This window comes from Dermabacter sp. HSID17554 (assembly GCF_003989295.1).
GTDB classification, from domain to species: Bacteria; Actinomycetota; Actinomycetes; order Actinomycetales; family Dermabacteraceae; genus Dermabacter; species Dermabacter vaginalis.
This window is the reverse complement of sequence record NZ_RBLW01000004.1, coordinates 1-57,671: the sequence shown is the minus strand read 5'-3', so window position 1 is coordinate 57,671 and position 57,671 is coordinate 1. Positions and strand designations below refer to the sequence as shown.

The following is a 57,671-nucleotide window of genomic DNA, read 5'->3' as shown; positions in this document are numbered from 1 at the left end:
GTGCGGCATCGATGCCCTGCAAAACGCGATGGAGGAACGGGCGGCGGGTCATTGCTTCAAACGTTTCGGAGTGCGCCGAATCGAGGGAAATGTTGAGGCGGTCCAAGCCGGCGGCCACGAGTGTTTCGGCTCGCTTCTCGAGACCAATGGCGTTGGTCGTGAGGGAGATGTCCGGTCGCGGCGAAAGCCCTGCCACCGACTCGATGATGTCGGGGAGATCGGCGCGCGTGAGCGGCTCGCCGCCCGTGAAGCGCACCTCGCGAATTCCAAGGTTCTCCACGCCGATGCGCACGAATCTCGCGATTTCATCGACGCTCATGAGTTGCGGCCTTTTCAAGAACTGGAGCCCGGCCTCGGGCATGCAGTAGGTGCAGCGCAGGTTGCAGAAATCCGTCAGCGAAACTCGCAGATCGGTCGCCGTGCGGCCGTAGGTGTCGAGGAGTGCGCCCGTTGCTGGTCGCCCCTCGGTCGAGGGAGTTTCCTCGATGGGGTCCATGGCGCGGGGCTTCGGCATCCCGAGGTCGATCGACATGCTCTCCTTTGGGGTCTCGCGAAAGAGGTGTCACACCAGCTTAGGGGACTTTCGCGCGCTACCCTAGAGGCCCTGGCCACACGAGGAAGGAACAGCACTGTGGAGCACGAGTCGCGCCTCGCGCCTGGTCGCATCCCTCTCGCCGAGCATCGGCGGAGCCTTCGTGAGCTCATGAGCGCCGTGCTGGATTCTCCGCACGCGCCGGGCGTGGCAACTGTCGGAATCGAGAGCGCCCGCGACCGAGTCCTCGCGCGCGACGTGACCTCGCCCGTGAACGTCCCACCCGTGGCGAATTCGCAGATGGATGGCTTCGCGCTGCACGTTGCGAGCCTCGCGAACGCCCCGGATGGGGCTTCGATCAGTCTTCCGCTCGGTCCGCTCATCGCGGCGGGCGAAGCGCCCTCAAATCTCGAGCCAGGCACGGCTCGCCCCATCATGACGGGCGCCCCGATCCCCGCGGGCGCGAACGCCGTGATCCCGGTTGAGGCCACGGATGTTCGGCGTTTTTCACAGCTCACACGCGATGGGTCCGACGCTTGCCGGCTGCCGTCGGACCTCATTTTCCGCCTTGCCCCCGAGCACCGCACCGAGGGGCGTTTCGTGCGGCACGCGGGAAGTGACACCGAGTGCGGCGATGTCGTGGCGCGCGCAGGTCAGCTGCTCACGCCGCGTCTCATCGGTCACCTGGCATCGGTGGGTGTAGCCGAAGTGGAGGTGCGCGAGCCCCTGCGCGCCGTTGTCGTTTCAACCGGGAGTGAACTGCGCGATCGAGGCGATGACGCTGCCGATGATTGGCGTATTTTCGATGCGAATTCGCCGCTCATCGGTGTTGCGCTCGAGGAAGCCGGAATCGAGGTGTGCGCCAGGCTGCGCGTACCGGATGATCCGCGAGCGCTTCTCGACGAGGTACGCGCGGCGTGTGAGGCCGCGAAGGCGCACCTCGTGGTGTCGAGCGGTGGCGTGAGTGCCGGCGCTCTCGAGCCGATCAGACAGGCCGCCGAGATGCCCAGTTCGCCGCTGCGCCTCGCTTTCGACAAAGTGGCGATGCAGCCGGGGGGCCCGCAGGGCCTCGGCGTGCTCGAGGCTGACCACGGAGAGGTCGCGTGGATCGCGCTTCCCGGCAATCCCGTTTCGGCGTTCGTGAGCCTTGAGATGTTCGTGCGTGATGCGCTCGGTGCGCCGCCTCGGCCGCGCATGTCGCTGCCCGTGCGCACGCAAACCGGCGAGACGGAGCCTTCCCCCGAGGGCCTCGTGCAGGTGCGCCGCGCGCGCCTCAACACCGATTCAACCGTGAAGCTCGTGGGCGGAGCGAGCTCGCATCTTCTGGGCGCGCTTGCCCTGAGCGACGCGCTCGTGCTCATTCCTGCGGAGGTCACGCACGTGGCCGACGGAGATATTCACGAGGTGATGATTCTTCGATGACACGCAACAACACCGACGCCAATGCGGATCTTACGCACGTGCGCGCCGACGGTTCGAGCCACATGGTCGATGTTTCCGGCAAAGCCGTGACGACCCGAGAAGCGAGCGCGAGCGCGACTCTCACAAGCCGCACCGACGTGGTCGATCGCATCCTCACGGGCGACCTTCCAAAGGGGGAGGCACTCAGCGTTGCACGCGTCGCGGGCATCATGGCGGCAAAGCGCACGCACGAGCTCATCCCGCTGTGCCACCCGCTGCCGATCACCAAGGTCACCGTGGACTTCGCGCGCATCGCGCCCGAGATTCTCGAGGTGAACGCGCGTGTGAAGACCGAAGGCAAAACGGGGGTCGAGATGGAGGCACTCACGGCTGCGAGCGTCGCCGCACTTACGGTCTACGACATGATTAAGGCTGTTGACCACCTCGCGGTCATCGGCGATGTCAAGGTGCTTGCGAAGTCGGGCGGGAAGAGCGGCGATTGGGACCGCGAGGTCGCGAGCGGTGAGAAAGGCGGCGCGGCGTGAGCCTCGTGGAGGAGCGTGGATGGTCGGCATGCGTGATCGTTGCCTCGACGCGCGCGGCCCGCGGCGAATACGAGGACCTCACGGGGCCAGAGCTTTCGGCTTGGCTTGAGCGGTGCGGGTTTCGCGGGTGCGGGGTCACGGTGGTCCCGGATGGTTCCGACGTTGGCCGCGCCCTTGGTGAGGCCATATCAGCCGGGGTAGATCTCGCGATCACGACGGGAGGCACGGGCCTCACGCCGAGCGACGTCACACCGGAAGAAACTCGCCCGCATCTCACGCGGGAGATCCCCGGGATCGCCGAGGCGCTGCGCCTTAAGGGCTCTGAATCGACGCCGTACGCGGTTGTCAGTAGAGGGCTTGCCGGTTTTGCTGGTCGCACGCTCGTGGTGAATCTTCCGGGCTCACGCGGCGGCGTGAAAGATGGCATGGCTGTGCTCGAGCCGATTCTCGAGCACGTGCTTCGCCAGCGCGATGGAGGAGGGCATGAATGAGTGAAGGTGCGAAGCCCGCGCAGGATGAGCGCGATCCCCACCTCGGTGGTGTCGAGGAACGCGTGCGCCACGCGAGTGTGAGCGGCGAGCCGATTGCGGTCGCCGAGATGGTTCGGCTTGTGGAGGACAGGCGATGTGGCGCCCTCGTCACTTTCGACGGTCTCGTGCGTGACCATGACGAGGGGCGTGGGGTGGAGCGCCTCGCCTATGAGGCGCATCCGAGTGCCGGCGACGTCATGAGGGAGGTCGTGCGCACGATCGCTGAGCGCTACCCGGACGTTCTCGTTGCGGCGGGCCATCGTCACGGTGGGCTCGAGGTGGGGGATTCCGCGCTTGTGGCGGCGGTTGCGGCCCCGCACCGAGCCCGTGCCTTCGAGGCGTGTGCGGATCTCGTGGATGAGGTGAAGGCGCGCGTGCCGATCTGGAAGGATCAGTACTTTTCCGACGGTTCCCACGAGTGGGTTGCCGCGATTGGCTGAGCGCAGTGCCTGACGCCTGGTGCGGGGTATGAAAAAACGCCCTGCGCTGCATCGCTCGGGTGAGCGGCGCGCGGGGCGTTCGGTAGATGAGGCTGAAGTTTTTAGCGACCGAGGCCGAGAGTGGTGAGGCCTTGGGCGCTGCGGGCCTGGGCAATGGCGGCGAAGTCGCCACCGAGTCGGTTCTTGTCCACCGTGTTGTGACGTTCGACGTCTTGCCCCACCATGTGATCAGCGAGGTTTTCGAAGGTCTTGAAGATCGAGCGGATGATGGTCATTTTTGTGTGTTCCTCACTACCGTTTGTTTGGAATTAGGCGCGAAAAGTGGCGGTAGAGGGCGCTCCACCGCTGCATTCTCACGTGCTTCAATCTTACGAAGTGGACTCGCGCTCGCGCTAGGGCGGTAGGTGTGATATGGAACGCCGATTCCGATATGCCGGATATGTGACGCGCGGGACACAGACGTTCGGGACCAACGCCCCGTCTTGTTCTGGATTGCATAGGGGTTGTGGGGGTTTGGGTGCGCACCAAGCTGGCACTCAGCTTTGACGAGTGCTAACCGGCACACTAGTGTGGAATTCGTTGGCAGTCTCAGCGTGAGAGTGCCAAATGGTGCGCCGGGTTGCTCGGCACCGCGACGACGAGCATCCCACCGAGGCACACCCGTCAACTTCACATTGATAAAAGAAGGAGTGAGGTCGCATGTCGGTCTCCATTAAGCCCCTCGAGGACCGTGTCGTCGTCCGCCCGCTCGAAGCCGAGCAGGTGACTGCTTCAGGCCTGATCATCCCCGATACCGCTAAGGAAAAGCCCCAGGAGGGCGAGGTCGTCGCCGTGGGCGAAGGCCGTTTCGACGACAAGGGTGCACGTATCCCCATGGACGTCAAGGTCGGTGACAAGGTCGTCTTCTCGAAGTACGGCGGCACCGAGCTCAAGTACGGCTCCGAGGAGTACCTCGTTCTGAGCCAGCGCGACGTTCTCGCAATCATCGAAGGCTGAAAGGCTCATCGTGGCTAAAGAAATCATTTACGACGAGGAGGCGCGCCGCGCCCTTGAGCGCGGCGTTGACAAGCTCGCGGACACCGTCAAGGTGACGCTCGGCCCCAAGGGCCGCAATGTCGTCCTCGACAAGAAATGGGGCGCCCCCACCATCACCAACGACGGCGTGACAATCGCCCGCGAGGTTGAGCTCGAGGATCCGTACGAGGATCTCGGTGCCCAGCTCGCGAAGGAAGTGGCGACCAAGACCAACGACGTTGCCGGCGACGGCACGACCACCGCGACGGTTCTCGCTCAGGCCCTCGTGCACGAGGGCCTGCGCAACGTCGCCTCGGGCGCGGCTCCCGCAGCGCTCAAGCGCGGTATGGAGAAGGCCGTCGAGGCACTCAGCGAAAAGCTCGGCGAGATCGCAATCGACATTGACTCGAAGGAACAGACCGCGTCTGTCGCGACCGTTTCCTCGCAGGATGCAGAGATCGGCGAACTCCTCGCGGAGGCTTTCGGCAAGGTCGGCAAGGATGGCGTCATCACGGTCGAGGAGTCCTCGACCACGGCGCTCGAGCTCGACTTCACCGAGGGTATGCAGTTCGATAAGGGCTTCATTTCCCCGCACTTCGTGACCGACGCTGACCGCCAGGAAGTCGTTCTCGAAGACGCCTACGTGCTCATTAACCAGGGCAAGATCTCGAACGTGCAGGAGTTCCTGCCCGTGCTCGAGAAGGTTGTCGAATCGGGTAAGCCCCTCTTCGTGATCGCTGAGGACGTCGAGGGCGAGGCCCTCGCGACGCTCGTGGTCTCGAAGCTGCGCGGTTCCTTCAAGGGTGCCGCCGTCAAGGCTCCCGCCTTCGGCGACCGCCGCAAGGCCATGATGCAGGACATCGCGATCCTCACGGGCGCCGAGGTCATTACGCCCGATCTGGGCCTCGACCTCAAGACGACCGAGCTCAGCCAGCTCGGCACCGCTCAGCGCGTCGTCATCACGAAGGACAACACGACCATCGTGGGTGGCGCCGGTGATGTGGAAGCCGTTTCCGATCGCGTTCAGCAGATCAAGGCCGAGATCGAGAACACCGATTCCGAGTGGGACCGCGAGAAGCTCCAGGAGCGCCTCGCGAAGCTCTCGGGTGGCGTGTCCGTGATCAAGGTTGGCGCTCACACCGAGGTTGAGCTCAAGGAAAAGAAGATGCGTATCGAGGACGCGGTTGCCGCAACGCGCGCCGCGATCGACGAGGGCATCGTTGCTGGCGGTGGCTCGGCCATCGTCCAGGCTGCGACCGTTCTCGCCGATGATCTCGGGCTCGAGGGCGACGAGGCCGTCGGTGTTCGCGCTGTCGCCAAGGCCGTCGCCGAGCCGCTTCGCTGGATCGCCGAAAACGCCGGCGAAGAAGGCTACGTCGTCGTGGAGAAGGTCAAGGAGTCCCCGGTGGGCACCGGCCTCAACGCTGCGACCGGCGAATACGTCGACCTCGTCGAGGCTGGCATCATCGACCCGGTGAAGGTAACGCGCAGCGCCCTGCGCCACGCTGCCTCGATCGCGGGCCTCGTTCTCACGACCGAGACCCTCGTCGTTGACAAACGTGAGGACGACGAGGAGTAAGCAGCCGTCGGACCTCATCTCACTCGCCCCGCTTCTTGAGCTTTCTCGAGGAGCGGGGCGTATTCTTGGCGAAGCGCACTCGAAGTGTGCCGAGCGCGCCCGCGCACGCCAAAGCCTGACCTGCCGATACTTGCGAGAGGGAGAGGGGACTGCATGAGCGCTGTGTCTCAATCACCCTCGCGAAGCACGTCGAATCGCGTGCCATCGGCCGAGGAGCCGATGACTCGCAAGGGTGGGAAGCCCCATAAAATCGTGATGCGGCCGAGCCCCGCGGCCATGAGTGCCGCCCTCCTCGCAGCGGTCGTGTTTACGGTGCTGCTCGAGTTCCTCGTGGGTATTAGTTTCATCGGGCAGAGCTTGTGGAGCGATCCGCGCCTCTTCCATGACCACTGGTTCACCCTTCCGCTTTACGGGTGGTTCGCGGTTGTTGTCCTCGCGATCATTGCTCTGCTCCGCATCCTCACGCAACGCGTCGTTCTGTACGACGATCGCATCAAGGTGCGCGGCCTGTTCCGCATCCCTCGTTCAGCGAAGTGGAGTGCGATTTCCGGCATTTGGCTCGTGCGTGACATTTACCGCGGCAAAGAGCCTCGCGACCCCGTGGAAACTGAGATCGATGCCTTCGATGCGGCCCTCATCATGCGTTCACACACGAGCCGCGTGGCGAACCTTTCGGGCGCGTTCTATGGCACTCGTGCTCAGTCGATTCTTGTGCGTGAGGCGGAGGAGCGTGGGGTGCGGATTGAGCACATCGATCACGCACGGCCCGGCGAGCTCGCGCGCATGATGCCGGGCTCCCTCTCGATCATTGACCGCCACCCGAACCTTTTTGTCCTGGCGATTGTGGCGTTTTACGCGGCGCACAATGTCGTCACGTTCATGATCTGGGGGATCTGAGGCCACCGGTTCCTTGGCACAATGGAACCATGCCTGCCCGCCGAACCAAGCGTTTTACTCGCCCGCCCCTGCCGCAACGGGGTGGGCTTGATGCCGTGCGGGTGGTGGCAACGCCGCGTGAAGTAGGTCGGCCCGTGGGGGAGGTTTTGCTCGAGCGATTCCCGGCGCTCGGTTCGGTGGAGGCGCGTGACCTGGGTGAGCGTTTCGCCGCGGGGGAGTTCGTGGATCAGCTCGGTGAGCCGTGGGGCGAGACCGAGGCGGTGACGCGTGCGCGCGAGGTGTTCTTCCACAGGGAGCTTGCCCCCGAGGAGGTTGAGCCGCGCGAGATTCCCGTGGTGTTCGAAGATGAGCATCTGCTTGTGGTCGCGAAGCCGCGCGACATGGCGAGTATTCCGCGCGGCGAGCATGTGCGCCGCAGTGCCCTTGTGCGGCTGAGGGTGGCGCATGCTCTCCCTGATCTCTCGCCGATTCACCGGCTCGATAAACAGACTGGCGGGATCCTTGTGCTGTCGAAGATTCCCGAGGAGCGTGGCGCTTACCAGCAGCTTTTTGCGCGCGGGGAAGTCCGAAAGCGCTATGTGGCGTGGGTAGAGGGGGATTGTCCGACGCTTGCCGGCCTCGAGCGCGGCCCGCTTGAGATTCGTGAGCCCATAGTGAAGAGGCACGGTGATCTATGGGCGCACATCGATTCCGAGGGAAAAGAGGCGTGGACGAGTGTGCGAATGCTGCGGCGGGAGGCTGGCAGCCGTCGGACTTTGCTGAGCCTGACTCCGCACACGGGCCGCACCCACCAGTTGCGTGTACACCTCGCCCACGTGGGCCTGCCCATCGTGGGGGACGAACTGTATCCCGCACCCGCGCCCGATCCGCTCACGGGGGAGCGTTACCGCAGGGAGGTGAGCGAGCCGCTCGCGCTGTGGAGTGTGCTCATGGCGTTTCATGATCCGGTGACGGGGGCGGAGCGGCGCTTCGAGTGGTGGCCGCGGGAGGCGGAGAGCGATGAATGAGCAGATCAGCGCGCGCGTGAAGGGTACTAAAGTGGCGCTTGGACCCACTTTTGCCGCGCGCCTCGTGCCGTGGCTCAGGTGGGGCGCGCCGCTGCTTTCCGCGGTGTTCTTGCCGGTCACGGGGCTGTATGTGCATCGCCAGTTGTGGTGGCCGTGGTGGACTGCTCTTCCCGCAGCGTGGGCCGCGGGGTGGGTGCTGCTCGCGCTTCTCATGCTTGCGGTGCTTCTTCTCACGCACCGCACGACCTGGTGGAACCGGGAGTCGGGGCGCGTGCGCAGGGGGCGGCAGTGGTGTGACGCCGCGCATGTGCGGGCGGTGGTCCCGGATTTTCGCCCGCAGGGTGTCACGGTGCTCGAAGCGGGGGAAGGCCGACGCCTGCTTATCCCCTATAGCGGCTGGGACGATCGCAGTTATGAGGGGATCGCCGAGTTTGAGCGGCATGTGTGCGGTGCGGCGAGTGCATCGCGGCGGGAGTTACTTGCACGCGATCGCGTGGCCCGCAAATCCTGGCAGAACCGCGCCCTTGCGAAGCGCTACGCGATGCCGTGGCGCGAGGAGTTCGAGGATCCGCACGTGTTTCTTGAAGCATTTGATGCGCGCAGGAAGGAACTAGCAAGGCGGCGGCGCTAAGGTTGGAGCATGACGAATGATCCCTTCGGTTTTGTTGGCCTGACCTATGACGACGTGCTGCTTCTTCCCGGGGAGACGGACGTCATCCCGAGCGATGTAGACACGACCGCGCGGCTCACGCGCGAGATTAACCTGAGGGTGCCCCTCGCCTCTGCCGCGATGGACACCGTGACCGAAGCCCGCATGGCGATTGCGATGGCGCGCCTTGGCGGTATCGGTATTCTTCACCGCAACCTTTCGATCGAGGATCAAGCCCACCAGGTCGACCTCGTCAAGCGCACCCAGACCGGCCGCGTGCCGAACCCCGTGACGATTGGCCCGGATGCGACGCTCGAAGACTTCGATGCGATTTGCGGCAACTATCGCGTCTCGGGCCTGCCCGTCGTGGACGAGACCGGCACGCTGCTCGGCATTTGCACGAATCGCGACCTGCGCTTCATTCCCGTGGCCGAGTGGGCCAGCACGAAGGTTTCGGACGTCATGACGCGCGAGGTGTACACCGCGCCTACCGACGTGAGCCGTGAAGAAGCAACGGCGCTGCTGCGCAAGCACAAGCGTGAGCGCTTGCCCCTCGTGGACGAAAGCGGCAAGCTCACGGGCCTCATCACCGTGAAGGACTTCGTCAAGAGCGAGCAGTTCCCGAACGCCTCGAAGGACGCCGAGGGGCGCCTCCTGATCGGTGCGGGCGTGGGCTTCTTTGGGGATTCCTACGAACGTGCCGGTGCACTGCGCGATGCGGGTGTGGACGTGCTCGTGGTGGACACCGCGAACGGCCACGCGCGCCTCGCCCTCGACATGATTCGGCGCCTCAAGAGCGATAAGGCTTTCGACGGCGTGCAGATCATCGGCGGCAACGTCGCGACGCGCGAGGGCGCCCAGGCGCTCATCGATGCGGGCGTTGATGCCGTCAAGGTGGGCGTGGGCCCGGGATCGATCTGCACAACGCGGGTTGTGGCCGGCGTGGGTGTTCCGCAGGTCACCGCCATCTACGAGGCGTCGAAGGCCTGCAAGAGCGCGGGTGTTCCCCTCATTGGCGATGGTGGCTTGCAATACTCGGGCGATATCGCGAAGGCCCTTGTGGCCGGCGCCGATACCGTGATGCTCGGCTCGCTCCTCGCGGGCACCGCCGAGTCGCCCGGCGAAGTGATCCTCATGAACGGCAAGCAGTTCAAGAGCTACCGCGGAATGGGCTCGCTCGGTGCGATGGCCTCGCGCGGCAAGAAGTCCTTCTCGAAGGACCGCTACTTCCAGGCCGACGTGGAGACCGACGACAAGATTGTGCCCGAGGGCATCGAAGGCACCGTGGCCTACAAGGGCGCGCTCGGCACCGTCGTGCATCAGCTTACGGGTGGCCTCGCGCAGTCGATGTTCTACGTGGGTGCGCACACGATTCCGGAGCTCAAGGAGCGCGGCAAGTTTGTGCGCATCACGGCGGCGGGCCTCAAGGAGTCGCACCCGCACGATATGGCGCAGATTGTGGAGGCGCCGAACTACCGCGCACGCTAGGGCTTCGGTGGTGCGGGGGCGGAGGCTTGTGGTGCCTTCGCCCCTTCTGATTTTTCTCCCGCTGCGACCCTAAAGTGGTGAAGCTGTTTCTCTGAAGTGGTGAAAAATCGCCGCCACACGGAGAAATTCCAGGGTCTAACGCCGTTTTTCACCACTTCCAGGATCGGCTGGGGTGGCAGGTGGATACCGGGGGTGACAGGTGGATACCGGGGTATGGCAGGTGGAAACCGGGGGATGGCAGGTCGAAGCCGGGCTGGGGGTCTTGGAAAGCAGTGAGGCAGTGCCGCCCCGATGGTATGGGCTCGCCCAAGGGCTACTCGGAGCGGAGCGCCTCCACCGGGTCCTGCCTCGCCGCACGCCCTGAGGGGATCACGCCCGCGAGCACGGTGAGCAGAACCGAGATCGCCACGAGAATGAAGCCCGCAACGGGCGGCAGGCTCGCAATGTTTTCCACGTCGAATTTTTGCTCGACGATAATGTTCGCCGGAATGCACAGCAGAAGCGTGACGCCAACGCCGATAAGACCCGCGAGAAGCCCCTCGATCACGGTTTCCGCATTGAACACGTGGCGAACGTCGGCCTTTGACGCCCCCACCGCACGCAGGATGCCAATTTCCTTGCGCCGCTCGAGCACGGAAATGTAGGTGATGATGGCGATCATGATCGAGGAGACCACGAGCGAGATCGACACGAACGCGATGAGCATCCACGTGATGACGTTGATGATGCTCGTGACCGAGCTCATGAGCATGCCCACCATGTCGGTGTAGACGATCTCCTTGTTCTTCTCTCCACGCCCCTTCGCCTGCGCGTTGTAGGCGTCGAGAATTGCTTTGACCTGGTCTTTGTCCTTGAAACTGGCCGGGTAAATATCGACTTGATCGGGACTCGTGCGGTCAGCCCAGCCGAGCTTTTCGAGATTGTCCTCGTAACTTGCCGCGCGCGTCGAGACCATGGTCGACATGAACGCCGCGAGCTCTTCTTCGTCCATGTTCATCTCGAACGCGTCGGCGAATTTCTCCGGATCGACGCTCATGGCCTTCGCGAAATTCTCGCCCATCTGAGACATTGCGCCATTGATTTGGCTCTCGATCTCGTTTTGCAGCGAGGTCATGTACTGCTGCATCATCGCGCCGATGGCGTTCGTCAAATACCCGCCAATGGCCTGTTGAATTTGGCTTGCGAGGGCGCCGCCGAGCTGGGTGGAAAGCTGTTCGGCGATGGCGTTCGAAAGATCGCTGCTCACCGCCGAGGAAATCTCCTGGAGCGCCGGGTCCTCACCGAGGGCTTCCGAAAGCTGCTGCTCGAGAAGTTCCCGATTGACGACCTGGTCGGAGTTCGAAATCTCCTCGATTTTCGCGCGGACCTCGTCGGTTTGGAGGTACTCGAGCACCACGTCGGCCGTGTCCCTGTCGGGAATCTGGTCACCGTCGGAATCGGCATGGGCCGCGTAATATGCCTGGAAACCCTGGATGAGCGCACCCGCTTCGCCGCTGAGGTACTCGCCGGCGCCCGGCTGAATCACCTCGCCCTCGAGCGCTTTCGCAAGGACGCCCGGGAGGTCGATATCGGCAAGCTGGGGATAGCGGGCCGTGAGGTCGGCAAGATCGAGATCCTCCACGTTCACGTTCGGGCTTCCGACGGCTGCCGCGCTCGGATCGAGACTCGAGAGGTCAAGGTCGCTCATGTCGAAGGAGCCGGGGTCGAGGTTCGGTTGCGGCATCGAACTGAGATCGAGCCCGCCGAGGTCCATCTGGAGCTTCGACTCGTCGATCTGGAATGCGCCGCGAATTTTCTCCTGGTCGACCGTAAACAGGGAGCTCATATCGAAGTCGTCGCCCTGATCGTCGTTTTTGAGTTCGTCGAATGTCTTTCCGGTGAAAACGTCGACATCGGGATGCGCACGCTGCTCGTGGACGATCTCAGACTGGGCAGCTTCGGTGATGACCTCGTCCGTGAGGGCGGGAAGGTAGGAGAGGCCCTGCTGGAGCGCGCCCATGTCCTCACCTTCGTTCGGGCGCACGATCCCCACGACCCTGAGGCGCTCGCCCTTGTCGATTTTTTCGCGCATGAAGTCGGCATCGTTGCTGCGGTCGATCCACGTGCCCGTGTCATCGTTGTGGGTGTAGGTCTCGAAGGCGTTCACGCGAGAAAATTCAGTGCCAATGATCTGGTCGAAAGCGTATTCGCCCGGCTTTGTGGAGGCTTTCTCACCCGAGGAAGCGTCGGAATCTCCCGTGGCCCGGCCCGCCTGCATGTTCTCCATCATCTCGTCGAGTTTCGCGTGATCTTTGAGCCCGAGCGTGTATTCGTAAAGATCGGGCATCTCACCGTTTTCGTCGAGAACAAGCACGAGTTCGCGAGAATTCTTGGGCCAGTGCCCGCTGAGAACCCGGTATTTCGACGTGTAAAGATCGGTGTTCGCGGGTAGCTGCCGGAAGGCGTTCATGGAGAACATGGAGCTCGCGGGGCTCATGGAAAAGCCGCCCGCGTACTGGGAGAACGCCTGCTCGGGGTGCACCTGCACCGGTTTGTCGGTGCCGAGCGCATAGATCTGAGGTTCGGCCGCATACGAGTATTCGATCGCCTTGACGTAGGAGTTGATTCCTCCTCCGTTAGCGTCGAAATAGTTCTTGAGGGAGGCGAGATCGTTAGTGCTCGTCGAATTCATCGAGCGCGTGTACATCTCCACGGCGCGCACGGTGTTGGCTTTCGCTTCGCCTTTCGGTTTCGCGTTTGCGAGTCCCGATTCCATCGAGACTCCCGTTTTTTGGATGCTGAGCGGGTAGTTCGCGAGCGCGTTTTCCTCGGTTTTATCGATGTAGCTGTTGACGCCGTTGGCGAGCGCGAGAATCGCGGCAATGCCGATAATGCCGATCGAGCCCGCGAACGAGGTCATGAGCGTACGGCCTTTTTTCGTCATGAGGTTGTTGAAGCTCAGCATGAGCGCCGTGAGAGGCCCCATGCGCGTGTTGCGCGTGGGCTTCGCCGCGCGCGTTTCCTCAAGGGCCGGATCGAAAGGAGCGGAATCGCCCACGACCTGACCGTCGGCGAATTCCACGACGCGCGTGGCGTACTCGTGGGCGAGCTCGGGGTTGTGGGTCACCATGATGACGAGGCGGTCGCTCGCGACCTCCCGAAGAAGATCCATGACCTGAACGGAGGTCTCGGAGTCGAGGGCCCCCGTGGGTTCGTCGGCGAGGAGAATCTCGGGGTCATTAATGAGGGCGCGGGCAATTGCGACGCGCTGCATCTGCCCGCCCGAAAGTTGGCTTGGTTTTTTGTGAACGTGATCGCGAAGGCCCACTTTGGTGAGGGCGTCGAGCGCGCGCTCGCGGCGCGCAGAGCGGCCGACGCCTGAGAGCGTGAGAGCGAGCTCAACGTTCGCGAGGACGCTCTGGTGGGGGATGAGGTTGTAGCTCTGGAACACGAAACCGATGCGGTTATTGCGGTAGCGATCCCAGTCGCGGTCTTTGAAGTTTTTCGTGGAAATCCCGTCGATCACGAGGTCACCGGAATCGAAGTGATCGAGTCCCCCCACAACGTTGAGCATCGTGGTCTTTCCGGAGCCGGACTGCCCGAGGATCGCGACGAATTCATTGTCGCGGAAGGCAACGTTCACGCCCGCGAGGGCGACCTGCGTGAAGGATCCGGTGGTGTAAGACTTCGTGATGTTGTGAAGTTCGAGCACGGCTCTCCAATGGCGAACGGCGGGGATTTCCTCGCGGGGGTATCTCCATCGTAGGCGCGTGGAGTTTAAATGTCTCACCCCCGCGTAGGCTTGTGACATGAGTTGGATTGACGGCCCGATGCTGGGCTTTGATACGGAAACGACGGGCACCGATACAGCGAATGATCGCATCGTGACCGCGGCGCTCGTGTTCTCCACGGGGCCGGGCCGCGAGGGGGAAACGATCGCCACGTGGCTCATCAACCCGGGCATGGAGATCCCCGAGCAGGCCTCGCGCGTGCACGGCATCTCGAGTGAGCACGCGCGCGCCTACGGCATGGATCCCGCGCCCGCGCTCGAAGAAATCGCACTCCGCATCGTCGAATGCCTCGAACAGGGCGCGCCGATCGTTGCGTTCAACGGTGGATTCGATCTTTCGATCATCGAAGCGGAACTTCGCCGCAATAACCTTCCCACGCTCGAGGATCGCCTCGGTCGTGCGATCGCGCCGGTCGTGGATCCGCTCGTTCTCGATCGCGGGCTTGATCGCTACCGCAAGGGCAAGCGCAACCTTTCGACCCTCATGGAGGTGTACGGCGTGGAGGAGCCGGAAGGCAATATGCATACGGCCGATGTCGATGTGTCCATGACCCTCGATGTGCTGCGGGCGATGGCGAAGAAGCACACGGTGATCGCCGAAAGCGACCTCGCCGAACTCCACAAGAAGCAAATCGAGCTCCACCGTGCGTGGGCGGAAAACTTCATCGAGTACCTGAAGCGGCAGGGCAAAACACCCGACGTCAATCCCGTTTGGCCTCTGTAGACTGGAAACCGTGCAAAACGAAATCGAAATTGGACGCAATAAGCGGGGCCGCCGCACCTACGGCCTCGATGATGTAGCCGTGGTGCCCTCCCGCCGCACGCGGGATCCCGAGGATGTCTCGACCTCGTGGCAAGTGGATGCCTATCACTTCGACATCCCGATCTTCGCCGCCCCCATGGATTCGGTGATGAGCCCCGAAACGGCGATCCAGCTCGGCCAGTTCGGCGGGCTCGGCGTACTCGATCTCGAGGGCCTGTGGACTCGCTACGAGAACCCCGAGCCACTTCTCGAGGAGATCGCACACCTCGAACCGAGCGACGTGCACGGCCGCATCCGTGAAATCTACGCGGAGCCCATCAAACCCACGCTCATTCGCGAGCGCATCACGCAGCTTCGCGAAGCCGGCGTCGTCGCAGCGGGATCCCTCTCTCCGCAGCGCACCCAGGAGCACTGGAAGAGTGTCGTGGACGCGGGCGTGGACATCTTCTTCATTCGCGGCACGACCGTGAGCGCCGAGCATGTTTCGGGTAATCGCGAGCCGCTCAATCTCAAGCGCTTCATCTACGAGCTCGATGTTCCCGTCATTGTGGGCGGCTGCGCCACCTACACGGCGGCCCTGCACCTCATGCGCACGGGCGCGGCGGGGGTTCTCGTGGGCTTCGGCGGCGGCGCGAGCCAAACGACGTGGGAGACCCTCGGTATTTCGGTACCGCTCGCCTCGGCCGTTGCGGATGTCGCCGCAGCACGCAGGGATTACATGGACGAATCCGGCGGCCGGTACGTGCACGTGATTGCCGACGGCGGCCTAGGTCGCAGTGGCGACATCGTGAAAGCCATTGCGTGCGGAGCTGACGGTCTCATGGTCGGCGCCGCACTTGCGCGTGCCACCGAAGCGCCCGGTCGCGGCTTCCACTGGGGGAGCGAAGCGCACCACCCCACGATGCCGCGCGGTCACCGCGTCGAAGTTGGCCAGGTGGCGCCGCTCGAGCAGATTCTCTTTGGCCCGGGCCTCTCGGCCGATGGCACCACGAACCTCGTCGGCGCGCTGCGCCACGCGATGGCGACCACGGGCTACACGGACCTCAAGGAATTCCAGAGGGTCGAGGTCGTGACGACCCGCTGATCCTCGATAGAAAAATGGGGCTCGCCGTTGGTGGCGAGCCCCATTTTTGTACGGCAATGCGAGCCGTGTGGAGACTGTTAGCCGCGCGCAACCGCGAGGGTCTGCTGCGCGATCGCGAGCTCCTCGTTCGTGGGGTACACGAGCACGGTGACCTTCGATTCGGGCGCCGAGATAATCCACGGCTCCTTCTTGCGCTGCGCGTTCGCTTCCTCGTCAAGAATGATGCCGAACTCCTCGAGGCCCTCGAGGGCGCTCGAGCGGGCGAGCGAGGCATTCTCGCCGATGCCCGCGGTGAACGTGATGACGTCGAGGCCGCCGAGGATGAAAGCGTAGGCACCCACGTACTTCTTGACGCGGTGCGCCCACATGCCAAGCGTGAGCTTCGCGTTCTCGTCGCCGGATTCCACGGCGGCGGTGATGTCGCGGAAGTCGCTCATTCCGAGCTGGCCCATGAGGCCCGACTTCTTGTTGAGCAGCGTGTCGACCTCGGCGGGATCCATGCCAGCCTGGCGGCTGAGGAGCGCGTACACCGACGGGTCGATGTCGCCCGAGCGGGTGCCCATGACGAGCCCCTCGAGCGGGGTGAGACCCATCGAGGTGTCAATGGGCTGGCCGTTCTTGACGGCGGAGGCGGAAGCGCCGTTGCCGAGGTGAAGGACGATCTGGCGGAGATCCTCACCTTCGCGGCCGAGGAAGCCCGGCACTCGCGAGGAAATGAACTCGTGGGAGGTGCCGTGAGCGCCGTAGCGGCGAATCTTGTACTGCTCGGCGACCTCCTTGTTGATCGCGTAGGTGTATGCCTCGGGCGGAAGCTGTGTGAAGAACGACGTATCGAACACGACGACGTGGGGGAGGTTCGGCAGGAGCGCACGGGCACCGTTGATGCCGTCCACCGCCGCGTAGTTGTGCAGGGGAGCGAGGGCACCGAGCTCGTGGATCTGGTCGCGAACCTCGTCGGTCACGAGGGTAGCTTCGGGGAACACAGCGCCGCCCTGGACCACGCGGTGGCCAACGGCGCTCACGGTTTCCTCGGACAGCTCAACGCCCACCTTCGCGAAGAGCTCCTCCACGACCTGCATGCCTTTGACGTGGTCGGGAATCGCCCCCTCCCACGTTTCTTCCTTGTCGCCGACTTCGATCGAGGCGTTGCCAGTGGGCAGCGTGATGCGCTCAACGATGCCGGAGGCGGTCACGTGATTCGAGGTGGGATCGATGAGCTGAAACTTGATCGAGCTCGAACCCGAGTTGATCACGAGAACATTGCTGTTGGTCACGGTTTCTCCGTTCGTAGTCAAGAGGGGCTCTTTGCCCGTCAGTTCTGGTTCTGCGCCTGGATCGCGGTGATCACGACGGTGTTGATGATGTCCTCGACGAGGGCGCCGCGCGAAAGGTCATTCACGGGCTTGTTGAGTCCCTGAAGAACCGGGCCGATCGCAATCGCGCCCGCGGAGCGCTGCACGGCCTTGTAGGTGTTGTTACCCGTGTTGAGGTCGGGGAACACAAACACGGTCGCGCGTCCTGCGACTGCCGAATCGGGGAGCTTGGTCTTGGCGACCGAGGCGTCCACAGCAGCGTCGTACTGGATGGGGCCTTCCACGTTGAGGTCGGGGTGGTTTTCCTTGACGAGCGCGGTCGCTTCGCGGACCTTGTCAACGTCGGCACCCGAGCCACTCGTGCCCGTCGAATACGAGAGCATGGCGATGCGCGGGTCCACGCCGAACTGTGCGGCCGTCGCGGCAGACTGGGCGGCGATGTCAGCGAGCTGCTCGGCGGTCGGATCAGGGTTCACGGCGCAGTCGCCGTACACGAGAACGCGATCCTCGAGCGCCATGAGGAACACGGAGGAGACGACCTTCGCGTCGGGCTTCGTCTTGATGATCTGGAGTGCCGGGCGGATCGTGTGGGCAGTCGAGTTGACCGCGCCGGAGACCATGCCGTCGGCGTAGCCCATGTGGACCATCATCGTGCCGAAGTAGGAGACGTCCTGGACGGTGTCGCGTGCCTGGTCGAGTGTCACGCCCTTCTTTGCGCGCAGGCGCGCGAACTCTTCGGCGAACTTCTCGACGAGTTCTTCGTCGTGTGGCGAGACGATGCGGGCCTCGGTGATGTCGTGGCCGAGCTGCGTGGCTTTCTGGCGAATCACGTTTTCGTCGCCGAGAAGCACGAGGTTGGCGACACCACGGTTGAGGATGACCTCGGCCGCGGCGATGATGCGGGGCTCGTCACCCTCGGGAAGCACGATGGTTTTCTTCTCGCCCTGAGCACGCGCGATGAGCTCGAACTGGAACATCATCGGGGTCACAACGTCGCTCTTGGCGAGGTTGAGCGCCGAGATGAGCTCGTTCATTGAGAAATTCTCGGCGACGAGGCGACGTGCCGCGTCGACCTTCTGCGGGGTCGAGGTGAGCTTGCCGTCGATGTTGCTCGCGGCAACGGCGGCCTCGAACGTGTTTTCTTCGGTCACGATGATGGGCAGATCTCCCGTGCCGAGGGCCTTGATTTCCTCGGGGAGGTCGTAGCCGCCAGTGAGCACGAGCGAGCTGAGCGAAGGGAACGTCCCCGACTGCTGCGACATGAGGATGCCCTGGATGAGATCGTAGCGATCGCCGGGGGCAATCACGGTGCTCGACTCGTGGAGGTTTTTGAGCACATTCGGAAGACCCATCGCGGCTACGACGATGTCGAGTGCCACGCGCTCGAGAAGCTCCGGCTCCCCCTGAACGACCGTGCCGTTGACGGCGTCCTTGATCGCGTTCACGCTCGGCGAGTACACGATGTCCGATTCGGGAAGAGCCGCGGTAATGACGCCCTCGGGGAGGGCCTTGGCGATCTCCTCGCGGGCCGCGGGGAGATCCTCGGTCTCGGCGCGGTTGATGACGACGGCGACGGGGGTCGCGTGGTTCTGTGCGAACTCGTGGAAAGCGATCTGGGCCACGGTTGCGGCCTGCTGCGGGTCGCGGCGGCGCGAGCTCACCACGAGCACCACGGGGGCGCCGATATTCGCGGCCACGGTGGCGTTGAAGGCCACTTCGGTGGGGTTCGCGAGGCCGTTGTAATCCGAGCCGAGCACGAGCACCGCTTGATACTTCTCGCGCAGTTCCTGATAGCGGCGCATGATCTCTTCTTGCGCCTTCTCAGGATTGGAGTTCACGAGGTCGTAGGTGACGCCGAGTGCTTCTTCGTAAGTCTGGCTAATGCCGGGGTGCGAGGTGAGCAGCTCGACGGCGGAGTCGCGGTCGTGGCGCGAATCGATGATCGGCCTGAACACGGCGACGGTTTCCGACGTGGCGACGAGGGCTTCAAGGAGGCCGAGGGCAACGGTGGACTTGCCGGAGCGTCCTTCTGACGAGGTTACATACACACTGTGAGACACGCTTCTAGGATAGGTCGAGCGGTTGGACACTGTCAGGGAACCGCGTCCTGCTCCGCTCAATCTCACCTCTACACTTGAAGAATGCTCCGCGTCGCTCTTCGCCCCAAGTTCCTGGGTCTGTTCGCCCTCATGGCGGCAGCGACCCTCGTGTGTGGGCTCCTCGCGAACTGGCAGTTCGAACGGGCCACGCGCGCACTCGATGCCCATGACGAAACGGCAACCGCGGCGCCCGCCCCGCTCGAGACGCTCATGGAGCGGCACAAACCCGTCACGAATGAGACCCAAGGGCGCCTCGCGTCGTTCACCGGGGAGTTCGTGGCTGGCGAGCAGGTTCTCGTGCCCGATCGTGAAATCGACGGCCATAAGGTCGCGGTCGTTGTCACGAACGTGCGCATCACCGAGGGACCACTCCGCGGCACGTTCATTCCCGTCGCGCGCGGCTACACGACCGCTCCTTCGAGCGAGTGGGGGAGCCTTCCCGAGCCCCCCGCCGGGTCACGTGAAATCGTCGTGAGGCTCGAGGCCTCCGAAGAGGCTAGCGGCACCGTGCCTCACGAAGGCGACGGGGGCGCGGCAACCGTCGGAACTCTTTCCTCCACTCTGCTCGTGAACGTGTGGGAGGGGCCCATGCTGGCCGGATACGGGGCGATTACGCGCGAGGCGCGCGAGTACATGGCCGGGCCGGGGGAGTCCGACGCCGCCCGGGCGGACGCGTGGCAGAACCTCGGGCCGCTACCCGCCGCTCAATCAGAATTTGCGAGTGGTCTCAACCTCCAAAATTTCGGCTACATGCTCCAATGGATCCTCTTTGGCGTGTTTTTCCTCTATATCTGGTGGCGAAGCGTGCGCGCGACGTACCTCGATGAGCAAGCTGAGCGTAGGCTCGAACTCGAAGCGCGGCTCGCCGGAGAAAGCCAGGAGTAGCCGCCACCTTCCCGTCCCTGTCAGTGCCGCAAGGAGGCCCCGTGGCTCGCAAGCCGCTCGATGAAACTCAGATCCGCACGTCATTCGCCCGCTTTCGGGTGGCCTCGATCGTGGAAGGCGTCGCACTGCTGATTCTCGTCGCGATCATGATCATGCGCTACCTCGTGTACGGAGGCCAAAGCGACCTGTGGGCAACGATCTCGAAAACGTGGAGCCCCATTCACGGGCTCATCTACATGATCTACGTCGTGCTCGCCTTCGACCTGTGGAGCAAGATGCGCTGGGGCCTCGAGAGGATGCTCCTGCTCATGTTCTTCGGCGTAATCCCCGTGCTGAGCTTCTTCGGCGAGCGCTGGACTCACGCGAAGGTTGAGCGCGATCTCGCCGAGCGCCCCACGCTTGGCGATGCGGCGGGCCAGTAGTACGCACACTAGGATGGAGAGCGTGATGAACGACAACCAGCTCAGCACCCAGCAAGACCCGGTCCTCGTCGTCGATTTTGGTGCGCAGTACGCGCAGCTCATCGCGCGCCGCGTGCGCGAGGCGAACATTTACTCCGAGGTCGTCCCGAACTCGATGAGCGCGAGCGAGATCCTCGCGAAGAACCCGAAAGCGCTGATTCTCTCCGGCGGCCCCAGCTCCGTGTACGCCGATGGCGCCCCGAAGCTCGACCCCGCCCTCCTCGAGGCGGGCATCCCCGTTCTCGGCCTGTGCTACGGCTTCCAAGCGATTGCGCAGGCCCTCGGCGGCACAGTCGCCCCCACCGGCACGCGCGAATACGGCGCGACCCTGCTCACTGAAATCCAGGGCGATTCCGTTCTGCTTGCGGGCCAGGATCTCCACCAGAACGTGTGGATGAGCCACGGCGACAGCGTGCACGAAGCACCCGACGGTTTCGACGTGATCGCTGTTTCCGCGGGCTCACCCGTTGCGGCTTTCGAAAACCGCGAGCGGCGCATCTTCGGCGTCCAGTGGCACCCCGAAGTGAAGCACTCGGAGCGCGGCCAAGAAATCCTCGAGAACTTCCTCTACCGCGGCGCAGGCATCAAGCCCGAATGGACGATGTCCAACGTCATCGACGAACAGGTCGAGCTGATCCGCAACCAGATCGGCGATGACGGCACCGCCATCTGCGCCCTGAGCGGCGGCGTTGACTCGGCCGTTGCCGCGGCCCTCGTGCAGCGCGCGATCGGCGACCGCCTCACGTGCGTGTACGTCAACCACGGCCTCATGCGCCTTCGCGAATCCGAAGAAATCGAGCGTGCCTTTAGCGGCTCGACCGGTGGCGCGAAGCTTGTCGTGGTCGATGCCGAAGAGCGTTTCCTCGAGGCGCTCGCGGGCGTCACCGACCCAGAGCAAAAGCGCAAGATCATCGGCCGCGAATTCATCCGTGTGTTCGAGCAGGCGCAGGAAGACATCCTGCGTGAACAGGGAGTTGTTGATGGCGGCGAAGCGCGCCGCAAGGCCTTCCTCGTGCAGGGCACGCTCTACCCCGACGTTGTCGAGTCGGGTGGCGGCGATGGCACCTCCAACATCAAGAGCCACCACAACGTGGGCGGCCTCCCCGACGATCTGACCTTCGAACTTGTGGAGCCGCTTCGCCAGCTTTTCAAGGACGAGGTGCGCGCCGTTGGCTCGCAGCTAGGCCTTCCCGACGAGATCGTGTGGCGCCAGCCGTTCCCCGGCCCGGGCCTTGGCATTCGCATCATCGGCGAGATCACGAAGGATCGCCTCGACACGCTCCGTGCCGCCGATGCCATCGCGCGCGAGGAACTGACCCTCGCTGGCCTCGACCGCGACATTTGGCAGTGCCCCGTCGTGCTCCTTGCCGACGTGCGCTCCGTGGGCGTCCAGGGCGACCACCGCACCTACGGTCACCCGATTGTGCTGCGCCCCGTGACATCCGACGACGCGATGACCGCCGACTGGGCGAAAGTTCCCTACGACGTGCTTTCAAAGATCTCGACGCGCATCACGAACGAAGTCGACGACATCAACCGCGTGACCCTCGACGTGACGAGCAAGCCGCCAGGCACGATCGAGTGGGAGTAAACCCTAAGTTGAGGCGGGCCCGTTCCTTGTGGGAGCGGGCCCGTTTTAGTTGTGTGAGGCTCCCCCATGAGACCTGTTCTGGTTGCGGCGGCGCATTCACATAGGCTCGCTATGGTTGTGCTAGGTGCTCAGATTCCCGCCTTGACTTCGCTCGCCCTTATTCACAGGCTGTTTTTCGGCCTCGCTCCTTATTGTCAGGGGCTTCCCCTCTTTCAAGGGGGCGTGTTTCTTATCGCCAGCTGCCTCCCCTCTTTTAAGGGAGGCCGCGCACCTTTCCCCTGAGTGAATTTCTGTAGGTGGTGAAAAATCGCCACCTCACGGTGCAAATGTGGTTCTTGGTGCTAATTTTCACCACTTTCAGTATCCGGCCGGCGCCAACGAGGGGAGAGGGGTGGTGAGGCGCCGAGGGATGGAGAGGTAACTAAGGGAGGGGTGGTGAAGCGCCGAGGGGTGAGGGGTGAGGCAACTATGGCAGATGAGCGGACAGAGACGACGGGGAGTGGCGGAGGTCGAGGAACCCCCGGTGGGGCGCGGGGAGCCTAGAGCGTGATCTCCTTGTGCCACGTTTCTTTGCGGAAGTCCGGGCGCCAATGCATCTTCTCGTAAGCGAGGTTGGCACCCGTGGGGGAATCGGCATCAACGAACAACTCGCCCCTCGCGAAGCCGTGCTCGGTAGCAAGCGCATAGAACGCATCGAGCAGCGCGTGTGCTGCCCCCTTGCCGCGCCCCTCACGCGTCACGCCGAGGTACTCGACATGGGCCGTGTTCGACTCGGGCAGCCATGAGGTCATGAGAGTGCCGATCACCACGGGCTCGGAGCCGTCCTCGGGAACGAGCTCCGCGAGGAGATCGCGATCCCATTCGTGGTGCGCATAGAGGTTTGTGCGCTCGCACCACTCATCGAAGTTTTCCTCAAAGTGGTTGAAGTGATCCTCGAACGCATGCTCGAGAGCAGCGTGAGCCGCGCGGCGATCCTCAACGTTGGCAAGGGTGCGCACGCGAACGGTCTGGGCAACGTGGGGTGCCAGGGTAGCGTCGGACTCCCGCTCCTTGATTTCCCGCATGCGCGCAGGGATGTCCTGGTCCATGACCACCCAGGTGCGGGCCTTCGTGAAACCGGCATCAGTGAGGGCCTCGGAGCGGATGCTATCCGAGGGGCCAACTTCCGTGACGATCACGAAGCCCTCCTCGCCGCGCTTTTCACCGAGCGCTCGGGCGTTCTTCTCTACCCATTCGAGGCAGCGCGCCGCGTGCGCAATGTAAAACTCATCGCCGCGGCGCACGGCCCACTTCGCATCGATGCGGCCACGAGCGTGATCGTGCACCATCGCGAATGCCACCACCGGGGCCGGATCTTCCTCGGTGCTGCGGTGTTCGCGGATCACCATCGCCGGATGGCCCGCCTCAATCGTATTGATGAGGTCAGTGCCATCGAACGCCTCAGACGGATCAGATGCGCGCAAAAGATCCCGGGCAATAACGGCGATAGCGGGGTAATCGGCAGGGGTGGGTGTCTCGACGATAGCCATAGCGAAAGACTAGCCCGGTAGCCTGCACCAAAACTGTGTTGAAAAGTCCATTACTGCAGTTCAGGGGACTTTTGTGGCGGTTTCGTGCCGAGTTTGTCCTGGAGCTTCAAGTGGAGCTCAGCGCGCATGCCGCGAAGCGCGATAATCGCGGCGGCCAAAGCCGCAAGACCCGCGAGGTACATCGCCGCATTCTGCCCATCCACGAACGACGCTTTCGCAAGGTCCCACGCAAGATCGGGATTCGTAGAATTGCCCGGTTGAGCGAGAACCGCGGCAGAACCGATCGTTTGCTTCGCTTCTGCGAGTACCTGATCCGAAACCCCAAGTCCCACCTCACGCGACGACAGCGAAAGCCGATAGGCGAGCATGCCTACGCCACCCAGCACCGCGGTGCCAAGAGCACCGCCGAGCTCGTATGCCGTCTCGGAGATCGCGGATACGGAACCGGCTTCCTTATCGGGAGCCGACGACAAAATCGTGTCGTTCGTGAGCGGTTCCGCGAACCCGATGCCGAGACCGATGAGGAAGGTGCACAGGAAGTAGAAGAACGGGTCGAAATGCACCGTCACGAGTAGCGGCACCGTGAGGCAGCCAAGCCCACACGTGAGAAGCCCAAGCGCAACGAGCTGATTCGACCGGAACTTTCTGGCGAAAATCGGGGAAATAAGAGCACCGAGGATCGTTGCGACCACCATCGGCAACGCCCACAGGCCAGCCTCGATCGGCGAGAGCCCCGAGACCACCATGAGGTACTGCGGGAAGAAGAACAACGTGCCAATCGTGATGAAGTACGCGATGCCGTTAATGAGCGTTGCCGAACGGAACGTTGGCTCCGAGACCACATCCACATCAAGAATCGGGTTCTCGACCCGGTACTGGCGGCGCCAGAAAAGTGCGAGGCCGAAGGCCCCCACGACCAGCAGTCCCACCTGCCAAAGAGCAAAGTCCTCGATGAGAAGTTTGAAGCTCAGCACGAGCGCAAAAATTGAGGCGATCAGCACAACGGGGGAGAGGAGATCGATCCTTTCGGACTCCTCGCGATCCGATTCCGGAACGAAGAGCTTCGCGAGCACGACGAACGCGATGACGATCGGCACGTTAATGAAAAACACGTACCGCCAGTTCGCTACCTCGATCAAGATGCCGCCGAGCAGCGGCCCGATTGCGCTACCGCTCGAGAACGCCGCCGACCACAGCGCGAGCGCGAGGCGCCTCTCCGATCGCTTCTGGAAAATATGGCGAATTATGCCGAGGGTCGACGGCATGAGGGTCGCCCCGCCGAAGCCCTGAAGGGCGCGGCCAATGATGAGCATGACGGCCGACGTGCTGAATCCCGACATCACCGAGGCCGCGCCAAAAATCACGGAACCCCAGATCAATAAACGAAGACGCCCGAAGCTGTCACCAAACTTGCCCATGAGGATGAGCAGGCACGCGAGCACAAACGAGTATGAATCGACGATCCATAGAAGTTCGTTGGCCGACGGATGGAGATCCTGCGAGATGCCCGGGAGCGAGATGCTCAAAACCGTGACATCGATACTGATGAGGAAAACTGGCAACAGAACGACAGCTAGGGCAGCCCAGCGCGCTCTCCACGACATCTCTATACACCGTCTTAAATCTTTAGTTTATGGATCCAGTATATCTGAACGAGTGACCGCGCGGCCCGTCGGTGTGGGGAACATCGTTGTGGGTGTGTCGCGAACCACTGAAGAGTTCAGTGTCACACGGCGGTTGGGGCGCTCTCAGATCGGTGCGGTGGACGATGCGGGGTGACTGTGGGCTTTAGGGGGCGGTGGGTGCAGATTGGCGAAAGTGAGGCGTCCCCAAGGGACGGGTTGTCAACTTCGTCCAACTCGCGGGACCAGCGTCCTGGTGCTCCGGTGTCATCTGTGTGAGGATTTCATTAGACCTTGAGGCCTAGAACCCGGGCGGGTTAGCCATCTAGGTGAAAGGTTGAACAATGAAACAAATCCGTATCGTCAGAAAGGGCCCCGGCTCTGCCGAGGGATTGAAGTGAAAAACGGAAACGTAGTTGTCAGCGACGCGCTCGCTGAAAGTTATAAACGTTGGTTCCCAACCGAGCGCCAGGTTGTGGCTCTCAGCGAAAGCGATCTCACCGATGCTGCTGTGGTCGTTCTTTCCGAAGAGGACGTCCAAGACGGCAAGGGTAAAGAGGTCGAGGAGCTTGGCTGGGGTCTCCCGGTTATTGCGTGCGTGTCGGCCGAGCGTAAAGACCTCATTGGCAAAGGTGAAATCGATGACGTGATCACCAAAGACCGTATTCAGAGCGAATATTACGCACGTAAAGTCGAAAAGTTCGCGCGCCGCTACGACCGCGAGATCCTGCCCCCCTTCTTTGAGGCCCTGGTGGACTACCGCGATCTCGGCAACTCGAACTTCCCGAGCCCTGGCCACCATGGCGGCCAGTACTTCCGCCGGCACCCAACAGGTCGCCGGTTTTTTGAATTCTATGGCGAGAATCTCTTCCGCACCGACCTTTCCAGCTCGGACGTTGCGCTTGGCGACCTCCTGATCCACGAAGGCGCCCCTGAGGAAGCGCTTGACCGTGCAGCCGAGGTTTTCCACGCTGACGACACTTGGTTCGTTCTCAACGGCACTTCCTCCTCGAACAAGGTTGTCTTGAACGCCCTCCTCGCGCCTGGAGACGTCGTACTGTTCGACCGCAACAACCACAAGTCGATCCACCATGGCAGCCTCGTTATGGCGGATGCCAAGCCTGTCTACCTTGAGACTGAACGCAATGCGTTCGGTTTGATCGGCGGTATCGACGCGCATTGCTTCGACGAAGACTACATTCGTGAGCGTGTAGCGAAGGTTGACCCGGAGCGCGCCAAGGCTGAACGCCCCGTTCGCCTCGCGGTGTTCCAGCTTGGTACGTACGACGGCACGATCTACAACGCTCGCCGCGTCATCGATCAAATCGGGCACCTTTGTGACTACGTGCTGTTCGACTCCGCGTGGGTTGGCTACGAACAGTGGATCCCGATCATGAAGCAGTCGTCGCCGATGCTTCTTGAACTCAACGAAAATGATCCTGGCATCATCGTTACCCAGTCGGTCCACAAGGGTATGGCGGGCTTCTCTCAGGCTTCGCAGATCCACAAAAAGGACAACCACATCAAAGACCAGGCTCGTTACTGCGATTCCGATCGCTTTAACAACGCTTACATGATGCATGCTTCGACCAGCCCGTTCTATCCAATGTACGCTTCGCTGGACGTTAACGCACGCATTCACGCTGGTGGCTCGGGTGAGAAGCTCTGGGAAGAGGCACTTCGTGTTTCGATCGAAGCGCGCAAGATGATTCTGAAGGAGTGCAAGTACATTCGTCCGTTCCTGCCGCCGACCGTCAACGGTGTGAAGTGGGAAGACACCCCGACCGAAGAGATCATGGCAAGCCGTGAATACTTCGAGTTCAAGCCGGGAGAAACTTGGCACGGATTCCCGTCGTATGAGGAAGGTCAGTACTTCATTGACCCGATGAAGTTCCTTTTGACCACTCCGGGTGTTCGTAACACTGAGGACGGTTACGAGTACGAAGACTTCGGTGTCCCTGTCAATATCCTCGCGAACTACCTGCGTACGCTTGGAATCATCCCCGAAAAGTGTGACCTTAACACTATTCTCTTCCTTATCACTCCAGCGGAAACCCTTCCGAAGATGCAGGAATTGGTAGCTGCGCTTGTTCAGTTTGAACAAATGCTGGAAGAGGATGTACCGTTGGCCGAGGTGCTTCCGCGAGTTTACGCTGAAAATGAAAAGCGTTACCGCGGGTACACTATTCGCCAGCTCTGCCAGGAGATGCACGACTTCTATAAAGAGCGCGAAGTTGCGAAGCTTCAGCGGGCAATGTTCCGAGAAGAGACGCTGCCAAAGAGTGAAATCAGTGCGCGCGATGCGAACACTGCGCTCATTGCCGGAAACGTCGAGCTCATCCCGCTCAGCGAGGCTGAGGGCCGAATTGCAACTGAGGGCGCGCTACCTTACCCTCCGGGCATTATCTGTGTTGTGCCCGGTGAGGTGTGGGGTGGTGCCCAACTCAAGTACTTCCTCACACTTGAAGAGGGCATCAATGTGCTTCCCGGCTTCGCGCCGGAGCTCCAGGGTGTGCACATGGTGAACGAAGACGACGGCTCGACGCGAGCTTACGCCTACGTAGTCAAAAACTAAATAATTTTTCAAAGGGGTGGGGCCGCGGAGGCCCCCGGCCCCACCCCTGACTATGGAGATTTGAAACATGAACGATAAACCAGTTCAAAAGAAAATGGGAGTTGTGCAGTTGACCATCCTCACGATGGTTAACATGATGGGCTCCGGCATTATTATGCTTCCTACGAAGCTTGCTCAAATCGGCACAATCTCGATCCTTTCTTGGATTGTTACCGCCGGCGGTGCGACAATTCTTGCGTACTGTTTTGCCAAGCTTGGTCGTTACAGCCGAAACGCTGGTGGGATGGGCGGCTATGCCGAATACGCTTTCGGTAAGTCCGGCTCGTTCATGGCCAACTACACCTACATTCTCTCGCTCGGCATTGCCAACATTGCTATCGCTATCTCGGCTGTTGGCTACGGCCTTACGCTCTTCGATATTGATACGTCAGGCATGAGCAACGGTCCTCTGATTGTGGGTGGCCTCGCCATCGCCACGATGTGGCTCGCGACCGTTCTTAACTTCGGCGGTGCCAGCATTACCGGCAAGATCGGTTCAATTACCGTGTGGGGCGTTATTGCCCCGGTTCTCGGCATCTGCATCATTGGTTGGTTCTGGTTCTCGCCGTCGACTTGGACCGCTGCTTGGAACCCGCATGACCTTGGCTTCTTCAAGGCTGTTTCGTCGTCGATCGCCATGACACTGTGGGCCTTCCTGGGGCTCGAGTCCGCATCGGCTAACTCTGACGCTGTCGAGAACCCCGAAAAGAACGTTCCGATTGCTGTTATGGGCGGTACCCTCGGTGCCGCAGTCATGTACATCCTTTCGACTAACGTTGTCGCGGGTATCGTGAACCACGAGGAACTCGCTGCATCGAACGGCCCGTTCGGTCTGGCCTTCGCTCACATGTTCAACCCGACCGTTGGTCGCATCATCACTGCCCTCATGGTCATCGCTTGCTTTGGCTCGCTGCTCGGGTGGCAGTTCACCATCGCCGAGGTGGCGCGTTCGATGGCGAAGGTTGGGCAACTCCCCAAGATCTTCAACCATGTCACCAAGGCTGGTGCGCCGATTATCGGCATGTGCATCATTACGGGTCTTCAGACCCTCCTCTCGTTCTTTACGATGAGCCCGAGCCTTGCTGAACAGTTCGAGGTTCTGGTCAACCTTGCGGTTATCACGAACTTGATTCCCTACCTCCTTTCGATGGGTGCAGTCAAGATTCTGCAGAAGCGTTCGGGAGTTCCGTCCAGCAAGGCACGTGTTGTCAACGTTCTTGCGTTTATCGCAGCTCTGTACTCGCTTTACTCGCTGTTCACCGCTGGCGAGCAGGCCATGATGGGCGGCGCGCTCGTCACGTTCTTCGGCTGGACCCTGTTCGGCGTCCTCGCTCCGCGACTGCTTGACGGTCGACAGAGCGACGATGATAAAGTTCACGAAGAGATTGAGACGGCTAAGCAAAGCCCGTCTGGACTCAATCCAGCGTCGGCCTGAGTTCGCCTCTCAGAAGGGTTTTAGCTCTGGCTCTGGTTTGTAGTTTGAGCTGTAGTCCTCGTTAGTGATTACCGTCCCACCTGCTAATTGCTCCTGCAGGTGGGACGGTTTTATGTGCCTTGGGTCCGTTTGCCTATTTGGACATCAATGCATTACCGCACTTGCCTTGGCGCTTTGTGTTTTGGTGCTGTTCGCGGACGTTTTTCAACCCTCGCAGGGGTAGGTAATGCCGGTTGGGTTGCGCCGAATTCCGGCAGGCCAGTTGCAGCACGGGTATGGATAACGCGTTATGGGGCTGTGTATAGGCGGCGCGGACCTTGAGAAATATTCGTCCTCTCCCGATGGCGTTAGCAACGCCGCCTCTTTGACGAACTAGTTCCAGTTTTTTGGATCTCGATAAAACGTTTCAGTCTATCCTGATGCCTAGCGCTTTTATACCGGGTTTACTTAAGCCTCTTATGCACTTCCTCTCGGAGCGTGAGGGGGAGTGCGGCGAGAAGGTAACCATCGTCGCTTCTCTACCACTCGTGTGCAACTTTGGCTGTCATTGCTAGGAAGGCGTCTAATCCGTGTCTTGTTCCCAACGCGGGACAGGCGCGTGGGGAGAAGTCGATCGGAAAGCTCTTTAAGGTTTGCGAGTAACGTTTTGTGTTGTTGGGGCTATCTGTAGGGCATGCGGCGGCACTATTGCCTGATATCGGCACCGACGAGGAGAGGAACGTGGGGACTCCTGCCGGGAGAGCGCCCTGAGGTATGTTGTGTTGTCGTGAGCACTGATTTTAGGTGTCCAGTCCTCGCCTCGGCAGCGAGTGGTAGGAGCGCAGAAATGGAGAATCCCCACCGGAAGACCGGTGGGGATTGATTGTGCGCCATCAGGGATTCGAACCCCGGACCCACTGATTAAGAGTCAGTTGCTCTAACCAACTGAGCTAATGGCGCGATTGATCCATTATATCAATAAGGTCTGAGTTTCTCAATTCTGGTTGCGAGTGGTGTTTACGATTGCCCAAAAGAGTTTGGAAGGGGTGCTCAGACTATCCGCTGATAAGTGGTAACCGGGCCACCGTAGGGGCGCGTATGGTCTACCCGCGGTGGCCCGGTGCTGTTCGGGTGGAGAGCTAGTTGGTCATCAAGACTCGGCTCTTTACCCGTTTGTTGCCCTAGTTCTCGATCGGCTTGATGAGCGGGAAAAGAATTGTTTCACGGATCCCCAAACCGGTGATGGTCTGCAGAACACGATCAATGCCGATGCCCATGCCGCCTGACGGCGGGAACCCGAATTCCATTGCATCGCAGAAGTCTTCGTCGTAACGCATAGCATCTTCGTCGCCGCCGGCGGCAAGTTGAGCCTGCTGAACGAACCGCTCCCTTTGGATGACGGGGTCGGCGAGCTCGGAATAGGCGGTGCCAATTTCAGACCCGCGGATGTAAAGATCCCACTTTTCAACAACTCCGGGGCGATCACGGTGGTCGCGCGTAAGCGGGCTAGTTTCAACCGGGTAGTTCATGACAAACACGGGGTTGTACAGCTCTTCGGCAGGGATGAGGTGTTCCCAAATCTCTTCCACGAGCTTTCCGTGACCGAGTGTTTCTTCGTCGACATCCACTTCGAACTTGCGGGCGAGTTCGCGGAGGTGCTCCGCCGAAGTCTCAGGGGTGATCTCTTCGCCGGCATAGTGGGAGATGCTTTCGTAGAGATCGATGCGCTTCCACTCGCCGCCCAGATCGAACTCAGTGCCATCGTCAAGGGTGACCAAAGTCGATCCCGTTGCTGCAATGGCCGCATTCTGGATAAGTTCCTGAGCGAGGTTGGCCATGACGTTGTAGTCGGCATACGCCTCGTAGCATTCGAGCATGGTGAACTCGGGAGAGTGGGTCGAGTCCGCGCCCTCGTTTCGGAAGTTGCGGTTGATCTCGAATACTCGATCGAGGCCCCCCACGACGGCACGCTTCAGGAAGAGCTCAGGTGCGATTCGGAGAGAAACCTGCATATCGAACGCGTTCATGTGCGTATCAAACGAGCGCGCGGAGGCGCCCGAGGGCACAACCTGAAGCATCGGAGTTTCAAGCTCGATGTAGTTGCGTTCACGGAAAGTGTCGCGAAGAGCCTGGATGACGCGGGTGCGCAGGCGTGCAATGCGCTGGGCCTCGGGATTGACGATGAGGTCGACATATCGGCGACGCATTCGCATCTCGTCGCTGAGGTCGGTGTGGAGGTTGGGCAGTGGGCGAAGGGACTTGGATGCCATTTCCCAACGATCAGCGTAGATGGAAAGCTCGCCAGTTCGTGAGGTGCCAATTTCACCATGAACGAAGATGTGGTCGCCAATATCAACAAGACGGTTGAAATCTTCAAAGGCTTGCTCGCCCACTGAATTTTCAACGAGCATCGCTTGCAGTCGCGAATGATCGCCCGCTTGCAGGACGGCGAAGACGAGCTTGCCCGTCTTACGCACGTGAATGACGCGGCCGGAAATGCCGACGATGTCGCCGCTCTTGACCTCAGAGCCCTCGAGATCGCCGTGCTTTTCGAGGACGGCCTGGATCGTTGTGGTGTTTTCCACACCGACGGGGTAAGGCAGTCGCTCTTCCTGCTTGAGCATGTCGGCCCGCTTGCCCATGCGCACCGCGCGTTGGTCAGCGGTAGTTTGGGTCTCGACGCCCGCGTTGGGGCCAGCATTGAGCTCAGACACGATGATCTCTCTCTCTTGATGTTGTGACTTTGTTCCTAGGTAAGGAACACGCTCAGTGTAACAGTAAATTCATGCAATCGTGTTACCTGTCTTACGTCGTAAAGTCGCATCCATGGTTACTTATGCGTAGCGACATCTAGGCGAATGAAGAGTATAAAAATAGACGCCTAGTTCTAGTGTGGAGCGCGATTCTGACTTTCGAATGCTTTTGAAACGGTGAATCAAAAGAAGAGCGTCCGCGTGGCGATTTGGAAAAACCACGCGGACGCTCTTCGCCCTATCGCATACCGGACTTGGTCCGGCAGCCTTTACTTGTTGCGGATGACGTACCCGTAGGCACGCTGGCGGCCGTCTTCTTCGGTCACCATGTGAACGCCCTGGAGCTCAGGAGCGAAGCCGGGCAGCTGGTTGATGCCCTCTTCAAGTGCCATGAAGTAGTCGTACTGCGGGCCGCCCCAGACCTCACCGGGAACAACCACGACGACACCCGGGGGGTAGGGAAGAGCGCCCTCGGCCGCGATGCGGCCCTTGCACTCTTCGATCGGCAGGTAGTCGACGTTGCCACGGATGAACTCGACGTTTGCTTCCTGAGGGGTCATTTCGACCTTCGGGAAGTTCTCCTCGCGGAACATGTCCTTCTGGAGCTGCGCAACTGTGCGGTTCTTGTAGAAGTCGTGCATCTCCTGGCAAAGCTGGCGGATCGTGTAACCGCGGTAGCGGTCCTCGTGCGCAGCGTAGATCTCCGGGAGAACGTCCTGCAGCGGGACGTCGTTCTCGACGGCCTCTTCGAAGCGGCGGAGCGCTGCGACGAGGTTCGAGTACTTCTGGATCGTGTCCGCCGGGGTGAGGAGGAACAGGATCGAGTTGAGGTCGCACTTCTCGGGGACGATGCCCTGCGTACGCAGGTAGTTCGCGAGAATGTTGGCCGGGATGCCGAAGTCTTCGTACTCGAAGCCACCGGTCTTGTTGATGAGGCCCGGCGTGGTGAGCAGGAGCTTCATCGGGTCAACGAAGTACTGGCCTTCAACGTAGCTGTCGAAGCCGTGCCACTGCTCGCCCGGGTGGAACTCGAAGAACTTACGGTTCGAGGCGATGGTCTCGGTGTCGTACGACTCCCAAGGCTTGCCGTCAACCTCGGTGGGAACGAACGGCTTGAGCATCTTGAGGTTGCCGAGGATGAGCTTACGAGCCTCAATCGAGTTCTTGAGAGCTTCGTCCCACAGCTTCTCGCCAGCGCCGTTCTCGTGCATCTTGGCGTTGATGTCGAGCGAGGCGAACAGCGGGTAGTAGGGGCTCGTCGAGGCGTGCATCATGTACGAGTTGTTGAACTGGTCAAAGTTCACGTACCGATCCTGGCCCTTGATGTGCGAGTCCTTCTTGTGGATCTGCGAGGCCTGCGAGAAGCCAGCCTGCTGCTTGTGCACGGACTGGGTCACGAGGATGCCGGGGTCGTTCTCGTCGAGCTCGAGGAGCATCGGCGAGCCTTCCTTCATGATGTCGATCCACTGCTCGTAGCCAACCCATGCGGAGTCGAACAGGATGTAGTCACAGAGGTGACCGATCTTGTCGACAACCTGGCGGGCGTTGTAGATCGTGCCATCGTAGGTGCCGAGCTGGATGATCGCGAGGCGGAACGGGCGCTCGTCCTTCGCGCGCTCGGGGGCAACCTTCTCGAGGCGCTCACGGATGTAGTCCTCTTCGAAGCAGTGCTCGTCGATGCCGCCGATGAGGCCGAACGCGTTACGTGCGGTCTCGAGGTAGACGGGCTTGCCGCCGGCCATGATGAGGCCGCCGTGGATGTTCGACTTGTGGTTGTTACGGTCGAACAGCACGAGGTCGTCCGGGCCCACAACAGCGTTGATGGCAACCTTGTTCGACGACGAGGTGCCGTTGAGGATGAACCAGGTGTTGTCGGCGTTGAAGATGCGAGCGGCAGCTTCGGTGGCCTGAACGGGCGGGCCGTCGTGGATGAGGAGGTCACCCATGGCGACGTCAGCGTTACAAAGGTCGGTGCGGAAGAGCTCTTCGCCGTAGAAGTCGAAGAAGCGGCGGCCGGCCGGGTGCTGGCGGAAGAACTGGCCGCCCTGGTGACCGGGGCAGTCGAACGGCGAGAAGCCGCGGTTGTAGTACTTCGTGAGTGCACCGAAGAACGGGGGAAGAACCTCGTCCTCGAACTTGTCGGCGGCAGCAGCAACCTGGCGAGCGAAGTAGTCGCCCTGGAGGTCGTCGAGGGCGATAACGCCGTGGAGACCTTCGAGGTTGGTCGTGTCTTTGGTGCTCTTCACGGCAGCGAAGACGGGAATGCCAAAGCCGTAATCGTTGATCTCGGCAACCTTGCCCGCGTCGATATCGTCCTGATCGAGGATGATCGCGGAGATGTTCGCGAGGTCGCCGCCCTGGAGTGCGGTGAGTTCATAGCCGGGGATCGGGTGGATCGTGGTGTCAGAGCCGAGAAGTGCGGCACTGACTCCGATAGTCCTGCTGAGCATTTTCACTTTCCTTGCATTGGAGAAAATCTCGTCGGCACAACTCTGTCCGACTCTTTGACGCTACACCTTCACGGCGATCTTTTTCTAGGGAGTTAAGTCCCTTCTTTCGGTGGTTGACGGAATGTTCACGTGAGGGGCGTCGCGATTTGCGTACGCTAAGTGTTCGTGTAGTAGGCGAGAGGGGTGAGACTCGGCATTCAGGGCGCCTTTGAGTTTAGGTGGTAAAGGTGCGGGGTAATGGGTCGATCAGGGGTTTGGGTTTGTCGACATGGCCTGCGCAACATTGTGGTTAAGGGCACGACTTGGCGACCCCCTTGGCGGCGGCGGAGGGGCGCGCGGCGCGACTTTGGGTCGCAGGTGTGATGTTTTCAGCGCACCGCAAGCGACAATTATGCAAGTGCGGACCGCTTGGTAGACCATAGTTATGACGGATGTCGACGAACTGGTTCGTTATTAAAGTGTTTTTCCGCTGCAAGTAATTGGCGCCCTTTTTGCCGCCTTTCGATGGCTTCTCAGTTTTCGTTGGATCTCCAGCGATGGGATGCCGTCGACGTTGCCTCCCGAAGTGTCGCTCCTTTGTGCTGGGGCAGCAGTGTGCGTGTGCGCGGGGCGATGCTCCGAATCTTGGGGCGGAGTCAGGGTTCTTTGCCCTGAGGTGCGTGTAGCGGAAAGAGGCACTACTTTTGCGGGGCTGTCCGCTCCGGCCCAAGGAACCACAATGTGGCATAGGGCTGAATCATGACCTGGTCCACGTCGAGGTCCCATTCGACGCCGGCGATCGCCTCGCGCGGCGTTGACCCCACGAACTCCCGGAGGAACGTCGGATCGAGCGGTACCGGGTACTCACTCATATTGAAGACCTCGAGCATTTCGCTGAGCGGGTGGTCGCGATGAAGAACGAGGAGCCGCGCATCTGGCGCCGCCACCGCTGTGGAGGACACGCTCGCATGGAGCTGCGGCAGGCCCTTTCTCACGCTGACGAGGTGCACGAAACGGGAGAGCACTTGTGCGGCGGCAGGCGTCGGATGGGAAGCCGAACCCGAGCCCAGCTCCGCGCTCGCACTCGAGCCTTGACCTTCGTCGACCTGCGCGAGCGCCTCCCGCGCGAGGTCCCAGTCCATGCGGGGACGGTGCACCCAGCGGTTATCGTCGGCGTGGGCGGGGTCGCTCGCCCAGTGGGGGTCATTCAGCATGCCGAGCTCATCGCCCATATAGAGCAATGGCTGCCCGCCGAAACCAAGCATGGCCGCGTGCAGGAGGGTGATGCGGTCGATCGCGAGGGCGATGTCGCTCTCGCGCCCCGATTTCAGCGCTTTTTCGAGCCCCGCGAGCGAGGCGAGGGAGCCGCTTATGCGCTTATCGCCCGTTGTGGGGTTGTGCTGGAACACGAGGCCCTCGGCGAAGCTGCCGGGGAAGGTGCCGGAGTAGAACTCGGAGAGGAAAGCGCGGTGCGCGAATCCGTCGAGGCCGGCGTCGGCAGCATCGGCATCGGTGACGGCCCAGCCAATGTCATCGTGGCAGCGCACATAGCTTCCCCACGTCGTGTTCGCCGGCTTCGGCGGGAACTTCGCGAGCGCCACGCGCAAGAGGGTGGTGTCGCGCGAGGCGAGGGCGCTCCACAGCTGCACCATGTAGCTGTTGTGGTACGCCATGTCGGAGAGCTTGCCGGCGTGTTCGCCCACGCCGAGGTATCCCACGAGATCCTGTGGGCCGACGATCGCTTCGGCTTTGATGGCGAGCGCGGGCGCGGCGATGCGGGCTGCGGCACGAAGGGCGCGCGTCAAGAAATGCACCTCGGGCAAGTTTTGAGAGTCGGTGCCCTTCTTCTTCCACGTGAAGGCGATCGCATCGAGGCGCAGCAAGTCCACGCCGCGATTCGCGAGGGTGCACACGATCTCCACGAACTCGCAGAACACATCGGGGTTCGCCCAGTTCAGGTCCCACTGGAAATCGTTGAACGTGGTCCACACCCAACGTTGCAGCGTTTCATCGAACGTGAAGTTGCCCGGCGCGAAATCGGGGAAGATCTCGGGGAGCGACCTTTCCCATTCGTCCGGTTCGGTTCGGTCGGGGAACGTGAGGAAGTAGTTCAGGTACTTTTCCTCGCCGGCCCTCGCGCGCTGCGCCCATTCGTGTTCTTTCGCCACGTGGTTGAGAACGAGGTCGAGCTCGAGGCTCATACCTTTCTTATGCAGCGCCGAGGCGAGGGATTCGAGGTCGTCCATTGTGCCAAGATCAGCGCGCACCTTGCCGTAATCCTTGACGGCGTAGCCGCCGTCGGAATTGCCCTCGCGTGGTTCGAGCAGCGGCATGAGGTGAAGGTGCGTCACGCCGAGGGTCTCGAGGTAATCGAGATGCTGTTCCACGCCGCGCAGGTTTTCCGCGAAGCGATCGGCGTAGGCCACGTAAGCGAGCTGGCGGGGGTCCTGCAGCCAATCGGGGGAGAGGAGGCGCTGCTCGTCGAGGGTGCGCAGATCCTCGCTTCGTTCCACCATGGCCTTCGCGATAATGCCGAGGACGCGTTCGAAGGTCTCGTTGGCTCTTTCGCCGTAGATCATGCTGAGGCCGCGTCGAAGATCGCCGCCATAACGGGCAAGACGCAGGTCAAAGCTGGTCGTGAGGTGACGGTCGCTCGTGTGCTCGCTAGTCGCGAGGGGCTGTGGGGCCACGGGGCCGCGCTCGTGTGCGGGCAGGGGAGCGGCGTGCGTTTGGCGCTTTTCGGGTGGGAGCTGAGTGCGCGGCGCGGGCGCGGTTTCGGGCGGCGCCCCCTGTGGGGTGACCTCGGCTGCGGGGGGTGTCGTGGGTTGTGGGTCCGACGCTTGCGCGCCTTGCACGCGCTCCTCTTTCGCGTGGGTGCTCTCGGGCGAAGGTGCTGGTTGTGAGTGCTTTTTTCTGCCGAAGAGTGCCACGGGAAGGTCCTTTGCTGGGAGGGGCCGTTGCTCCTCGACAAGTCTATCGGCCTACTCCGTGGAAGTTCGGGGACTCTGCGCCACCTATTGCGTCAACCCAGCTCACCCAGCCTTCGCTGGAATTAGCACCTGCTGTTGCTTGTTTCCCGAGATTTGCACCTTCCTCTGCCTGCTGCCCGAAATCCGCACCTGCTGATGCTTGCTTCCCGAGATCTGCGATCACGAAAGTGGTGAAAAATCGCCGCCTCGCGTCGAAAAACAATCATCTAACGCGGTTATTCACCACTTTCATGAATCTGGATGCGCGACGACCACCTCCGGGACGCTCGTCCCGATCTGTGCCGCTGACACCGTCACTGAAACCACTACATATTGTGGCCTCCGCGTGTCGCACCACAAGATATTCCTCTTCCGGGTGAATCTGGGTGGGCAGTCGAGAGCGGCGCCGCCGCGGCCCCATCGGCGCATACAGCCACACCACCCTTTTTGCGATAGGAGCGCACCATGCCCGCACGCCAGAAACCTGAGCGCACCCTTGTGGACCCGATTTCCACAATCAACGATTATCTTGCTCGCGCCGATTGGCGCGTGAACGCGAACGCGAATCAGGGCTACAGCGTGGGCGGTCTCGTGCTCAACTCGGCGGGCAAGCTCGTCGCGAATTATTGGCTCGACGAAGTTTTCAGCGAGGAGGCGGGTCGCGCTCACCGTGAAGGCGACATCTATATCCACGACCTCGACATGCTCACCGGATATTGCGCCGGGTGGTCGCTGCGCACGCTGCTTCAAGAAGGTTTCAACGGTGTTCCGGGCGCAATTGCCTCCGCGCCGCCGAAGCACTTCTCGAGTGCGTGCGGGCAGATCGTGAATTTCCTCGGCACCCTGCAAAACGAGTGGGCCGGCGCGCAAGCGTTCAGTTCATTCGACACGTACATGGCACCCTTTGTGCGGCTTGATTCTATGAGCTATAGCGAGATTCGCCAGAACATGCAAGAACTCATCTATAACCTCAATGTGCCGAGCCGCTGGGGAAGCCAGTGCCCGTTCACAAACCTCACGTTCGACTGGCATTGCCCGGAGGATCTACAAGAGCAATACCCGCTTGTAGGTGGCGAGGTGTGCGACTTTACGTACGGCGAACTGCAAGAGGAAATGGACCTCATCAATCGCGCCTACATCGACGTGATGACTGAGGGGGACGCGAATGGTCGAGTATTTACCTTCCCCATTCCCACCTACAACATCACTCGTGATTTTGATTGGGACTCGCCGAACACCGAGCGCCTGTTTACGATGACGGCGAAGTATGGCCTCCCGTACTTCCAAAACTTCATCAACTCGGAGCTTGACCCCGGGCAGATTCGCTCGATGTGCTGCCGCCTTCAGCTTGATTTGCGTGAACTCCTCAAGCGCGGCAACGGCCTTTTTGGTAGCGCCGAGCTGACTGGCTCGATCGGCGTGGTCACGATGAACATGGCGCGCCTCGGCTACCTTCACAAGGGGGATGAGCACGCGCTCGTGAACGCTCTCGATCACCTCCTCGAACTCGGGAAAGACACGCTTGAGAAGCGCCGCGCGACCGTGCAGGAGCTCATCGATCGCGGACTCTACCCGTATACGAAGCGCTACATGGGGCACCTCGGCAACCATTTCTCGACGCTCGGCGTGAACGGTATGAATGAAATGGTGCGCAATTTTACGGGCGACACCGAGAACCTCGTGACGGATGCTGGGCGTGCGATGTGCGTGCGCATCCTCGACCATATTCGCGAAAAGATGGTGCAGTTCCAGGAGGAGACGGGGAACCTCTATAACCTCGAGGCCACTCCGGCGGAAGGGGCAACGTATCGCCTCGCCAAAGCCGATCGCGAGCGTTTCTCCGGTATTCTCCAGGCCGGCACGGAGGAAAATCCGTATTACACGAATTCCTCGCAGATTCCCGTGGGCGCCACCGAGGATCCGTTCGAGGCACTCGAATGGCAAGACGAGCTGCAAACCAAATACACCGGCGGCACCGTGCTGCACCTTTACATGAATGAGCAAATGAGTTCGCCCGAGGCCGCGAAACGGCTCGTGAAGCGTGCCCTCTCGAACTTCCATCTTCCGTATCTCACCATCACTCCAACCTTCTCGATCTGCCCGAGCCACGGCTACCTCAAGGGTGAACATCGCGAGTGCCCCACGTGCGGCGACGTGTGCGAAGTATGGACGCGTGTCATGGGTTATCACCGGCCCGTAAGCTCGTTCAATATCGGGAAAAAGGGCGAATTTGAAGAACGCACATTTTTCACGGAAAGCGCGGCCGGAAACCACGGAAAAATCACGGGTTCCGACGCTCGCTCGGCAACCGTCGTGACTGCATGAGCGCACGCTCCACCCCGCCTGCGGCGAAGGATCTGCGAATCGCGGGCCTCGTGCCCCTTTCAACCGTGGATTGGCCCGGCACGCTCGCGGCGACCCTGTTTCTCCAGGGCTGCCCGTGGAGGTGCAGCTATTGCCACAATCGGGCGATTCTCGATCCGCGCACGCCGGGCACGGTGTCGTGGAGCGAGGTTCGCGACCTGCTGGCCAGGCGGCGGGGCCTCCTCGACGGTGTCGTCTTTTCCGGTGGCGAGGCCACGATGCAGCACGCGCTCATCCCCGCGCTCGAGGAGGTTCGCGACCTCGGCTTTCGCGCCGGTCTTCACACGGGAGGCGCGTTCCCCACACGCATCGAGGCACTCGTGAATGCCGCGGGCGGCCCCCTCGTGGATTGGGTGGGTTTCGACCTTAAAGCTCCGCCCGAGGTTTTCGAGGCAACCGTCGGAATGCCCGTCACCGGGCGGGGACCCGCCCGATCCTGGGAAAATTCGCGGCGCTCGTTTCTCGCACTTGCGCGCGCCGGCGTTGACGTGGAGCTCCGCACGACTCTTACTCCGCTGCTCGCCCCGTATGCGCCGCGAATCGTGGAGGTTGCTTCGGATTTGTGGCGCGAGGCGGGCGTGCCGCGGCATGCGCGGAGCCTGGTGTTTCAGCAGGTGAGAAGCACCGGGGCCTCTGAATCTTTTGCGTGCTCGCTCCCCGAGAAGCCCCGGTGGGACCGCATGTTTGAGACGGTGCTCGAGCGCGCGCGCGCCACGGGTGAAATCGTGGGAGTCGACGTCGAGGCGCGCCGTGCGGATCTCACTGAGGCGAATGTGATGAAAAAATAAAAGGTGAGATGTGCTCCCACTGCTCATCCTCGTGGCGAAATGTGAAACGAAAGGCCTGGTAGGTGGCGATTTTTGGAATTAGTCACGAGAGGGAAATGGGCTCTAGCGCGGAGTGTGGGGTGTGCGCTAGGCTCAAGGGTGGTAACGAGGTGATTTCTGCGCCTACGCCGCCCGGCGGTGTTGGAAGAGATCCCAAGTGATGATGCAGTGCATCCGTCGCGCTCATTCCCCCTGAGCGCGGCATTTTCCTCAACTAAGAAGGATTGAAGAATGGCTTCTTCTCGTAGTACGGCACCCCGCAGGCTGAGGCCGCGCGCCGGTGTTGCTGCGCTTTCGGCTGTCGCGCTCGCGGTAGGCGCGCTCGGCGCATTTCCCCACAGTATTTTCGCGCCGCAGCCCGCGGCCGCCGCGACACTCACCGGAGGCATCCGCGGCGCCAACGGCGAAGGTGTCGTGGAAAAGGACGCTCAGAAGGCCTCGGACCTGCCGGCTGGTTCCTGTACGCTTAAAGGCGCTTCAGGTGAAGGCAGTCAGGCGGGCTTCTCGTGGGCTATCTACGAACCCGCGGCTGAAAGAGCCGATAAAAGGTCGTTCGGGGTGGAGCTCACCTTCGATGGTTCGCAGGATCGCACCTTCAATGACTGGGTTGTGCGTGGCACAAACGCTAAAGCCGGTGAATACGCGGTCAAAGGTGAATATCCCGCCCTGGGGCCCAACGACCAGAACCCTCTCAGGACCTCCAAACCTCCAACGGACAAGGCCGACGAGGTCTTGTCCGTCGCTAAAACCGGTCGTCAACCCTGGACGGCGACGATAGCTCCGGAGCTGTCGTCTGAGAAGATCGCGCAATATGCGGAGGCGACCGCAGAGGAGCCCGTAAGGTACCTCTGGGCTGCTCGGTATTCCCAAGACAATCCGCATAGCGATACCCAGTTGTTCCGTAACACAGACGTCAGCGCAACTGTGAACCCGTGGCCGAGCGAAAACGTGGACTGTAACCCGATCACGGTGACGTGGGAGGACATCACGAAGCATGTGATCGTTCCCGGTGAAGAAACGAAGGTGGGGCACATCAACGTGCCGAAGCCCGCAGAGGGCGCTGACGATTCGCTTTCCCGCATCGTCGTCGAAGCGAATGATGGCGTCGGAAAGTTCCTCGGTACGAGCGACACCGCAGCCTCGGGCGGCGGCGAAAAGCTCCTGCGCGTGGACGAGAACGGCGATATTTTCTACACGTGGCCCGCGTACCGCGACGCGGACAATGCCGATCAGATGAAGGAGCAGCGCGAAATCGCTGGCCAGCAGAACGTGAACTTCTCGGTGATCGCGAAGCCGCGCACGGTGGATCAGCTCGAGAACGCGGCTGTCCAGCGCAATAACGGCGGTGCTTTCGCCGTCGTCTCCGATGAGTCCAACTCGCTTACGCGCTACAACACGCCAAACGTGATCGACAGCAAGGCGTTCTCGCTCGATGACACGATGTACCACGATCCGAAGTACGACAAGGCTGACGCCACCATCATCTCCGGCGTCGAGGGCCCGAAGGGGCCGCTTGCCGAAGCTCGCCAGTCGGTGACCTTCACACAGGTTCCCGACAAGATCGCTGACCTCATCAAAAAGAAGGCCGACGGTGGCCAGGAGGCCACGGTCGCGCTCGATGAGACGTACGTCTACGACGGGTGGGACGTTGCACTTGACCCCACCACACATAACGTCACCGTGACGGCCCCTGAGAACCCCGTCCCGGGCACGTTCGCCCAGCCTCGCGTGATCGTGACGTACTCGAACGGGTCGAAGGATATGATCCCGCTGCTCGTCGTGATTGACCCGAACAACACGCAGGTCACGGATCTCGTAAACCCCGGCATGACGAAGGGGGCGCCGAACACGTCGCTCACCTCGCAGATCACCACGAAACCCGTCATGAAGGGTAAGAAGGCAGTCGCGCCGGCGAAATTCGAAGTTGATCCCTCGACCGTTCCGAGCGGCTGGACCGTGACGGTAGACGAGAAGGGGAACGTTACCGCGAAGGCTGACGACACGGTCCCCTCCGGTACCGTCATTACCCCGAAGGTCACCGCAACCTACCCGGACCAGACCACCGACGAGATCAAGGTGCAGTTCCAGGTTGTGGAGAACATCAAGGTGCCGGAGTACCCCACCGTGACCGGTACGAACGGTGACAAGGTTTCCCTGCCCGTGAGTGTTCCCGAGAAGGGCCTGAGCGGTAGCGCGGATGACGCTGCCCCGACCCGTTACACCTTCGAAGATGGCAGCCTCACCTACACGAACGGTGACTGGACCGTCACGATCGACGAGAACACCGGCGAGCTCACCTCCACCATCCCCGCGAGCGCCGAAGAGGGCGACACCCTCGACGTCCCCGTGCTCGCGCACTACGGCGATGGCGTGAAGCCTCAGAAGGTGACCGGCACGATCGCGGTCATCGCGGACGGCGCTATCCCGAGCTACTCCGTGGAATCGACAAGCCCGAACACCGCGGTGACGCACAAGATCGACGGCGCGCCCAAGGGCTCCACGTTCTCCTTCGGCATCAAGGACGGTCAGCCCGTCACCGAGCAAGAGGTCGACGGCTGGAAGTACACGATCGATCCCAAGACTGGTGACGTCACCGCGACGCCGCCTGCGAGTGCGAAGCCGGGCGACAAGAAGACCGTCGCCGTCACGGTGAACCGCCCCGACGGTTCCACCCCGAAGGTGCCCGTCACCACCGTGGTGAAGCTGTCTAATAACTGGGAAGCTGAACCTTCTTATCCCGTAGAGACCGTGTACCCGGGCGAGACCGCTAAGTTGCCGGTTGCTCTGGATAAGCCGGACAACGTCAACGTCGCGAAGGAAAACCCATACAAGCTGGGTGATGTGCCTGCCGATTGGAAGGTCAGCATTGACGACAACGGCCAGGTCACCGCGACTGCTCCCGCAGACGCGAAGCCAGGTGATCAGGTCAAGATTCCGGTTACTGTGACTTACGAGGACGGCTCTACCGACACCGCTTACGCTGTGGTGAACGTTATTGACGTTCCCACCCGCGAGGTGCCGTTCAAGGTCGAATACAAGTACGACGACACCATCCCTGCCGGCGAGTACAAGGTTAAGACCAAGGGCGAGCCGGGCTCGGAGAAGCAGAACAAGGACGGCAGCTGGGAGCAGACGAAGGCTCCGGTGAACGAAGTCGTCGTCATCGGCACGAAGCCGGCGGCGAGCACGAAGGACGTGACCTGGAAGGTTCCGATCCCCTTCCCGACTGAGGTTCGCGAGAACCCGGAGCTGAAGCCTGGTGAAACCCGGGTAGTCCAGGAAGGCGAGAACGGCGAGAAGACCTACACCGCCAAGTTCACCGCCGAGGGTGGCGACGCTCAGGTGGCCGAAGAGGAAACCACTAAGGAGCCGAAGCCACGCATCATCGAGTACGGTCCGGGCCTGGCCCCCAGCGAGCTCGTGACAAAGACTGAGAAGCCGATTCCTTTCCCGACGAAGGTCGTTTTCGATGACACCCTCGCCGAGGGTGAGCAGGTTATCGACCAGCAGGGCGAGCTCGGCACCGAGGTAGAGACCTCAACTCAGAAGCTCGTGGACGGCAAGCCTTCGGGTGAACCGACCGTGACAACCGAGCGCACCAAGGAGCCGACCGAGCAGATCATTCGCGTAGGTACGAAGACCGCCGGTGAGACCAAGAAGACCGTCGAGTCCGAGGTCCCGTTCGGTGTGAAGATCGAGTTCGATCCGAACATGCCTGCCGGTACGTCTGAGGTTGTGACCGAGGGCAAGCCAGGTAAGAAGACCACCACGGTGACCCAGAAGGTCACCAACTCTCAGCCCGATGGCGAAGCCACCGTGGAGGAGAAGGTCACCGAAGAGCCCGTCGACCAGGTCGTCAAGGTCGGAACCAAGCCGTCTGAGGCGTCCGAGAAGGTCACCTGGACTGCCCAGGTTCCGTTCGAGGTGGAGACCCGCCCGAACCCGGAGCTGAAGCCGGGTGAGATCAAGGTCGTCCAGAAGGGCGTGCCCGGCGAGAAGACCTACACCGCTGACTTCACTGCCACGGGCGACCAGGCAACTGTCACCCCTGAAGAGAAGCAGACCAAGGACCCGGTCAACGAGATCATCGAGTACGGTCCGGCAGCCGAAGACACCACCGTCGTGACCAAGACGGAGAAGCCGGTGCCGTTCGAGACCGAAATCGTCTTCGACGACAAACTCGAGGCCGGCAAGCAGGTTGTCGACAAGCAGGGCGAGAACGGCACCGAGGTTGTCACCTCGACGCAGAAGATCGTCGACGGCAAGCCTTCGGGCGACCCCGAGGTGACCACCGAGCGCACCAAGGAGCCTGTCAAGCAGATCATCCGAGTTGGCACAATGACAACGGGTGAGACCTCGAAGTCTGTTGAGACTGAGGTGCCGTTCGGCGTGAAGGTGGAGTATGACCCGACGATGCCTGCGGGCGAGTCGAAGACCGTCACCGAGGGCAAGCCGGGCAAGAAGACCGTCACGGTGACCCAGAAGGTCACCAACTCGAAGCCGGATGGCGAAGCCACGGTCGAGGAGAAGGTCACCGAAGAGCCCGTCGATCAGGTCATCAAGGTTGGCATCAAGCCCGCTGAGAATACTGAGAAGGCCGAGTGGACCGTTCCGGTGCCCTACAGCACCACGGTGCGCGTAAACCCGGACCTCGCTCCCGGTGAGACCCGCGTTGTTCAGAAGGGCGAGAACGGCGAAAAGTCCTTCACCGCCATCTTCCGTTCTGTTGGTGATGAGTCCTACGTTGCTGAGGGCGAAACCACCAAGGAACCGGTCGAGGAAATCATCGAGTACGGCCCGCAGGCTGAGGACACCTCTGTTGTCACCAAGACTGAGAAGCCAGTCCCGTTCGAGACGGAAATCGTCTTTGATGATTCGTTGAAGGCTGGCGAGCAGGTCGTCGACAAGCAGGGCGAGAACGGCACCGAGGTCGTGACTTCGACGCAGAAGATCGTCGACGGCAAGCCTTCGGGTGACCCGACCGTCACCACGGAGCGCACCAAGGAGCCGACCAACGCGGTCATCCGTGTGGGTACCAAGACTGAGGGCACGAACACCACTGAGTCCGAGGTTGAAGTTCCGTTCGAGACCGAGATTCAGTTCGATGACTCCATGCCTGCCGGCACCCAGGAGACTGTCCAGGAGGGCAAGCCGGGCAAGGATAAGGTGACCACCACCCAGACCATTGAGAACTCGAAGGTCACGGGTACAACGACCGAAACCGAGCGCATTGCTGAGCCGGTCAAGAAGATCATCAAGGTTGGAACCAAGGGTGACACCACCTCCAAGACCGTGGAGTGGACCGAGAGCACCCCGTTTGAGGTAGAGGTTCGCGAGAATCCCAAACTCAAGGCTGGCGAGACCAAGGTTGTCCAGGAGGGCAAGCCGGGCGAGGTCAAGCACACCGTCACGGTGACTTCCGACAACGGTGAGATCACCACGGATGACTCGACTGAGACCGTCAGCGAGCCAACTAAGCAGATCATCGAGGTTGGAACCGCTCCGAGCCAGACTGAGCTGACCGATAGGCACACCGAGCAGCTGCCGTTCGAGACGATCATCGAAGCCGACCCGAACCTCGAGTCGGGCAAGGTTGTCGAGGATCAGGCCGGTGCCTACGGCGAGAAGGAAGTCACCAAAGTCTGGAAGCTTAAGGACGGAGTTGCCGTCGGAGATCCGGAGACCACCGAGAACGTGACCAAGGAGCCGACACCGCGCAAGCTGCGCGTCGGCACCAAGACGGCTGGCACGAACACCGAGACCTTCGAGACCGAGGTTCCCTTCGGCGTGAAGGTCGTTTACGACCCGAACATGCCCGCTGGCGAGTCCAAGGTGACCACAGAGGGCAAGCCCGGAAAGAAGACCGTGACGATCACGCGAGAGATCGTCAACTCGAAGCCGGGTGACCCGGAGATCTCGGAAGAGATCACCGAGCAGCCCGTCGACCAGGTCATTACCGTTGGCACCAAACCGGGCAAGGCTACCGATGAGCTCACGTGGACGACCGCCGTCGGCTACGAGACCATCATGCGACCCAACCCCGACCTCGCCCCCGGCGAAGTCAAGGTTGTGCAGGAAGGTGAGTTCGGCGAAAAGACCATCACGGTCAAGTTCGATGCCACGATCGAAGAGGGCGGCATTCCCAACGTGTCGACCCGCTCCGACGTGACGACCAAGGATCCGAAGCCGCGCATCGTCGAGTACGGTCCGCGCGCGAAGGACACCTCGGTGGTGACGAAGATCGATCGACCGATTCCGTTCGAGACGGAGATCATCACTGATGACACCCTCGAGTCGGGCACGCAGGTCATCGATCAGAAGGGCGAGAACGGTGTTGAGGTTGTGACCTCGACGCAGAAGATCGTTGACGGCAAGCCTTCCGGCGACCCCGAGGTGACCACCGAGCGCACCAAGGAACCGGTCAAGCAGATCATCCGCATCGGCACTAAGTGCGACTGCGATAACCCGACGCCGGGTGAGGATCCGACGCCTGCTCCGGGTGAGGATCCGTCGGATGACCCGACCACGGAACCGACGCCGGATCCGACGGATGACCCGAGTACCGATCCGACGGACGATCCGACCACGGATCCGACTGAGGAACCGACTCCGGCTCCGACGGATGAGCCGACCACGGATCCGACGGACGATCCGACCACGGATCCGACTGAGGAACCGACTCCGGCTCCGACGGATGAGCCGACCACGGATCCGACGGACGATCCGACCACGGATCCGACGGACGATCCGACCACGGATCCGACTGAGGAACCGACTCCGGCTCCGACGGATGATCCGGCTCCGGTAGACCCGACGGATGACCCGAGCGTTGAGCCTGGTACCCCGGGTACACCCGACGAGCCGGGCACTCCGGATCAGCCCGGTACGCCCGAGAAGCCGACCGACCAGGGCGGCACACCGGATCAGCCCGGTACGCCCGAGAAGCCGGCCGACCAGGGCGGCACACCGGATCAGCCCGGTACGCCCGAGAAGCCGGCCGACCAGGGCGGCACACCGGATCAGCCCGGTACGCCCGAGAAGCCGGCCGACCAGGGCGGCACACCGGATAAGCAGGATCGTCCGGAAGCTTCGTCGCCACTCCCGCTGCCGCGCACCGGTGCAGAGATTGCCGCTACGGCAGGCATCGCGGCGCTGCTCGTCCTTGGCGGCGTGGGTGTTCTGGCACTTCGCAGGAAGTCGCGTTCGCAGCGCTGATGCAGCGCAGATGAGGCCGTGAGGCCGCGTCGTTCACCGCACACAAGTGGCGGGGGAGCGGGAGAAATCCCGAGCCCCCGCCGCTTTCGTATGCCCTCCGGAAACAGCGCACGTTCACCAAGTCGTCACCACGTTCACCCCGAAGTGCAAAGTTGCGGGCGTAACCTTGGGCTGCTTCCCCTTTTCCCATCCGCGTCTCCGTGAGGATTCTTCATGCGCTTTTTCCCCCGCCGTGCCCTGCTCGCCGGCGCGAGCCTGGCCACAGCCAGCGCCCTTGCCCTTTCCGCGACCGCACCCGCGCTCGCGACCGTGAACGATGACGGTTCGAAAACCGTCACCGTCGCAGCCTTCACCGACCTCCACGGCCACCTCGAACGAGTCCCGAACCTCGCCTACCAGATCGAACAGATCAAAGCCGAAAACCCGGGCGACACGATCGTTGCATCCAACGGCGACTCGGTGGGCGGCAGCGCCTACATCTCGTCGGTGCAGAAGGACGAACCCACCATTGAGGCGCTCAACGCGATGGGCCTTCAGGTGTCTTCGGCCGGCAACCACGAGTTCGACAAGGGCTACAAAGAAGACATGGCCGTTGGTGCCCGCCTGAACAAAGAATCGAGTTTCCCGTATCTCGCGGCGAACCTTACCGGCGCCGATCCCGAAGCGATCCCGCCGTACACGATCATCGACACGGACTCGGGCGTGAAGGTCGGTTTCATCGGCACCGCGCCGATCTCGTCCCCGAAGGACATCGCGGTGGATTCCTTCACGAACCAGGGCCTCGCCGTCACGGACCCGGTTGCGGCTGTTGATAAGTACGCGGCGCAGCTCAAAGACGGCGACGAGTCCAACGGCGAAGCCGACGTCGTGATCGCTCTCGTGCACGACGATGCCGACATCGCCGCCAAGGTCGGTGAGAACGTCGATGCCGCGGTGGGTGGCCACAGCCACCGCAAAGCGGAGCTCACAACCGCGAGCGGCGCTCCCGTGATTCAACCGGCAAACTTCGGCAAGCTTCTTGGCCGTTTCGACATCACCGTCGCCGCTGACGGTGAGGTGAGCGTCGACGCATCCATGAGCGAGGTCGCCGACATCGAGCAGACCCCCGACGCGCCCACCGACCAGAAGGCGATGGACATCTACTCCAAGGCCGCCGCCTACGCTGAAAAGACCAACAAGACCCTCGCCGAAATCGAGGGCAAGGCTCTCACCGCCCGCTCCTCGGGCGCCGAATCCACGGCCGTGAACATGATTGCCGACGGTTTCCTCGCCTGGGGCAAGGACCAAAAACAGGGCGCCGACCTCGGCTATCAGAACGCTGGCGGCACCCGCGCTGACCTTGATCCTAACCAGGACGGCAAGATCACCGTTGTCGAATCGGGGACGGTGCAGCCTTTCGGCAACACGCTCGGCACGGTCGAGATCACGGGCGCGCAGTTGATCGGTCTTGTGGAAGCCCAGTTCGGTACCGATGACTCCGGCAAACCGCGTGTCAAGAACGCCGGCTTCAGCCGCAACCTTTCCTACACCTACAACCCCACCTCCCCCGAGGGGTCGAAGGTGATGGACGTGCGCCTCGACGGTAAGCCGGTCGAGGCGAAGACAACCTACACGGTCGCCACGACTTCCTACCTCCTCTCGTCCGTATTCGGTGAGGGCAAGAACCGCATCGATTCGACCGAAGTTGACCTCGACGCGTTCAATGCATGGCTCCAGAAGGTCTCGCCTTACAAGGTCGATCAGGGGCAGCGCGGCATTGGCTTTGCGGCCTCAGCAGAGTCGTTCAAGGCTGGCGACAAGGTTGAGATCAGCCTCAGCTCGCTGTCCATGACCGCTGACGAGGACAAGCCGACTGAGGCCATCATGTATGACGAGAAGGGCAACGAGCTTGGCCGTGGTCCTGTGGACAACACGCTTGATGGCAACGAGACCGGCAAGGCCACGTTCACCATCACGATCCCGAACTACACCGAGGCTGGTTCGTACGTTTACACGATCAAGGCCGGCGCCACGACCGGCTATGTTGTTCTCGCGTTCGATCAGAGCGCTGTAGCGCCCGATACCGGGAACGGTACCGAAGAGGCCCCGGCGGATGGGTCCGGCCAGGATGATTCCGACGGTACCTCCGCTCCCGGCGATACCGAGGGCGTTCCGGCGCCTGCTGGCGGCAGGGGCCAGGATGTTTCCGGTTCGGCTACCTCGCGCGGTTCGCGTGTGTCGGCGCTTCCACGCACGGGTGCTGAGTCGCTTGGTGTTGCGGGGGTGGCCTTCGCGATGGTCGCTGCAGGTGGCGTGCTCGTCGCGCGCCGCCGCGCTGACCGCGCCTAGCTTCTCGCGATCTGCGTCGTGCGGGACTCGGGCCCGGGCCGATGAGGCTCGGGACCGAGTCTTGTCGTTTAATGGCGGCGGGCTGGGTGCCGAGCCCTCCCGAATTTCGACGGGAAGATGTGCGGGCTCGGCGACTATGAGGGGGCGATGGTCTCGAGGCCGACGCTTTCGCAAGCTTCCGCGAGGCGGTGATCGTATGTCAGCATGGCGGCTGCACCCAAGCGGAGAGCGCTTTCGAGATGGAGGGCATCGAGGGTTCGAAGATGCTTCCCGGGCAAGAGGCCTGCGCTCCGAAAGGCTGTGCGATCCAAAGTGGCGAGTGAAACCCCGGCGAGGATTGCCGTGGCGACCTTTTGCTCGACGCCTTCGCGAACGGCGATCCGCCTCAGCTCAGTTTCGAGCAGGTCGCTCGAAACGAGTTCGGTCTGTGAAGCGTCGAGCCAAGAACTGAGCGCGGAGGAATCCGGTTCGCCGAGGAGTAGCTTCGCCAACGCGGAAGTATCAACATAGATTCGCGGCGCGACAGTCATAGTCGTTCCGCCCGCACGTCATCTAATGCTCGCTGCGCGCGACCGCTCGGAAAGGACGTGACGTGGGAATCGACGAGGTCGCTCCAACCGCCGATTCTCGAGGCGGGCCGCGTGATCGGAAGGCGAGGTTCCTGTTCGTCGATGGGCACGAGACGAGCGACAGCTTCGCCGCGATTCGTGACGACGAAAGATTCGCCCGCAGCGACTGCGCGTAGCACGCGCGCGGATTGATTCCTTAGCTCACGCTGCGGGAGGGTACGGTCAATTCCGAGTGCTTCGCTCATGCGGCAAACGTAGCACGTGTGCTACGCCGGCTCAAGGGGAGTGCGCCGGTGCGTCAAGGGAGGTTGTCGCCGTAGGTGCATCAGTGTTGGCTAATTTCGGCTGGTGCTAGTCGGCGGTAAGGGGCGCCACCATGATCCCTCCGTCACGTTCCACCGCGCGCCCCTTGGTCGAGGCCGGCATAGACGATAATCTCGCAGGCGGTAAAGATTTGCAGTCGCTGCACGTTTTGTGTGGTGGTGCACTGGCGAAAAGGGGATCATGTCTACATCAGTCCAGACCCGCGTGGAGCGAGGCGACGCACCGGTAGAGTTCACCGGCCTTGACCGCGACGGCAAACTCGTGTTCTTAGGCCTCATGCTCGGCATGTTCGTTGCCGCGATCTCGCAGACGATCGTCGGCCCCGCGATGCCGCGCATCGTCGCCGAGCTCGGAGGCATGGAGCACTACAGCTGGATCGCGACCGCGGCGATGCTTGTGTCGGCCGTCGCGGTGCCCGTCGTCGGCAAACTCTCGGACATGTACGGCCGCAAAAAGTTCTACATTGCGGGCCTCGTCGTGTTCATGATCGGCTCGGCAATGTCGGGCATGGCCACGAACTTCTGGTTCCTCGTCGTCTCCCGCGCCGTGCAGGGGCTCGGCATGGGCACGATCATGCCGCTGAGCCAAACGATCATTGGTGACATCATTCCGCCGCGCCAGCGCGGCAAATACCAGGGCATCATGGGCGCCGTGTTCGGCGTGTCCTCGATCGCGGGCCCGCTGTTTGGCGGCTGGGTGACGGACAATTTCGGTTGGCGCTACCTTTTCTATCTCACGCTTCCGCTCGGTGTCGTTGCCCTCGTGTTCCTCGCGAAGTTCATGCGCCTGCCGCACACGGGGCGTGCCGGAAAGTTCGACCTCATCGGGGCGCTCACTCTCACGCCGGGCCTCGTGATCGGCCTGCTCGCCGTGTCGTGGGGCGGCAACACCTACGACTGGGACTCCGCAGTCATCATGACGATGTTCGTGGTGGCGGCGCTGTTCCTCGCCGCGTTTGTGCTGATCGAAATGCGCGCCGAGAACCCCCTTATCCCGCTGCACATGCTTGCTGACTCGCAGGTCTCCCTCTCGATCCTCGCAAGCTTCGCGATCGCGGTCGCCATGTTTGGCGGCATTATCTACATCCCCGTGTTCGCGCAGGGCGTGCTTGGTGTCTCCGCCACGAATTCGGGCGCAATCCTCATTCCGCTCAACCTTGCCATGATCCTCACCTCGATCGTCATGGGCATCCTGATCACAAAATGGGGCCGGTACAAGGGTCTGCTCGTCGCGGGCGGCATCATCATGAGCGCCGGCTACCTCCTGCTCGCCCGCCTCGATTGGCAGTCCACGCAGCTTCATCTCACGCTTGTCATGATCGTGATCGGTATGGGGCTCGGGATGTGCATGCAGACCTACACCCTCATCGTGCAGAACGCTGTGCCCCGTGAAGAACTCGGCGTCGCCACGTCAGCCGTGCAGTTCTTCCGCAATGTTGGCTCGACGATCGGCACCGCCGTTCTCGGCTCCGTCATGAGCGCTAATCTCATGCCGAAGATTCAGGCGCAGCTCCCGCCGCAGGCTGCCGCAGCCATGGGCAAATTCGGTGGGGACTCCGGCGGTGGCGCCTCCGCGATCCTTGATCCGTCGAAGCTCAAGGGGATCCCCGCCCCGATTGTCGAGGCGATCCGTCACGGCATGGGCGATGCCATGCACGTCGTCTTCATGACGGCTGCCCCATTCGCGATTGTCGCCCTCGTGCTCTCGCTGTTCATCCGCCACACCGAGCTGCGCAGCACCAACTAACACGTGAGGAACTGCGTGGGGCCGCCCGGGCCGAAATTGCTCGGGCGGCCCCGCCCTCCCTCCCTACGACGAAAAGGTGATCGACGTGAGCGATACGGCCGCAACTGACAACGGGAAACCGTTGGACGCTCCAGCGTGCCACGAGGGCTTACGCGAGCGGAAGAAACGCGAATCGCGTGAGGCGATGCACCTCGCGGCGCTTGAGCTCGTGGCCGAGCACGGTTTTGAGCAGGTCACGGTTGATCAGATCGCCGAGCGGGCGGGCGTTTCACCGCGCACGCTGTTCAACTATTGGGGCACGAAAGAGGCGGTCGTGCTCGGTGTGGATACCGAGAACGTGAGGACGTTTGTGGGCATGCTCGAGGAGAGGCCCGCTGGGGAGGCCGCGCGTGATTCCATGCGTGTTCTGATCGAGGCGCATGTCAAGGAAGCGTCGATGCGCAGCGAGAGCCGCAACCTCAAGAAGCACGTGATGATGCGTGAGCCGCAGCTGATTCAGATCGTCGCTAACCGCAACAAAGAGGTGAGCATGCAGCTCAGGGATGTTCTCGCGCAGCGTCTTTCGCCGACCCTCGGAGCGGAACGCGCGCGCGATGCCGCGGCGATTCACGTTTCGCGGGCCGTGGCGACCTTGCGGAGCGTCTACGCTATTGCTGTCAATCGAAATGTGGATCTCGCCGAGGCTCTGCCGATCTTCTACGATCTTGACGAATCGGGATGCCTCGACCTGTAGATCGCAACCGCAAGGAGTTTCGCACCATGGCCGACACCGCCCAGCCCCACAACGCGCCTGCGACGAGCGACCTCGTTGCCGCCTACAACTTTGCTGAGCCGCGCATCCACCTCGGTGCGGTGGTCGAGAGCGGTGAACCGAATCCTAAGGCCCCGCTCTACATGCCGCTCGGAATGCTGAACCGGCACGGTTTGATCGCGGGCGCCACCGGTACCGGTAAAACGAAAACTCTTCAGCTCATTGCGGAGCAAATTGCGGCGGCAGGAACCCCCGTTTTCGTGGCGGATATGAAGGGTGACCTTTCCGGAATCGCCGTTGCTGGGCAGGCGTCGGAAAAACTTACCGCGCGCGCGAAAGCCCGCGGCCAAGAATGGGTCTCCCGTGCCGGTACCACCGAATTTTTCTCACTCGGTGGCCATGGCAAAGGAGTGCCGATCCGCACGACGGTCACGGAATTCGGCCCGGTACTCCTTTCGAAGGTTCTTGGCCTCAACGACACGCAAGAATCCTCGCTCTCCCTCATCTTCCACTACGCCGACCAGAGCGGTCTCGCGCTCCTCGACCTCAAGGATCTGCGCGCCCTCATTCAATACCTCACGACCGACGGCAAGGATGAGCTCAAGAGCATCGGTGGGATTTCCACCGCGACCGCCGGCGTCATTCTGCGCAACCTCACCCAGTTCGAAAACTCCGGCGCCGATGCCTTCTTTGGCGAGCCCGCGTTCAACGTCGAGGACTTCCTGCGGAAGGATTCCGACGGCCGCGGGATGATCTCGTGCCTTGAACTTCCGGGCGTTGCCGAACGACCGGAGCTCTTTTCGACCTTCATGATGTGGATGCTTGCCGAGCTGTATCAGGTACTGCCCGAAGTGGGCGATCTTCCGCAGCCGAAACTGGTGTTCTTCCTTGACGAAGCGCACCTCCTCTTCAAGGGCGCCTCGAACGCGTTCATTGACCAGGTCATTCAAACGGTTCGGCTTATTCGCTCCAAGGGCGTGGGCGTCTTCTTCATCACCCAATCGCCCAAAGACATTCCCGCCGATGTGCTCGCGCAGCTCGGCAACCGCGTTCAGCATGCGCTGCGCGCCTTCACCCCCGACGACGCGAAGGCCATCAAAAAGGCCGTTGCCACCTACCCCACGACCGAATACGACCTCGAAAAGCTCCTCACCTCGCTTGGGACCGGCGAAGCGGTCGTGACCGTCATGAACGAAAAGGGCGCCCCGAGCCCCGTCGCCTACACCGCGATGCGTGCCCCCGAATCCTCGATGGAGCCCGCGCCTGAGGCGGATGTGGACCGGATCGTCGCCGCGAGCACCCTCGCAGGCCAGTACGGGAACGTCGTGGACCGCGAGAGCGCCTACGAGATCCTCAAGGCTCGCGCGGAAGGTGGTCAGGTGGGCGAGAAGGAGTCCGACGCTTCCCCGGCAACCGTCGGAACCGAGAAGCCCAGGGCGAGCGAGAATGACGCTGCCGACTCGACGCCCGCGAAAAACGAGCCCGGTTTCGTGGAGAAGATCGCGAGCAATAGTGCGGTGAAGAGCTTCTTCCGTTCGGCGGGGACGGTGCTTGGGCGTGAGATTACGCGTTCGCTGTTCGGGACCACGAAGAAGCGCCGCCGGCGTTAGCCCTCTCGCCATCTCTGATTGACGCCCCTCACCCCCGGCATTCCTCCAATGACATGCCTGGCGTTGGGGGCGTCAGTTTTTAAGGACCGTTGGGCGCGTGTGAGGGCCTGGCGCATGAGTGGTCATGGCTTGCCTAACACTGGCATAACAATCTTGTAACGATTGTGCGGGAGGCTGTGAATGTGGAATAGCCTCAATAACTCGGTAGTAGCTTACGGACGGGTGAGAAAAACCGTATAACGGATGCTCGTCGGTGTGGACGAAAGTTGCGGATTGGGGGAGAGGGGGCGAGTGGTAAGTTGTGGACCAACGTTTTGGCGGCTTACCGAACTGTGAGTGCGGTGTTAGTGTTCCATCCATGGAGCGCCTTTGCGTATGTTCATGCGCTTGTGCGCCCCGTACCCCCTCAATGCTTATTGATAGGAACATTCATGGTTTTTGATGCTTTCCGTACGCGGAACACCCACCGTGCGACCGCCGCAACAACGCCGCTGTGGCGCCGCGGGGCCGCAGCTCTCGCCGTCGGCGCGATCCTCGGCACCGCGAGCGTGGCTGGCGCTGGCGCGTTCGACACGCCTTTTGTGTCCGCTGCTTCCGCCGCAGACTCGACCTCGCCGCTCACTCCGATCAACGCCGACGCCATCGAGAGCGGTTACATCAGCAAGACGGTCGACACCACCAACGCGCGTGGTGTTCTTTCTGGTACGGCCCAGGTTGTCAACAACAACGGCAACCCGTCGACGTTCCAGAGCAACAACTTCCCCGTTCCCGACGGCACCACCGTGTACCTGCGCTGGTTCGACAAGGATGGAGCGGTGTCGCCCGTCTACACGGCGAAGACCACGAGCGCGGTTGATACCAACGGTGACGGCGTCGCAGGTGGCTCCTACGCCTTCGACCTTCGCGTCAACGAGAAGGGCGAGCTTGAAAAGGACGCCAAGGGTAACGTCGTGGCGGGCTGGAAGGATCACTCCGGCAAACGCCACGCCTACACCGCATCTGCCGGTCAGTACTACCGTCTTTGGATCCCCGAATACAAGGATCCCGAAACTGGCAACACCGTGACGATGATCCGCCAGAATGGTGGCTTCTTCCCCGGCTCGTTTGTGAACTCGGTTACCGACTCCAACCTGGGCCAGTGGCCGTTGATCGGCACCAACATGCAGAAGACCGGCGTTCTCATGGCTGAGCGCGCCGAGGGCTACATGACCCGCCCGCGCAGTGAGTGGGTAGAGGACACGGCAGGTCCGATCGCCAAACCGGGCCTCGTGACCGGTTTCACCGAAGCGGATAAGTCCTCGATCTCCGGTCAGGTGTGGCTTGAGACGAGCGCCGGTGACCGTGCCAACTCGGCGACCGGCCCCGTGAACAATGGTGATGCCGATCCGGACGCCAAGGGCTACCGCGTCGTGATCTCGAAGCTCACCGACAAAGGCATCGCTGCCTATAACGACCAAGTGGCAAGCCTCGACGACTCGAAGAAGGCGGCCGCGACCAAGAGGCTTCTCACTGACCACCCCGAGTACATCGCGTTTACGCGCTACGCCACTACGGACGCCAACGGCCGCTACACGGTCCGCGTGCCCAAAGGTGCGCTCGCGCAAGGTGCAGTCACGGCGGACAAGGGCTTCTACATGTTTGTCGAGAATGACAAGGGTGAGAAGCTCGAAACCTATTCGTCGTGGATCAACCCGGAGTACCGCAGCAACGAGAAGACCAACTGGGCTGCCCAGGCAGCGTCCCTCAAGGGCGGTTTCGGCAACACCTACAACGTGAACTTCGCCATCATCCCCACGACCCAGATGAAGCTCGACATTACGAACTTCGACACCACCGCCAACCCGGCGAAGGTGGGGGACACTGCTGAGATCAAGCTCGACGGTGTGGCGCTCTCCCCGCTCAAGAACAAGATTGAGTGGACCGACTCCAAGGGTAAGGTCCTCAAGACTTGTGACAACCTCACGAGCATGACTGAGGCCGAAAAATGCACCTTCACTGTTCCGCAGGGTATGCCCAGCGGTGAAATTGTGCGTGCAACCCTCTACGCCGATACCAACGCAGTAGCCGCCGATTCGTTCATCGTGGACAACGATCCACGCTGGGCTGACAGCGCCAAGACCCCCGAGAAGACCGCAGTTACCATCAAGAACGACGGTGGCCCGGTAGTCGATGGCACCAAGATCGGCACCGTGGAAGGTCCCGGAACCGCCACGCTTAACGACGATGGCAGCATCACGGTGACGCCGAACGACACGGCGAAGCCTGGCGACACGATCACCGTGCCCGTTGTCGCTCCTGACGGCAAAGTCATCGACACCATCACCGTAACTGTCGAAAACCAAGACAAAGACACCGACGGTGACGGCCTGAGCGATGCCAAGGAGAAGGAGCTTGGCACGGATCCGAACAAGGCTGATACCGATGGTGACGGCGTCAATGACGGTGACGAGGTCTCGGGTGAGAAGAACAAGGACTTCGACGGTGACGGTAAGGGTGACCCGACTGATCCGAAGAAGGCTGACACCGATGGTGACGGTGTGAACGATGGTGACGAGATCAC

At 61.8% G+C, this 57,671-nt stretch carries 36 protein-coding genes, 1 tRNA gene and 1 pseudogene (1 of these 38 running past the window's edge); 25 read left to right on the top strand and 13 right to left on the bottom strand.

Going from position 1 to position 57,671, the window contains the following annotated elements:
- A protein-coding gene (locus tag D8M36_RS08065; protein WP_126848081.1) for a GTP 3',8-cyclase MoaA crosses the window boundary here: on the bottom strand, positions 1 to 532 show its start. 698 nt of this gene lie to the left of the window's left edge; only the first 532 of its 1,230 coding nucleotides appear in the window; its start codon is at positions 530 to 532; its stop codon lies off the left edge, out of view.
- 99 nt (positions 533 to 631) lie between these two features.
- On the opposite strand from D8M36_RS08065, the gene D8M36_RS08060 reads away from it, so the two are divergent.
- Genes D8M36_RS08060 through D8M36_RS08045 form a run of 4 tightly spaced genes read left to right on the top strand, consistent with a single transcriptional unit; the run spans position 632 to position 3,448 of the window.
- Positions 632 to 1,954 (top strand): molybdopterin molybdotransferase MoeA, encoded by a 1,323-nt coding sequence (locus D8M36_RS08060; RefSeq protein ID WP_126848079.1) that lies wholly within the window; start codon positions 632 to 634, stop codon positions 1,952 to 1,954.
- Positions 1,951 to 2,478 carry a cyclic pyranopterin monophosphate synthase MoaC gene (gene moaC, locus D8M36_RS08055; protein WP_126848077.1) on the top strand — a complete coding sequence of 176 codons (528 nt, stop codon included), beginning with the start codon at positions 1,951 to 1,953 and terminating at the stop codon, positions 2,476 to 2,478. Before D8M36_RS08060 ends, moaC begins: the two co-directional genes overlap by 4 nt.
- On the top strand, positions 2,475 to 2,969 hold the full coding sequence (locus D8M36_RS08050) for a MogA/MoaB family molybdenum cofactor biosynthesis protein (RefSeq protein WP_126848075.1): 495 nt from the start codon (positions 2,475 to 2,477) through the stop codon (positions 2,967 to 2,969). The genes moaC and D8M36_RS08050 overlap by 4 nt, the downstream gene beginning before the upstream one ends.
- The gene (locus tag D8M36_RS08045; protein ID WP_126848073.1) at positions 2,966 to 3,448 is read left to right on the top strand and encodes a molybdenum cofactor biosynthesis protein MoaE; all 483 of its coding nucleotides are present in this window, start codon (positions 2,966 to 2,968) and stop codon (positions 3,446 to 3,448) included. The genes D8M36_RS08050 and D8M36_RS08045 overlap by 4 nt, the downstream gene beginning before the upstream one ends.
- A 101-nt stretch (positions 3,449 to 3,549) precedes the next feature.
- Here D8M36_RS08045 and D8M36_RS10075 read toward each other — a convergent pair whose 3' ends face one another.
- Positions 3,550 to 3,723 carry a hypothetical protein gene (locus D8M36_RS10075; protein ID WP_153246517.1) on the bottom strand — a complete coding sequence of 58 codons (174 nt, stop codon included), beginning with the start codon at positions 3,721 to 3,723 and terminating at the stop codon, positions 3,550 to 3,552.
- A gap of 424 nt (positions 3,724 to 4,147) precedes the next feature.
- Between D8M36_RS10075 and groES the strand changes: the two genes are divergently transcribed.
- From groES to guaB, 6 genes are all read left to right on the top strand, one after another.
- Positions 4,148 to 4,444: a co-chaperone GroES gene (groES, locus tag D8M36_RS08040; protein ID WP_016663894.1), complete on the top strand. Its 297-nt coding sequence runs from the start codon at positions 4,148 to 4,150 to the stop codon at positions 4,442 to 4,444.
- 10 nt (positions 4,445 to 4,454) lie between these two features.
- Positions 4,455 to 6,041 (top strand): chaperonin GroEL, encoded by a 1,587-nt coding sequence (gene groL, locus D8M36_RS08035; protein WP_126848071.1) that lies wholly within the window; start codon positions 4,455 to 4,457, stop codon positions 6,039 to 6,041.
- A gap of 219 nt (positions 6,042 to 6,260) precedes the next feature.
- On the top strand, positions 6,261 to 6,938 hold the full coding sequence (locus D8M36_RS08030; RefSeq protein WP_161970235.1) for a hypothetical protein: 678 nt from the start codon (positions 6,261 to 6,263) through the stop codon (positions 6,936 to 6,938).
- 29 nt (positions 6,939 to 6,967) lie between these two features.
- The gene (locus D8M36_RS08025) at positions 6,968 to 7,945 is read left to right on the top strand and encodes a pseudouridine synthase (RefSeq protein WP_126848069.1); all 978 of its coding nucleotides are present in this window, start codon (positions 6,968 to 6,970) and stop codon (positions 7,943 to 7,945) included.
- Positions 7,938 to 8,576 carry a hypothetical protein gene (locus tag D8M36_RS08020; RefSeq protein WP_126848068.1) on the top strand — a complete coding sequence of 213 codons (639 nt, stop codon included), beginning with the start codon at positions 7,938 to 7,940 and terminating at the stop codon, positions 8,574 to 8,576. Before D8M36_RS08025 ends, D8M36_RS08020 begins: the two co-directional genes overlap by 8 nt.
- 9 nt (positions 8,577 to 8,585) lie before the next feature.
- A complete protein-coding gene (gene guaB / locus D8M36_RS08015) occupies positions 8,586 to 10,082 on the top strand; it encodes an IMP dehydrogenase (protein WP_126848067.1) in 1,497 nt (498 codons plus the stop codon).
- A gap of 313 nt (positions 10,083 to 10,395) precedes the next feature.
- Here guaB and D8M36_RS08010 read toward each other — a convergent pair whose 3' ends face one another.
- Complete coding sequence (locus D8M36_RS08010; RefSeq protein WP_126848066.1) at positions 10,396 to 13,773, bottom strand: ABC transporter ATP-binding protein/permease; 3,378 nt, start codon at positions 13,771 to 13,773, stop codon at positions 10,396 to 10,398.
- 97 nt (positions 13,774 to 13,870) lie between these two features.
- Between D8M36_RS08010 and D8M36_RS08005 the strand changes: the two genes are divergently transcribed.
- Entirely contained in the window at positions 13,871 to 14,575 is a 705-nt protein-coding gene (locus D8M36_RS08005) for an exonuclease domain-containing protein (RefSeq protein WP_126848065.1), read from the top strand.
- A 10-nt stretch (positions 14,576 to 14,585) separates the two neighbouring features.
- Positions 14,586 to 15,698 carry a GuaB3 family IMP dehydrogenase-related protein gene (locus D8M36_RS08000; protein ID WP_074298764.1) on the top strand — a complete coding sequence of 371 codons (1,113 nt, stop codon included), beginning with the start codon at positions 14,586 to 14,588 and terminating at the stop codon, positions 15,696 to 15,698.
- 77 nt (positions 15,699 to 15,775) lie between these two features.
- On the opposite strand, the gene D8M36_RS07995 is transcribed toward D8M36_RS08000, so the two are convergent.
- On the bottom strand, positions 15,776 to 16,993 hold the full coding sequence (locus tag D8M36_RS07995) for an acetate/propionate family kinase (RefSeq protein WP_238638427.1): 1,218 nt from the start codon (positions 16,991 to 16,993) through the stop codon (positions 15,776 to 15,778).
- 17 nt (positions 16,994 to 17,010) lie between these two features.
- Positions 17,011 to 19,071 (bottom strand): phosphate acetyltransferase, encoded by a 2,061-nt coding sequence (gene pta, locus D8M36_RS07990; RefSeq protein ID WP_238638426.1) that lies wholly within the window; start codon positions 19,069 to 19,071, stop codon positions 17,011 to 17,013.
- An 81-nt stretch (positions 19,072 to 19,152) separates the two neighbouring features.
- On the opposite strand from pta, the gene D8M36_RS07985 reads away from it, so the two are divergent.
- From D8M36_RS07985 to guaA, 3 genes are read left to right on the top strand one after another with little or no spacing between them, the layout of a single operon-like run.
- Complete coding sequence (locus tag D8M36_RS07985; RefSeq protein WP_153246516.1) at positions 19,153 to 19,995, top strand: SURF1 family protein; 843 nt, start codon at positions 19,153 to 19,155, stop codon at positions 19,993 to 19,995.
- A 41-nt stretch (positions 19,996 to 20,036) separates the two neighbouring features.
- Positions 20,037 to 20,417, top strand: coding sequence for a DUF3817 domain-containing protein (locus D8M36_RS07980; RefSeq protein WP_065247266.1), 381 nt, complete (start codon positions 20,037 to 20,039; stop codon positions 20,415 to 20,417).
- Positions 20,418 to 20,442: 25 nt separating this feature from the next.
- A complete protein-coding gene (gene guaA / locus D8M36_RS07975) occupies positions 20,443 to 22,047 on the top strand; it encodes a glutamine-hydrolyzing GMP synthase (protein ID WP_126848064.1) in 1,605 nt (534 codons plus the stop codon).
- A gap of 539 nt (positions 22,048 to 22,586) precedes the next feature.
- Here guaA and D8M36_RS07970 read toward each other — a convergent pair.
- Positions 22,587 to 23,576, bottom strand: coding sequence for a GNAT family N-acetyltransferase (locus D8M36_RS07970; RefSeq protein WP_126848063.1), 990 nt, complete (start codon positions 23,574 to 23,576; stop codon positions 22,587 to 22,589).
- Between the two features lie 50 nt (positions 23,577 to 23,626).
- On the bottom strand, positions 23,627 to 25,138 hold the full coding sequence (locus D8M36_RS07965) for an MFS transporter (RefSeq protein ID WP_161970234.1): 1,512 nt from the start codon (positions 25,136 to 25,138) through the stop codon (positions 23,627 to 23,629).
- A gap of 457 nt (positions 25,139 to 25,595) precedes the next feature.
- On the opposite strand from D8M36_RS07965, the gene speC (D8M36_RS07960) reads away from it, so the two are divergent.
- The gene (gene speC, locus D8M36_RS07960) at positions 25,596 to 27,773 is read left to right on the top strand and encodes an ornithine decarboxylase (RefSeq protein ID WP_065247270.1); all 2,178 of its coding nucleotides are present in this window, start codon (positions 25,596 to 25,598) and stop codon (positions 27,771 to 27,773) included.
- A 67-nt stretch (positions 27,774 to 27,840) separates the two neighbouring features.
- Positions 27,841 to 29,247: a putrescine-ornithine antiporter gene (gene potE / locus D8M36_RS07955; RefSeq protein WP_126848061.1), complete on the top strand. Its 1,407-nt coding sequence runs from the start codon at positions 27,841 to 27,843 to the stop codon at positions 29,245 to 29,247.
- 865 nt (positions 29,248 to 30,112) lie between these two features.
- Here the strand turns inward: potE and D8M36_RS07950 are convergent.
- The 4 genes from D8M36_RS07950 to D8M36_RS07935 all read right to left on the bottom strand — a co-directional run bounded on the left by D8M36_RS07950 (position 30,113) and on the right by D8M36_RS07935 (position 37,338).
- Positions 30,113 to 30,186: transfer RNA gene (locus D8M36_RS07950), tRNA-Lys, on the bottom strand.
- A gap of 221 nt (positions 30,187 to 30,407) precedes the next feature.
- Positions 30,408 to 31,940, bottom strand: a complete 1,533-nt coding sequence (lysS, locus tag D8M36_RS07945; protein WP_126848059.1) for a lysine--tRNA ligase — start codon at positions 31,938 to 31,940, stop codon at positions 30,408 to 30,410.
- 308 nt (positions 31,941 to 32,248) lie between these two features.
- Positions 32,249 to 34,429, bottom strand: a complete 2,181-nt coding sequence (gene speC / locus D8M36_RS07940; RefSeq protein ID WP_126848057.1) for an ornithine decarboxylase — start codon at positions 34,427 to 34,429, stop codon at positions 32,249 to 32,251.
- 677 nt (positions 34,430 to 35,106) lie between these two features.
- Complete coding sequence (locus D8M36_RS07935) at positions 35,107 to 37,338, bottom strand: alpha-amylase family protein (RefSeq protein WP_238638425.1); 2,232 nt, start codon at positions 37,336 to 37,338, stop codon at positions 35,107 to 35,109.
- 504 nt (positions 37,339 to 37,842) lie between these two features.
- On the opposite strand from D8M36_RS07935, the gene D8M36_RS07930 reads away from it, so the two are divergent.
- The 4 genes from D8M36_RS07930 (at position 37,843) to D8M36_RS07915 (ending at position 50,111) form a co-directional block, all read left to right on the top strand.
- Positions 37,843 to 39,702: a ribonucleoside triphosphate reductase gene (locus D8M36_RS07930; RefSeq protein ID WP_126848056.1), complete on the top strand. Its 1,860-nt coding sequence runs from the start codon at positions 37,843 to 37,845 to the stop codon at positions 39,700 to 39,702.
- Entirely contained in the window at positions 39,699 to 40,529 is an 831-nt protein-coding gene (locus D8M36_RS07925; RefSeq protein WP_126848054.1) for an anaerobic ribonucleoside-triphosphate reductase activating protein, read from the top strand. Before D8M36_RS07930 ends, D8M36_RS07925 begins: the two co-directional genes overlap by 4 nt.
- A 270-nt stretch (positions 40,530 to 40,799) precedes the next feature.
- A complete protein-coding gene (locus D8M36_RS07920) occupies positions 40,800 to 47,783 on the top strand; it encodes a G5 domain-containing protein (RefSeq protein WP_126848052.1) in 6,984 nt (2,327 codons plus the stop codon).
- Positions 47,784 to 47,996: 213 nt separating this feature from the next.
- On the top strand, positions 47,997 to 50,111 hold the full coding sequence (locus D8M36_RS07915; RefSeq protein ID WP_126848050.1) for a bifunctional metallophosphatase/5'-nucleotidase: 2,115 nt from the start codon (positions 47,997 to 47,999) through the stop codon (positions 50,109 to 50,111).
- Between the two features lie 134 nt (positions 50,112 to 50,245).
- Here the strand turns inward: D8M36_RS07915 and D8M36_RS07910 are convergent, their stop codons facing one another.
- A complete protein-coding gene (locus tag D8M36_RS07910; RefSeq protein ID WP_065247278.1) occupies positions 50,246 to 50,641 on the bottom strand; it encodes a type II toxin-antitoxin system VapC family toxin in 396 nt (131 codons plus the stop codon).
- Entirely contained in the window at positions 50,638 to 50,925 is a 288-nt protein-coding gene (locus tag D8M36_RS07905) for a type II toxin-antitoxin system Phd/YefM family antitoxin (protein ID WP_065247279.1), read from the bottom strand. The genes D8M36_RS07910 and D8M36_RS07905 overlap by 4 nt, the downstream gene beginning before the upstream one ends.
- Before the next feature lie 259 nt (positions 50,926 to 51,184).
- On the opposite strand from D8M36_RS07905, the gene D8M36_RS07900 reads away from it, so the two are divergent.
- From D8M36_RS07900 to D8M36_RS07885, 4 genes and pseudogenes are all read left to right on the top strand, one after another.
- A complete protein-coding gene (locus D8M36_RS07900; RefSeq protein WP_126848049.1) occupies positions 51,185 to 52,750 on the top strand; it encodes an MDR family MFS transporter in 1,566 nt (521 codons plus the stop codon).
- Positions 52,751 to 52,835: 85 nt separating this feature from the next.
- Complete coding sequence (locus tag D8M36_RS07895) at positions 52,836 to 53,483, top strand: TetR/AcrR family transcriptional regulator (protein ID WP_126848047.1); 648 nt, start codon at positions 52,836 to 52,838, stop codon at positions 53,481 to 53,483.
- Between the two features lie 26 nt (positions 53,484 to 53,509).
- Positions 53,510 to 55,111 carry a helicase HerA-like domain-containing protein gene (locus tag D8M36_RS07890; protein ID WP_126848045.1) on the top strand — a complete coding sequence of 534 codons (1,602 nt, stop codon included), beginning with the start codon at positions 53,510 to 53,512 and terminating at the stop codon, positions 55,109 to 55,111.
- A gap of 431 nt (positions 55,112 to 55,542) precedes the next feature.
- Positions 55,543 to 57,671 (top strand): annotated as a pseudogene (locus D8M36_RS07885) (hypothetical protein); the annotation flags it as partial.

Coding starts and splice junctions, on each gene's coding strand:
- D8M36_RS07900 (WP_126848049.1), top strand. CDS start 51,185: ATGTCTACATCAGTCCAGACCCGCGTGGAGCGAGGCGACGCACCGGTA.
- potE (WP_126848061.1), top strand. CDS start 27,841: ATGAACGATAAACCAGTTCAAAAGAAAATGGGAGTTGTGCAGTTGACC.
- D8M36_RS07985 (WP_153246516.1), top strand. CDS start 19,153: ATGCTCCGCGTCGCTCTTCGCCCCAAGTTCCTGGGTCTGTTCGCCCTC.
- groES (WP_016663894.1), top strand. CDS start 4,148: ATGTCGGTCTCCATTAAGCCCCTCGAGGACCGTGTCGTCGTCCGCCCG.
- D8M36_RS08030 (WP_161970235.1), top strand. CDS start 6,261: ATGACTCGCAAGGGTGGGAAGCCCCATAAAATCGTGATGCGGCCGAGC.
- D8M36_RS08045 (WP_126848073.1), top strand. CDS start 2,966: ATGAGTGAAGGTGCGAAGCCCGCGCAGGATGAGCGCGATCCCCACCTC.
- D8M36_RS07915 (WP_126848050.1), top strand. CDS start 47,997: ATGCGCTTTTTCCCCCGCCGTGCCCTGCTCGCCGGCGCGAGCCTGGCC.
- D8M36_RS08005 (WP_126848065.1), top strand. CDS start 13,871: ATGAGTTGGATTGACGGCCCGATGCTGGGCTTTGATACGGAAACGACG.
- D8M36_RS08025 (WP_126848069.1), top strand. CDS start 6,968: ATGCCTGCCCGCCGAACCAAGCGTTTTACTCGCCCGCCCCTGCCGCAA.
- D8M36_RS08020 (WP_126848068.1), top strand. CDS start 7,938: ATGAATGAGCAGATCAGCGCGCGCGTGAAGGGTACTAAAGTGGCGCTT.
- D8M36_RS07925 (WP_126848054.1), top strand. CDS start 39,699: ATGAGCGCACGCTCCACCCCGCCTGCGGCGAAGGATCTGCGAATCGCG.
- D8M36_RS07970 (WP_126848063.1), bottom strand. CDS start 23,576: ATGGCTATCGTCGAGACACCCACCCCTGCCGATTACCCCGCTATCGCC.
- D8M36_RS07930 (WP_126848056.1), top strand. CDS start 37,843: ATGCCCGCACGCCAGAAACCTGAGCGCACCCTTGTGGACCCGATTTCC.
- D8M36_RS07905 (WP_065247279.1), bottom strand. CDS start 50,925: ATGAGCGAAGCACTCGGAATTGACCGTACCCTCCCGCAGCGTGAGCTA.
- guaB (WP_126848067.1), top strand. CDS start 8,586: ATGACGAATGATCCCTTCGGTTTTGTTGGCCTGACCTATGACGACGTG.
- moaC (WP_126848077.1), top strand. CDS start 1,951: ATGACACGCAACAACACCGACGCCAATGCGGATCTTACGCACGTGCGC.
- guaA (WP_126848064.1), top strand. CDS start 20,443: ATGAACGACAACCAGCTCAGCACCCAGCAAGACCCGGTCCTCGTCGTC.
- D8M36_RS07920 (WP_126848052.1), top strand. CDS start 40,800: ATGGCTTCTTCTCGTAGTACGGCACCCCGCAGGCTGAGGCCGCGCGCC.
- D8M36_RS07890 (WP_126848045.1), top strand. CDS start 53,510: ATGGCCGACACCGCCCAGCCCCACAACGCGCCTGCGACGAGCGACCTC.
- D8M36_RS10075 (WP_153246517.1), bottom strand. CDS start 3,723: ATGACCATCATCCGCTCGATCTTCAAGACCTTCGAAAACCTCGCTGAT.
- speC (WP_126848057.1), bottom strand. CDS start 34,429: ATGCTCAGCAGGACTATCGGAGTCAGTGCCGCACTTCTCGGCTCTGAC.
- D8M36_RS07910 (WP_065247278.1), bottom strand. CDS start 50,641: ATGACTGTCGCGCCGCGAATCTATGTTGATACTTCCGCGTTGGCGAAG.